Here is a 54,386-nt window from a genome sequence, read left to right on the forward strand (position 1 = left end):
GAGCCCACCTTGGCCCTTTCCCGCAGCGCCACACCCCGGCGCTATCTGATGTGCTCACCCAGGCACTTCGAGGTCACGTACTCCATCAACCCGTGGATGGACCCGCGCAAGCCCGTAGACACACCCCTCGCGGTCGCCCAGTGGGAACAGCTGCGTGACCTCTACCGCGCACTCGGCCACACCGTCGAGGAGCTCACCCCGGTCCCGGGGCTGCCCGACATGGTGTTCGCGGCCAACGGCGCCACCGTGGTGGACGGGCGCGTGCTGGGCGCGCGGTTCGCCCACCGGGAGCGGGCGGACGAGGCCGCCGCGCATCTGGACTGGTATCGCGCGCACGGTTTCACGCACCTCCATGAGCCCGTCCACGTCAACGAGGGCGAGGGCGACTTCGCCGTCACCGCCTCCTGTGTGCTGGCCGGGCGCGGCTTCCGGGCGAGCCCTCTGTCGCACGGCGAGGCACAGGAGTTCCTCGGCCGCCCGGTGATCGGTCTGGAGCTGGTCGATCCCCGCTACTACCACCTGGACACCGCCCTGGCCGTCCTCGACGACGCGCGGGACGAGGTCATGTACTACCCGCCCGCCTTCTCGCCGGGCAGCCGGGAAGTGCTGCGGCGGCTGTTCCCGGACGCGCTGACCGCCGGGGACGAGGACGCGGCCGCGTTCGGGCTGAACGCCGTGTCGGACGGTCTGCGCGTGGTGCTGCCGCAGGCGGCGGCCGGGCTGTTCGGACCGCTGCGGGAGCGCGGCTTCGAGCCGGTCGGCGTGGACCTGAGCGAACTCCTCAAGGGCGGCGGCAGCGTGAAGTGCTGCACGCAGGAGCTACGGGCGTGAGGTGTCGACCTCGTGCGGCGGCCAGGGGTCGCCCCAGTCCGCGTCCCGGGCCGCCTTGTACAGGTCGCCGTGGCGTTTGGTGACCGTCTCGCGGCGCAGCTGCTCCTCGGCCTCGCACAGATCGAGGAGCACCTGGCCCTTGCGGATCTGCGGGCGCCGCACCACGCGGGCGGCGGCCGGGGCGACCGGGAAGCGGGCGGCGGCGACGTAGCTGAACTTCTCGTCCTCGTACGGCAGTGAGCCGCCCTTGACCTGGCGGTGCAGGGAGGAGCGGCTGACCCGGGCCGAGAAGTGGCACCAGTCCTCGCCGGGGACGATGGGGCAGGCGGCGCTGTGCGGGCAGGGGGCGCCGACCTGGAATCCGGCGTCGATGAGCCGGTCGCGGGCCTCGATGACGCGGGCGTAGCCGGCGGGTGTGCCGGCCTCGACGATCACGACGGCCTGCGCGGCGGCAGCGGCGGCGTCGACGAGGGCGGCGCGGTCGGCCGCGGAGAGTTCGTTGAGGACGTAGGAGACGGTGACGAGATCGGTGCTCTCGATGGTGAGCGCCGCTCCGATGCGAGAGCGCTGCCATGTGGCGTCCCGCAGCGCCGGGTTGGCGGCGGCGATCTCCCGGCCGAGGGCCAGCGCGGGCTCGGCCCAGTCCAGCACGGTCACCGGCCGGACCCCGTCCCAGGTCGCGCTGACGGCCCAGGTCGCCGCGCCGGTCCCGCCCCCGGCGTCGACATGGCTGCCGGGCGCCCAGCCGGGCACGGCCTCCGCGAACGCCTCCAGCGCCGCGCGCACCGCCTCGAAGGTGGCGGGCATCCGGTACGCGGCGTACGCGGCGACGTCCGCGCGGTCCCGGAGGATGGGCGCGTCGGTCGGGGTCTGACCCCGGTAGTTGGCGATCAGCCGCTCCACGGCACCGGCGGCCTGCTTGGGCGGGAGCCCGTCGAGCAGCCCGGCGAGGGCGGCACGGAGGGCTTCCGCCGGGGGTAGGGCGTTGTTCACCCGGCGATTCTACGTACTCGGTGTCGGCGCGGCCCGAGGCCAGGGGGCTGCGCCCCCGGACCCCCGCTTCGGCGTGAACGGCCTCGTCCTCGGACTCCCCCGAGCTCTACGGCCAGGGGGGACCCCCGGACGGGCTGAGATACACCGCCCTGGCCAGATGAGTCGCCGCCCTCGCCCTCGGCCCGCTGTCCGGCGGCCGCCTGCGGGGATGCACCGTGTTGGCCAGCAGCACCAGGAACGTGTCCGTGGCCGGGTCCAGGACCAGCGAGGTCCCCGTGAAGCCCGTGTGGCCCGCCGCTCCCCGCCCCGACAGCTCCCCCATGAACCACGGCTGGTCGACGGCGAAGCCCAGCCCCGGCGGGGTGAGCAGGAGCTCCACGAAGTCGGGGCCGAGGATGCGCGCGGGGCCGTATGCGCCGCCCGCCAGCAACGCCCGGCAGAAGACGGCCAGATCGCGCCCCGTCGAGAACAGGCCCGCGTGGCCCGCCACCCCACCCAGCGCCCACGCGTTCTCGTCGTGGACCACGCCCCGCAGCATCCCCCGGTCCGCCTTGGCCCACGGCCACCGCTGGTCCTCGGTCGCCGCGGCGCCCCGGCACGGCCCGAAGTCGGTCGCCGTCATGCCGAGCGGCCGGCTGATCCCCTCCTGCACGAGCACGTCGAGGGTGCGGCCGGTGATCCGCTCCAGCACGGCCTGGAGCAGCAGCATGTTCAGGTCCGAGTAGAGGTATGTGCCCGGTTCGCCCGTCGGCGCCTCGGCCCGCAGCATGGCCAGGCGGGCCGCGTCGTCCGGGCAGTCGTACAGCGGGAGCTCGGGGCGCAGCCCGGAGGTGTGGGTGAGCAGCTGCCGGACGGTGATGCCGTGCGCGGCGGCCCCGCGGTACTCGGGCAGATAGGCGCCGACCCGCGCGTCTATGCCGAGCGTGCCCCGCTCGATCTGCTGCACGGCGGCGACGGAGGTGAACAGCTTGGTGAGGGAGGCCAGGTCGAAGGGGGTGTCGACGGTCATCGGAACGCGGGCTTCGGGCGCCAGTTCGACGCCCTGCTCGGTCTCCGGGTCGTACGACACGTACCGCACGGCCCACCCCGCGGCCTCCTCCACGGCGATGACCGGCCCGCGTCCGGCCACCACGACGACGCCGGGCGCCCAGGGGTGGTCGCCGGTGGTCAGGTCGTGGACCTCGCGGACGAGGTGGTGCAGTTCCTCGGCGTCGAGCCCGGCCCGCTCCGGTGTGTCGACGCGGAGTCTCGGTGCGCTCAGTTCTCCTCCCCCGGGCTTTCGGTTTCGCTCGCACCGGGGGAATCCCCGGCCTCCGCGTCCGCAGGTGTGATCCAGGGACGGCACATTCCCACGAAGCAGGCCAGGGCCACCAGTGCTCCGGCCAGTTGGACCAGGGCCATCGGTACGGCGGTGTGCTCCCCGGCGACTCCGACGAGCGGGGAGGCGACGGCACCGACGAGGAAGGAGGAGGTGCCGAGCAGTGCGGAGGCGGAGCCGGCGGCGTGCCGGGTGCGCAGCAGGGCGAGGGACTGGGCGTTGGGGAGGGTGATGCCCATCGCGGACATGAGGACGAAGAGCGCGGCGGCGACGGGGACCAGGCCCACCTTGCCCAAGGCGCCGGTGGACATGAGCAGCAGGGCGGCCGCGGCGAGGACGATCACGGTCAGGCCGACGGCCAGCACCTTGTCCAGGCGCACCCGGCCGACCAGCACCTTGCCGTTGATCTGCCCGGCGATCACCAGGCCGACCGAGTTGAGGCCGAACAGCAGGCTGAAGGTCTGCGGGGAGGCGCCGTAGATCTCCTGGATGACGAAGGGCGAGGCGGAGATGTAGGCGAACAGCGCGGCGAAGGCGAAGCCGCCGGCGAGCATGTAGCCGGTGAAGGGGAGGTCGGAGAGCAGACCGCGCATCGCGCGCAGGGCCTCGCCGCCCCCGCCCTCGTGGCGTTCGGCGGGCGGCAGGGTCTCGGGGAGCCGGAGCCAGACGAGCGTGGCGAGCACGGCGCCGACCACGGTGAGGACCACGAAGACGCCCCGCCAGTCCGTGACCCGCAGGATCTGCCCGCCCATCAGGGGAGCGACGATCGGGGCGGTCCCGGATATCAGCATCAGGGTGGAGAAGAAGCGGGCCATGGCCACGCCGTCGTAGAGGTCGCGTACGACGGCCCGCGCGATGACGATCCCGGCCGCGCCCGCGAGGCCCTGGGCCAGCCGGAGGGCGACCAGGGACTCGACGGTGGGCGCCACCGCGCACAGGGCGGTGGCGACGAGGTAGACGGCGAGGCCGGCGAGGAGCGGGCGTCTGCGGCCCCAGCGGTCGCTCATCGGGCCGACCACCAGCTGCCCGAGCGCCATTCCGGCGAGGCAGGCGGTGAGGGTGAGCTGGACGGTCGCGGCGGGTGCGTGCAGCGAGCGGGTGACCTCCGGCAGGGACGGGAGGTACATGTCCATCGCGAGCGGGGGCGTGGCGGTGAGGCCGCCCAGGATGAGGGTGACGACAAGGCCGGTTCCGCGGGCCGAGCGGGTGGACGGGTTCCGGGGTGGGGACTGCTGCTCCGTGTCCGGTGTCGACGCCGCCGCGTGCTCGGGCATGTGTCGTCCCTCCCCTTGTCGGCCTCGCCGTTTTGCGGGCTCGCCGTTTTCGGCCTCGTCAATCGTTTCGATTGAATCGGCACCCATGCTCTCAGCTCGTACGCAGTGCCGAGGGTCACATGAGCGAGGGGCGGCGCGGAGAGCGCTGCTCTCCTGGGAGAGCGGGGCTCTCGCCCCGGTGCACTGCTCCGTCGTCGGCGGTACGCCGACGCCACCCGAGGCCGCGTCGCGCGGCAACCGTATGGCGGACAAGTGATTCCGCATCGCGGACGCGGCGCCTACGCTGCGGTGCCATGACTGACAAGGAATCGAGGATCGCGGTGGTGACCGGTGCCGGATCCGGTATCGGGCGCGCGGTCGCCGCGGAACTGATGCACGCCGGCTGGTCGGTGGCACTGGCCGGGCGGCGCACGGAGAAGCTGGCGGGGACGGCGGCACTGGTGCCCGACGGCGAGTCGCTCGCCGTACGCACCGATGTCGCGAACCCCGACGACGTCACGGCCCTCTTCGCCGCCGTGCGCGACCGGTTCGGGCGGGTCGACCTGCTCTTCAACAACGCGGGCACCTTCGGACCCGGCGGGGTGCCCGTGGAGGATCTGCCCTTCGAGGCCTGGCGGCACGTGGTGGACACCAACCTCAACGGGGCGTTCCTGTGCGCGCAGGCGGCGTACCGGCAGATGAAGGAGCAGAAGCCCCAGGGCGGCAGGATCATCAACAACGGCTCGGTCTCCGCCCATACGCCCCGACCTCACTCGGCCGCCTACACCGCGACCAAGCACGCACTGACCGGCCTCACCAAGTCGCTGTCGCTGGACGGGCGGCCGTACGGCATCGCCGTCGGGCAGATCGACATCGGCAACGCCTCCACCGCCATGACGGCGCGGATGCAGACGGGCGCGCTGCAGGCGAACGGCGAGATGGCACCGGAACCGGTGATGGACGTGGCCGACGTGGCACGCACCGTGCGGCACATGGCCGAGCTGCCGCTCGAGGCGAATGTGCAGTTCGCGACGGTTCTGGCGACGGCGATGCCCTACGTGGGACGGGGCTGAGCGCCCCCACGCTCCGTCAACTCCCCAACCTGCACAAGCGGAATTTGAACATCCGCGGTATTGCGGCCGGTAGCGGGCTTATGCTCAACTTCCTCCACAAGAACTTCACACTTGGACCATCCAGGTTCCGCCGACCACACCGAGGGGGGAGGCGGCAGCCGTTCCACCGGACCGGGTTGGGGGTGGACCTCGCGTGGGACCGCGGGGTGCGCACCGGTGGGTGGAACGGCTGCCGCGTAGGCCGGCTTCTCAGCCCCGGCCGGCGCTCTCCGTGTCCGTCTTCCCCGCATGCTTCCCTTTGGTCTTCCCCGCGGTCTTCCTCACCCAGCGCCGCCGCAGTGTCCACGCCCCGGCCCCCAGCAGCGCCGCCGTGCCTGCGCCGCCTTCCAGCAGACGCCAGGTCGACGGGCGCCCGGTCGCCGAGCCGGACGCGCCCGCGGCGGCCCGGGCCGATTTCGGCTCCGAGGCGGCGCCCACCTTCGCCCCGCCCTCGCTCAGCGGCTCGACCAGCGTGCCCACCGACTGCGCCGAACTCCCCACGCCGAAGCCCCAGTCGAGCAGCGCGGCGGTCTCCTCGTAGACGGCGTTGCTGCCGGTGGCGGGGTGCATCACGGTGACCAGCAGGGTGCGGCCGCCACGGCTGGCCGCACCCGTGAAGGTGTTGCCGGCATGGCTGGTGTAGCCGTTCTTCACACCGATCAGCCCCTTGTACGTGCCGAGGCCCCAGGCCCCCGTCAGCAGGCGGTCGGTGTTCTGGATCTGGAAGGTCTTCTTGCCGCCCGCCGGGAAGTCGGCGGTCCTGGTGCCGCAATAGCTGCGGAAGTCATCGTTCTTCAGCCCATGGCGGGCGAAAAGGGTCAGGTCGTAGGCCGAGGACAGCTGTCCCTCGTGGTCGAAGCCGTCGGGGCTGACCACATGGGTGTCCAGGGCCTGCAGGTCCTCGGCCTTGGCCTGCATCTCCGCGACCGTCTTCGCGACCCCGCCGTTCATATGGGCCAGCACATGCACCGCGTCGTTGCCGGAACGCAGGAACACACCCTGCCAGAGCTGCTCGACGGTGTAGGTGATGCCGGGCTTGACGCCGACGAGGCTGGAGCCGGACGGTATCCCGGCCAGGTCCGCGTCGGTGACCTTGTGCCGCTCGGTCCGCTCGAACTTCTCCAGCACGGTGTCCGCGAACAGCATCTTCAGCGTGGACGCGGGCGGGAGACGCAGGTGCGCGTTGAACGAGGCGAGCACCGCCCCGCTCTCGCCGTCGGCGATGAGCCAGGAGCGGGCGGTGAGCTTCTTGGGCAGACCGGCGGCGCCCCGCACCTGGATTCCGTCACGGGCCAGCCGGTCCCCGCCGATGATGGCCGTGGCGTAGGCGGGGGTGGCCGCGGACAGGGGCAGGGCGGCGGCCGTCAGACCGAGAGCGGCACGCCGGGTGAGCCGAGAAGAATCGCGCATCCCGGGACCGTACACCGCACTCAACAGCGGTTTCCTGGCAGGAGGCCCTCTACAGGCTAGGAATTTGCTGTCTTATGAAAATTTGATTCCACAGCCCGCTTTCTCAGCTCTGACACACGTTTTACTCAGTGCGCCGCAAAGGTTCCTCCCTAGCTTGTGGCCGCGCCCACAGCGGGCGCCAAGAACCTTCGAGGAACGGGATGTTTGGCATCTATCTCAAGCGCGAGCTGGGCCGCCGCAAGAAGGCGGCCCTGGTCATCGCACTGGGTCTGGCGCTCGGTATCGCGCTGGTCATCACCGTCAGCTCGGTGTCGGCCGGTATGACGCAGGCACAGGACAAAGTCCTGAAATCGCTCTATGGTCTCGGCACCGACATGACGGTCACCAAGGCACAATCCGCACCCAAGGCCGGTGGCGCGCAGGGCCCGAACTTCAAGTTCGACGCCAAATCGAGCTCGAAGTCCGCACAGAGCTCCGACCGTGTGATGACACAGGGCGGTCAGGCCCTGAAGTCCTCCCTCGTCGACAAGGTCTCCGCACAGAAGGGGGTGGCCGGCGCGGTCGGCGCCCTCTCCCTGAACGTCACCAAGGTCGACGGCTCCTTCACCCAGGGCAAGGCACAGAACTCCAGCGGCAGCGGCCAGGCCCAGGGCGGCCCGGGCGGGTCCAGCGGCGGCAGCGGCCAGCCGCAGGTGCAGGGCGGCGGCGCCAACTTCAACGTCAACAGCTACTCCGTGGCCGGCATCGACGTCACCCAACAGGAGCTCGGCCCGCTGGCCACGACGAAGATCACCTCGGGCAGGACGTTCACGGCCTCTCAGACCGACGCCAAGGTCGCGGTGGTCGGCAAGTCCTACGCCAAGTCGAAGAAGTACAAGGTCGGCTCGACCTTCAAGATCTCCGGCACCACGTACACGGTCATCGGCATCGCGACGCCCAGCAGCAGCGAGTCCGCCACCGACGTCTATCTGCCGCTGAAGCAGGCGCAGACACTGGCCGACGCCAAGAACAAGGTCACCACGATCTACGTCAAGGCCACCGACTCCCAGCAGATCTCCGCGGTGAAGAAGGAGATCCAGGCCAACATCTCCGGCACGACGGTCACCACCTCCTCCGACCTGGCGTCCACCGTCTCCGGTTCGCTGTCCACCGCCTCCAGCCTCGCCGCCGGCGTCGGCAAGTGGCTGTCCATCGCGGTGCTGGCAGCGGCCTTCCTGGTGGCCGCGCTGCTCACCTCCTCGGCCGTGTCCCGCCGGGTGCGCGAGTTCGGCACCCTGAAGGCTCTGGGTTGGCCCTCGCGCAGGGTGACCCGTCAGGTCGTCGGCGAGTCCCTGGTCAACGGCCTGATCGGCGGCGGCCTCGGCATCGCCCTGGGCCTCGCGGCCGCCTACACGATCACCGCGATCAGCCCGAAGCTGACCGCGCAGCTGGGCAACACCGGCGGCGGCCCCGGCGGCATGGGCGGCCCGGGCGGCGGCCCCGGCCGGCAGTCGACCGCGAGCAAGCTGGAGATCGCCCTGGCCGCGCCCGTCTCCATGACCACCATCGCGCTCGCGGTGGGCCTGGCGGTCACCGGCGGTCTGGTCGCCGGCGCCATGGGCGGCTGGCGCGCGTCCCGGATGCGCCCCGCCGACGCCCTGCGCAGCGTCTCGTGACACCCCTGAGCCAGGGAACACCACACCCCCCGAGCCGGGACACCCACTGAGCCCGGGGCGCCGCCCCCACTCCCCCCGGGACGCGGCGCCCCGCCCCCCTTCACCCACGCCTTCGCCATTCACGGAGCACCCATGTACAGACTCACCGGCGTCACCAAGCGCTACACCCGGGGCAAGGAGACGGTGGAGGCGCTGCGCGGCATCGACCTCACCATCGAGGACGGCGACCAGCTCGTCATCCAGGGCCCCACCGGCGGCGGCAAGTCCACCCTCCTCCAGATGATCGGCGGCCTGGACCGCCCCTGTGCCGGCAGCGTCGAGCTGGACGGCGTCGACCTCGCCACCATCAGCGAGGCCAAGCTGACCCGGCTGCGCGCCGAGAAGATCGGCATCATCTTCCAGGCGTTCAACCTCATCCCCACGCTGACCGCGCAGGAGAACGTGGAGACCGCACTGGTCCCCCTCGGCGTCAAGCCGGCCGAGCGCCGCGAGCGAGCGGCCGAGGCCCTGCGCTCGGTCGGCCTCGGCGAGCGCCTCGGTCATGTCCCGTCCGAGATGTCCGGCGGCCAGCAGCAGCGCGTCGCCATCGCCCGCGCGCTGGTCAAGAAGCCGAAGGTGCTGCTGGCCGACGAGCCCACCGGCAACCTCGACGAGGGCACCCGCGACGACATCATGGCCCTGCTGGAGGGCCTGTGGCGGAAGCACGGCCTCACCTTCGTCCTCGTCACCCACGACTCGTCGATCGCCCGTCGCGCCCCGCGCCTGGCCACCATCAAGGCCGGACAGATCACGCTCACCGAACAGGGCGGCGGACGGTACGCGCGGCAGGCCCAGGGCACGCAGCAGCGGGCGTACGACACCCAGCAGCAGCCGTACGTCCAGCACGGGGGCCAGGCCTACTGAGCCGCCCGCGCCCGTCGGGGCCGCTCACCTCCCGAGTATCCGGTCGGCCTCGGCCGGCTGCCCGGCGGTGAGCGGCCCCTTCGCGATCGCGCCCGCGTTCTGCTCCGCCTGGGCGACCGAGCGGAACCCCGGGATCGGCACGGTGCGCGAGCGCGCCCACAGCCAGGCGAGGGCGCCCTGGGCCGGCGTACGGCCGTCGCCGGTCAGGACGGAGCGCAGCGCGTCGACCCGGGCGAGCCACTCCGGGTCGGCACCGGAGGCGTCGCCGAATCCCTGGAGCCAGGCCGGGGGCCAGCTGCGGATGTCATCGGCTTCGAGCCCGCTGCGCCGCCTGCCGCCGAGCAGCCCCATGGCGAGGGGACTGCGGTTGATGCCGGCGAGCTCCAACTCCTCGCAGCGCGCCAGGAGTTGCGGTGCGTCCTGCACCACGTTCAGGGTGTGCTGGGCGGCCGTGCAGTGCTGCAGTGCTCACCCTGCGCGAAGACGGCGGCGCGTTCGGGGTCGTCGGTGCTCCAGGCGTACGCACGGATGAGCCCCTCACGGACGAACTCTCCGCACTCGTCACGGAGTTCGGCCGCTATGGCGGGATCGGCGTCGCAGATGTGCAGCTGGTGGAGATGAGCGCCTCCCCCAAGCTCTCAACTTCGTTCGAGCAGGGAGGTACCCCCATCGTCCGCGGTGCAGGGGCCCCCGTCCGCCGATCGCCAAGCAGCCGAAGCCGAGCGCGCTCACTTCGGTTCCGCTGCGTCCCGGAATCCTGGTGTTGGTCTCCATGGGCAGGGACGCCAGAAGTTGAAGTGCCCACGAACACAAGCGCTTTGGGGCGCTGGGGCGCTGGAGCCTTCTGTCAGGCCTGCCCGGTCTCGAAGCGGGAGATCCGCCCGTCGTCCTCGACGGTGAAGCTCCACTTGGTGCGCATCTCGCCCCAGGTGTCGTTGCTGTAGCGGGCGACGAGGGCGCGGCCGCCGCGGGTCTCCTTGTCGACCTCCATGTGACCGTGGGTGGAGAAGATCTCCCGGTCGATCCAGTCGGCGAGGTCGCGGTCGGAGCCGTCGTCGGACATCGTCGCGCCGGGGGCGAGGACCTGCAGGAAGCCCTCGCGGTCATGGGCGTTGACGGCGGTGACGAAGGCCCGGACGGCCGGATCGCTGAGTTTGGCTGGCTGAATCGTCATGCCAGCCAGGCTCACACCGCTCCCCCGGCCCCGCCACCCGAACGGCGCCCCGGACAGGCCGCCCAGGTGTGCCGGATGCGACGGTGGATACGCGGAGGGGACCTTGTTCCTGCTGTCTGCCTGCTCTGATGGGGAGTCACCGTGACCTGTTACGACCGACGTGATGTGGGCCTGCTGCTGCTCCGAATGGGTACCGGCGGGGTGCTCGCCGCCCACGGCGCGCAAAAGCTCCTCGGCTGGTTCGGCGGGGGTGGCATCGAGGGGACCGGCAAGTTCATGGAGTCCGTCGGCTACTCGCCCGGGAAGGCGAGCGCGATGGCGGCGGGGCTCGCGGAGGCGGGTGGCGGCACCCTGCTGGCGCTGGGCCTGGCCACACCGGCCGCGGGTGCGGCGGCGGCCGGCGCGATGGCGGGCGCGGCCGCCGTCCATGTGCCCAACGGCTTCTTCGCCGCGGAGGGCGGTTACGAGTACGCGGCGTCCCTCGGTCTGGCCGCGGCCGGCCTGGCCGTCACCGGCCCCGGCCGTCTCTCCCTCGACCATGTCCTGGGCCATGTCTTCGACCGCGGCTGGATGGTCCCGGCGGCCCTCGGCGTGACGGCGGCGGTCACGGCGGTGGTGGTGGGGACGCGGAACAGGCGGGTGCGGCAGCAGAAGGAGGGGGAACAGGAGTCGCTGTTCGACGAATAGCGGGTCAGCCGGGCAGCCGCCCCATGGCAGGCTGCCCGCATGACCGATGAGGGCACGCACACGACGGCACCCACCGATCCGCCCGACCTCTGGGCGTCCATCGACGATCTGTGGTCCTGGCTGGAGACGAACCGTCCGCACGGCGGGCAGGAGGGCATGCTGCTGCGCATGCTGAAGCTGTCGGAGGAGGTCGGCGAGGTCGCCGAGGCGGTGATCGGCGCGACGGGGCAGAACCCGCGCAAGGGCGTCACCCACACGTGGGAGGAGGTCCAGGGCGAGCTCTGCGACGTCGTGATCACCGCCCTGGTCGCCCTGCGCACACTGACGCCGGACACGCGCGAGGTCTTCAACCGGCATCTGACCCGGGTGACGGAGCGGTCGCTGGGGTCGGCCGCGCGGACCCCCGCCGCGCAGCCCCCCGCGACGTAACCCCTGTTACTCAGCCCTGCGCTGCGCGGCCTGTTACGCGGCCTTCTGCGCAGCGAGCGCGAGCTTGCGGTGGGTGCGGACCATCATGGCGCGGGCCATGAAGGGGTGCACGCGCTTCACGACACCCCAGTACAGCCGGGAGCGCCATGCGTTCGTCTTCACCGAGCTGCACAGGGTGACGTGCTTGTCGTCGATGACGATCGAGGCCCAGGCGTCCAGACCGGCCGTGCTCACATCCATGAGAGCCTCGCCGTCCTGCTGCGCCTTGATCGGGAAGGCATCCCGCAGGATGCCCGTCCAGGCCGCCGGATCGCGCGGCATTCCGGGCAGCAGCTCCATGGCGTACGCGTCCTGGTAGTCGGGCCGGTCCACCGCCGTCCTGATCAGCCGGGCGCCTTCGGGAAACCCCACGGCCACGGGCTTGTCCTTGAGCATGGCGTACCTCCATACGCTTGCGTATGGTCAACCATACGGTAGCGTATGGACATGGTGCAACGGCAGAAGGCGGAGCAGCGGCAGACCAGGAAGGCCCGGCTCAGCGCCCGCGACTGGGCGGATGCCGCGCTCGCCGCCATCGGGGAGGGCGGCGGACTCTCGGCGGTGGCGGTCGAGCCGCTCGCGGCCCGGCTCGGTGCCACGAAGGGCAGCTTCTACTGGCACTTCGACAACCGTGAGGCACTGATCGAGGCCGCGCTCGCCCGCTGGGTCGAGGCGGACACCGAGGAGATCATCGCGGCGGTGGAGACCGAGCCGGACCCGGAGCAACGCCTGCGCCGGCTGTTCACCGAGGTCACCAAGCCGGCCAGCGCCGATCCGCTCGAGGTCTCGCTGCTGGCCAGCGCCGACCACCCGCAGGTGGCCGCCGCGCTGAGACAGGTCACCGAGCGCCGGATCGGCTATCTGGCCGGGCTCTTCACCGAACTGGGCTTCGCCGAGGACGAGGCACGACGGCGCGCGCTGATGGCGTACAGCTTCTATCTGGGGCACGCCCAGCTCGGCCACGCCGTGCCGTACGTGCTGCCCTCGCCCGCGGAGTTCCCGGCGTATCTGGAGGCGACGATGGATGCGCTTCTTCGGCGTTCACAGCCGTATGAACAGCCGGTCATGCCCCGCTGGCCTCCGGTGTGAGCAGGCCCAGTTCGACGGCCTGCACGCCCGCCTGGAACCGGGAGACGGCGCCCAGCTCCTGCATCAGCTCGGCGACATGGCGGCGATAGGTGCGGACGGACAGACCGGGGCTCTGGGCCGCGGCCTCGTCGGTGTGGCCCGAGGTGAGGCAGATGAGCACCCGGCGGTGTGCTGCCACCGATCCGGCCGTCCGCGCCGAGGGCCTGGCCTCCATCGAACTCATCCACCGTGACGGCGTGTTCGGGATGCCGTACTTCATCGACGGTTTCGACAAGTACTGGGGCGTGGAGCGCCTCCCGGCCTTCGTCTCCCGCATCCGCGCCCAGCACCTGCCGCAGGAACTGGTCATGAGTGCCGCCGCGGACCAGGGACACGCGGGGGGCTGCGGTTGACCCGCCCGCGCTGGACCGCGGCCGACGTACCGGACCAGCAAGGCCGTACGGTCGTCATCACCGGCGCCAACAGCGGCCTCGGCTTCGAAACGGCGCGGGTGCTGGCGGAGCGCGGCGCCACGGTCGTCCTCGCCTGCCGGACCCGGACCGGGTGGCGGCGGCCGAGGCCCGCATCACGGCCGCGGCCGCCGGGGCGAGGGTCGCGGTCCAGCACCTGGACCTCGCGTCCCTCGCCTCGGTCCACCGGGCGGCCGAGGCCCTGCGCGCGAACCACCCCCGGATCGACCTGCTGATCAACAACGCGGGCCGCTCCCACGACGCGGAGGCGCAGCAACGCCTGTGAGAGGAGTCGGAACGGCTGACCGGGATCATTTGTCCCGGGTGAAACCCCAGTTCAGGGGCATAGAGGCAGACGAGTCGGGCTGTACGCCGGGTTCTGTTCCCCGGGTTCCTCGCGGAGCCCGGGGCGACGGCCATCCATCTAGGGCCGGCGTTGCCGTCGGCCTCGTGCGGTCTACCCGCGGACTCGGGCGGGCAGCCCTCGAACGTCCGCGCAGAAACACCGGGGTGTTTCCTTTTGACCTTGCTCCGGGTGGGGTTTACCTAGCTGCCCAGGTCACCCTGGGCACTGGTGGTCTCTTACACCACCGTTTCACCCTTACCCAGCGCCTGAGCGCCGGGCGGTTTGCTTTCTGTGGCACTGTCCCGTGGGTCGCCCCAGGTGGCCGTTAGCCACCACCCTGCCCTGTGGAGCCCGGACGTTCCTCGGGAAGCCCCCTAAGGGGACTCCACGCGGCCGTCCGCCCGGCTCGTCTGCCGTGTCGACCATGTTAGCGGGCGCGCCGGACTCTTCGGCGCCGCGGCCGTGGCCAGCACCGAGCCCGCCAGGATCAGGGTGAAGGCCACGATGATGCCGGCCGTCAGCGGCTCGTCCAGGAACAGGGCGCCCGCCGCCACCGCGACCGCCGGATTGACGTACGTGATCACCGTCGCCCGGGTCGGGCCCGCCTCCTTGATCAGTTCGAGGAAGGCCACGAAGGCGACCGCGGTGCAGATGACGCCGAGGCCCGCGAGAGCGGCCAGGACCTGGGCGGAGGGGACCTCGGAGGGCCAGGTGGCGGCGGCCGCGGGGGCGTAGACCAGGGCGGCCAGGGCCAGGCAGGGGGCCGTGAGCTGGAGGGTCGGGACGTCCTTGAGGCGGCGGGCGGCTATCAGGGGTGCCGTCGCGTAGCCCAGCACCGTCAGGAACACCTCGACCAGTGAGCGGGCGTCGCCGCCGGTGAGGTGGGGGATCGTGAGCACCGCGACGCCGGCGAGGCCGAGGCCCAGGCCGGTGACCCGGCGGATTCCCAGGCGTTCCGTCTCGCCGAAGAAGCGGGCCAGGACCACACCGACGATCGGGACGCCCGCGATCAGCAGACCCGCCGTGGAGCTGGACAGATGGCGTTCGGCGTCGGTGAGGGTGAACCAGGGACCCATGATCTCGATGCACGCGAAGGCCAGCATGGGGCGCCAGTGGGTACGGACGGTGCGCGTCAGGCCGCCCTGGCGCAGCGCGAAGGGGAGCAGAAGCAGCGCGCCCAGCGCGCAGCGTGTGAAGACCACCATCGACGGGGACACCGCGTCCACCGCCACCTTGATCATCAGATAGGGGATGCCCCAGACCACTCCCATCAGGGAGAACAGGAACCAGCCGCGTGCAGTCATACGGCGAGTTTCCGCCGTCTCACCACCTGGTGTCTTGAACGCTGTTGCGGTACGCCGCCGGGGTCACCCCCAGCACCCGGCGGAACCAGCGGGTGAGGTGCGCCTGGTCCGCGAAACCCACCAGGGGCGCCACCTCGGCCGGGCGCAGGCCCGACTCCAGCAGGGTGCGGGCCCGGGTCACCCGGTACTGGGCGAGCCAGGCGTAGGGAGGCATGCCCATCGTCGTACGGAACGCGCGCAGGAGCTGGTAGCGGGACAGGCCCAGGTCGGTGGCCAGGGCGGCCAGCGAGGGCGGCTCCAGCAGTTCGTCGGCCAGGCGGTCGCGGACCGTCAGCGCTATGCGGTTCGCGCCCGGGAGGCGGTCCGACATCGGTCTCGCCGTGGAGTGACGGCGGGCCAGGGCCGTGAGCAGCCACGGGAGGCGGGCCTCGGCCTCCAGGGGGTCGGGGCAGCGGGCGAGTTCGGTGTGGGCGACCCGGAACGCGGCGGCCAGTTCGGGGTCGTCGACGAGCGGTTCACGGAAGTGCGGAAGGCCGCCCAGGATGCCGTCGGCCAGCAGGGCGGGGTCGGCGTACAGGGCGCGGTAGGCGTAGCCGTCCGTGGGTGTGGCGGGGCCGCCCGTGTGCACCTCGCCGGGGGCCAGTACGACGATGGAGCCCGGACCGGTGCGGATGTGGCCGCCGCGGTAGTCGATCACCTCGGAGCCGCCGACGCAGACGCCGATGGTGAACTCGTCGTGGGCGTGCGGGGCGTAGACGTGTTTGTCGAAGCGGGCCGTCAGGAGGTCGAGCCGGGGTCCGCAGCGCCCCAACCTCGCTCTCGTCCATCGCGCCTGCTCCGGCATGTGACACCCCCTTGTGTGCTCCGCGTGCTTCCCCAGGGTGCAACGCATCCGGGGCCGGTTTCCATGCCGGGCAGCGGGCCCGCGCCCACGGGTACGGCGACCGGGTGGACGTCGTCAGCGCTGGTCCGGCGCACCGGCCGTTCGCGCTTGACCCTGCCGCGACGTCAACGTCTGTACTGATCCCATGCGGATCGGAGAACTCGCCGCCGCCGTGGGCGTCACCACGCGCACCGTGCGGCACTACCACCACCTGAGCCTGCTGCCCGAGCCCGAGCGCCAGGCCAACGGCTACCGCAGCTACACCCTGCGGCACGCCGTCGTACTCGCCCGGATCCGGCGGCTGACCGAGCTGGGGCTCGGCCTGGCCGAGGTGCGGGACGTGCTCGCGGAGGACGCCGGCAAGGACCTCGTCGAGGTGCTGACCGAACTCGACGAGGACCTGGCCCGGCAGGAGAAGGAGATCCGGGAGCGCCGGGCCCGGTTGCGGGCGCTGCTGGACGCGGGTGAGCCGACCGCCCACGATCCCGTCTCCCCCGAACTGGCCGCGCTGCTCGCCGGGATGGCGCCGGCGTCCGACTCCCCCATGGCCGCGAAGGACCGCGAGATCCTCGCGCTGATCGACACCGGGGCACCCGCGCGGGAGAAGGAACGGATGCTGTCCGCCCTGCGCGGTCTCATGGACGACCCGGACGCCCTGGCCCGGGCCCAGGAGGCATACGCGCTGCTCGACGGGCTGGCGGACGCCGACCCGGACGACCCACGCGTGGCGGAGGCGGCCCGTTCCCTCGCCGCCTGCATCCCGCGGGATCTGCTGCCCGAGGAACAGATCTCTCACGAGGCTGCGGTCCTCCGCGCCGTCTACGCCGACCTGGCCCCCGCCCAGGCGGAGGCGATCCGGCGCGCCCTGCGGATCCTCGCCGGTGGACGGCCATGAGAACCGTGTACGCGCTCGCCCGTCACGAGGTGCGGCTGCTCGCGAGTCTGTGGCTGTGGGTGGCCCGGCGCAGCCACGGGACGGACGCGGGCCGGGGGTTCGGGTACGCGCGGGGGCAGGGTGCGACGACGGCCGGGTTCGCCGTCGTGTGCGTGCTCGAGACGTTCACCATGTCCGTGCTGCTGCGCGACTGGCCGACGGCGCACCGGGTGGTGCTGGTCCTGGACGGCTACACCGTGGTGCTGGTCGTGGCCCTGCACGCGGCGTCCGTGGTCCGTCCGCACGTCCTGACGGCGGATGCGCTGCGGGTCCGCCACGGGGTGCGTGTCGATCTGCGCATACCGCTGGAGCGGATCACGGCCGTACGGCGCGAGACCCGCTCCACCCACGAGGGCACCGACACCCGCGAACTGAACATCGCGGTCGGCGCCCAGACCTCCGTCACCGTCGAGCTGGACCGGCCCCTCACCCATGTCACCCTCCTCGGCCGTCGCCGCGAGCTGACGGTGGTCCGTCTGCACGCCGACGAGGCCGACCGTCTCGTACGGGCCCTCAGGCAGGCGCGAACAGCACCTTCGCCGTTCCCGGATCCGCCCGCACCAGCCTGACCCGCAGCCGCTCCCCGAGCGGGAGGCGGGCGCCCTCGATCCGGCCGATGACGGCGGGCGATGCCAACTGGACGGTCCCCACGGTGGGCCGGTGCTCGTCCACGTCGACCACGCACCCGTCGAAGACGTCCCCGACCCGGTCCGTCAGCAGCGCGGCCTCGACGATGTCGACGCACTCCCGCTCCACGGTGGCCGCGCGCCGGGAGCCCTCGGCCATCCACCGGGGCAGCTCGTCGAGCGCGGCGAGCACCCAGTCCGGCGAGGTCTGTCCGGCGGCGGCCGCGAGGCAGATCTCGGTGGCGTAGCGGTCCGCGAGGCGGCGCAGCGGGGCCGTGCAGTGGGCGTAGGGGGCGGCGACGGCGGCATGTGTGGTGATGGCGGGCAGGACGCCGTTCCGGAAAACCGTGTAGCCCGCGCCGCGCAGCAGGGTCGTGCACTCCTGGAGGAAGGCCGCGTGCTCGGGGCGGTGCGGGTCCAGGGAGCGGATCAGCGCCGCGTAGGACACGTGGTGCGGCCAGTCGATGCGCAGGGCGTGCGCGGTACGGCGCAGCCGGGCCACATCCCCCACTCTCGGCTTCGCTCGAGCGGGGGGACCCCCATCGTCCGGGGCGGCCGGGAGGGTGCGCAGGACGCCGGTCCCGTGGGCCAGCATCACTTCGGCCGCCGCCATGCCGGTGAGCAGCGAGAGCTGGGCGTTCCACGCCTCGGCGGGGAGGGGGGCCCGGTAGGCCGGGGCGTAGCTGTGGTCGCGTCGGACGATCTCCTGCTCGGGGACCTGGAGCGAGATGCCGCCGCGCGTGGCCTCCAGCCGCTCGCGGGCCTCGCCGATCTCCTTGAGCAGCGCGACCGGCACCTCGGCCGTCCCGGTGTCGATCTGCTTCTGCACGCCCTCGTAGTCGAACCTGGCGCGGCTGCGGACCAGGGCCCGGCGGACGTCGACGGCCCGCTGACGGCCGTCCGCGTCGAGGTCGACGGTCCACAGGACGGCCGGGCGGTCCCGGTCCGGGAGCAGGCTCGCGGCGCCGTCGCCGAGGACGCTCGGGTGCAGCGGGACCTTGCCGTCCGGGAAGTAGAGGGTGGTGGCGCGCCGGTGGGTCTCCGCGTCGAGCTCTCCGCCGGGTACGACGAAGGCGGCGACGTCGGCGATGGCGTACCGGACGCGGTGGCCGCCGTCCCACCGGGACAGATGGATCGCCTGGTCGAGGTCGGTGGAGCCGGGCGGGTCGATGGTGAAGAAGGGGATGTCGGTGGCGTCGTACGACGACGGGGCGGGGGCCTTCGCGGCCCGCTCGGCCTCGGCTAGCACCTCGGCCGGGAAGTTCCGGGGAACTCCCAGTGCGGCACGGAGCGCGGTGAAGGCGGCCCGGAGAGGGGCTTCGGGGGTGCCGGTCACGCTGATGTGGCGGCGGGGCATGAGTCGAGCGTAGGGCGGGGGCGGGCGGGTGGCACGCCGTACGCTGGCGCGGAACAGCTCTATCGAAGGAGTACGTGTGCTCGTCCTGCTGCCTCCCTCCGAAGGCAAGGCGTCCTCGGGCCGTGGCGCCCCCCTGAAGCTGGAGTCGCTGTCCCTGCCGGGGCTCAACAGCGCCCGTGCAGCCGTGCTCGGCGAGCTCGGCGAGCTGTGCGCCGGTGACCAGGACAAGGCGCGCGAGGTGCTCGGGCTGAGCGAGGGGCTGCGGGGCGAGATCGCGAAGAACACGGAGCTGCGGACGGCCGGGGCCCGCCCGGCCGGGGAGATCTACACGGGTGTCCTGTACGACGCCCTCGGCCTGGCCTCCCTCGACACGGCCGCCAAGCGGCGCGCCGCGCGCTCGCTGCTGGTCTTCTCCGGCCTCTGGGGCGCCGTACGGGTGACGGACCGCATCCCCTCCTACCGCTGCTCGATGGGCGTGAAGCTGCCGGGCCTCGGGGCCCTGGGCACGCACTGGCGCACCGCCATGGCGCCGGTGCTCCCCGAGGTGGCCGGCAGCGGCCTCGTCCTCGACCTGCGCTCCTCCGCGTACACGGCCGCCTGGAAGCCGAAGGGCGAGGTCGCCGGGCGGACCGCGACCGTGCGGGTGCTGCACGCCCCGACCCGGAAGGTCGTCAGCCACTTCAACAAGGCGACGAAGGGGCGGATCGTGCGGAGCCTGCTGTCGTCGGGCTCCGCGCCCGAGAGCCCGGCCCGGCTGATCGAGGCGTTGCGCGATCTCGGGTACGTCGTGGAGGCGGAGGCGCCCGCGAAGGCCGGGCAGGCCTGGTCGCTGGACGTGCTGGTGGCGGAGATTCACTGACCCGAGCCGCCCTCCCCGGCAGGGCGTTGCAGCATGCGCAACGACCTTTGCGCATGCTGTGGGCCGTGGGCAGGATGAGCGCCATGCCGCCCTCACCGTCTCTGCTGGATCTCGCGCCCGTCGTCCCGGTCGTGGTCGTCGAGGACGCCGCCGACGCCGTGCCGCTCGCGCGGGCGCTGGTCTCGGGCGGGCTGCCCGCGATCGAGGTGACGCTGCGGACCCCGGCCGCGCTCGACGCCATCAGGGCGATCGCGGCCGAGGTGCCGGACGCGGTGGTGGGTGCGGGCACGGTCATCGCACCGGCCCAGGTGACCGAGTGCATGGCCGCGGGGGCGCGGTTCCTGGTCAGCCCGGGCTGGACGGACGCGCTGCTGGACGCCATGCGGGCCTCCGGGGTGCCGTTCCTGCCGGGGGTGTCGACCACGACGGAGGTGGTGGCACTGCTGGAGCGCGGGGTGCGGGAGATGAAGTTCTTCCCGGCGCAGGCGGCCGGCGGCACGGCCTATCTGAGGTCGCTGGCCGGTCCGCTGCCGCAGGCCCGTTTCTGCCCCACCGGAGGCATCGGCCCGGTCAACGCCCCGGAGTATCTGTCCCTCCCCAACGTCGGCTGTGTGGGCGGGACCTGGATGATCCCCGCGGACGCCGTCGGCGCCCGGGACTGGGGGCGGGTCGAGGCGCTGGCGCGGCAGGCCGCGGGGCTCGGGCGATCCGGATGACGACCTTGCCGAAGCCGCGCCGCTCGCGTGGTCGCGGTACGCCTCGTGCACCTCGTCGAAGCCGAAGACCCGGTCGGCGCGAGGGCGTCGGTGGTGATCTCAGCGAGGGCCGGTGCGGGCTGTCGGCGGGGGCGTGGGGGCGGCACGTCGTGGAGAACCTGCGGGCGCGGGCGCTGCGCAGCCCGACCCGGAGCTCGACGAGCTGACGGCGGAACTCGACGCGTACGTACCGCCGTACACCCCCGACGACGACTACCTCGAGTGCGCCGTCCCGCTCCGACTGCGCTGCGCGGAGGGCGAGTTGCGGCTGCTGACCACGCTGACCTCGTTCGCCACGGCGTCGATGTCACTCCCCCAGGCTCAACTTCGTTCGAGCAGCGGGGACCCCCATGCGAACTGCATCTGGAGCCGTTCCCGGCGGATGCGCGGACGGCGGAGATCCTGCGCGAGCGCGCCGCCCGCGCGGCTCAGCGGAGATGAGAGGTGTCGTTGAACAGCCGTACGCTCGCGTTGCCGTCCGCGTAGTACGCCACCGCCGACAGTGACGCCGCCGACAGCTCCATGCGGAACAGGGACTCGGGCGGGGCGCCGAGGGCGAGGCGGACGAAGGTCTTGATCGGGGTGACGTGCGTGACGAGCAGGACCGTGCGGCCCGCGTACGCCGCGACCAGCTTGTCGCGGGTGGCGGCGATCCGGGTGGCGGTCGCCGCGAAGCTCTCGCCGTCGCCGGTGGGCCGGGCCTCCGGATCGGCCAGCCAGGCATTGAGGTCGTCGGGGTGGCGCTCGCGCACCTCGCCGAAGGTGAGCCCCTCCCAGGCGCCGAAGTCCGTCTCCCGCAGCCCGTCGTCGATCGCGACGTCGAGCCCGAGGCGGGCGGCGACGATGCCGGCGGTCTCGCGGGTCCGGGCCAGCGGAGACGCGACGATCGCCTGGATCGTGCCCCGCCTCGCCAGCGCCGCGCCGACCCGCTCGGCCTGCTCACGGCCGACGTCGGAGAGGGACGGATCGGTACCGCCGCTTCCCGAGAAACGCTTCTGCGGAGTCAGCGGGGTCTCACCGTGCCGCAACAGCACAAAGGTGGCGGGCGCACCGAGATCGGGGGCGGAGCTCCAGCCGGGGCTGGAGGTGGCGGGGGCGGCGGGGGCGGCGGTCGCGGCCGGGGAGCCGGACGGCGAGGCCGTGCCGGAGGCCACCGCGCGGGCGGCGTGCAGGTCGGCGTCGGCCTTCACGCCCTCGTGCGGCGGCTCCCCCTGGTCGGCCGATGCGCCCCGGCCCGCGGCCAGCGCCGCCCGGGCGCGGGCCGCGCCCGCCGTCGCGTCGCCGGGCGGGCCGGAAGGCTCCGGTTCGGCAGGTCTCTTCAGGGCTGCGGTCGAGGCCGACGCGGTCCACTGTTCGCCCCGGCTCCCGGCGTCCATCGCCTCGTTGGCCAGTCGGTCCGCGTGCTTGTTGCGCTCGCGCGGGATCCACTCGTACGTCACCCGGTCCGGCGGAAGGACGCGGCTCGCCTCCATCGCGAGGGGCTTCAGATCCGGGTGCTTGATCTTCCAGCGGCCCGACATCTGCTCGACGACGAGCTTGGAGTCCATGCGGACGTGGACCTGGGCCGACGGGTCCAGTTCCCGCGCGGCGCGCAGGCCGGCCAACAGCCCCCGATACTCCGCGACGTTGTTGGTGGCGACCCCGATGTGCTCGGCCGCCTCGGCGAGAGTCTCGCCCGTCGCCGCGTCGATCACCACGGCCCCGTACCCGGCCGGCCCCGGGTTGCCCCGCGAACCGCCGTCGGCCTCGACGATGAACTCCCGCACGCCGTCCGCCCCTTACAGCCCCGACTCGGCCGTGCGCACCAGGATGCGACGGCAGTTCTCGCAGCGGACGACCGTGTCGGGCGCGGCCTTGCGGACCTCGGCGAGCTCGGTGATCGCGAGCTCCTGGCGGCAGCCCTGGCAGGTCCGCTGGTACAGCTTGGCCGCGCCGATGCCGCCCTGCTGCTCGCGCAGCTTGTCGTAGAGCTTGAGCAGGTCCGCGGGGACGGCGCCCGCGATGACCTCGCGCTCCTTGGTCACCGAGGCAGCCTCGCCGTCGATCTCCTCGAAGGCGGCGTCCCGGCGGCCGGTCGCGTCGTCGATCTTCGCCTGGACGGAGGCCACCCGCTCGGTCAGTTCGCCGACGCGCTCCTGAGCGGACTCGCGGCGTTCCATGACCTCCAGGACGACGTCCTCCAGGTCGCCCTGCCGCTTGGCGAGGGAGACGATCTCCCGCTGGAGGTTCTCCAGGTCCTTGGGGGAGGTGATCGCGCCGGAGTCGAGGCGCTGCTGGTCGCGGGCGGCGCGCTGGCGCACCTGGTCCACGTCCTGCTCGGCCTTGGTCTGCTCGCGGGCGGTGTCGCTCTCCTCGGTCTGCGCGGCCACGAGCAGGTCGCGCAGCTGGGTGAGGTCCTTGGTCAGCGACTCGATCTCGGCGTGCTCGGGCAGCGACTTCCGCTTGTGCGCCAGCTGCTGCAGGCGGACGTCGAGTGCCTGGACGTCGAGGAGTCGGATCTGGTCGGCGGGCGCGGCGTTCAGTTGGGGGCTCCCGTTGAGCTAGAAGACGAAGGGGCGCGCGAAGCGCTCGTGGGAAGGGTGGTGGTGGGCGACGGGCGGGCGGACGCCGCGTGGGCGGTCCAGGGGTCGGTGACCGTCTTGGAGACGTGGACCCGCAGGTCCCAGCCGTGGCGGTCGGAAATCTCGTCGAGCTGGGCTGCGGCCAGCTCGCACCAGGGCCATTCGGTGGCCCAGTGCGCCGCGTCGAGCAGCGCGAGCGGACCGGGGGAGACGGCCGCCGTGAACTCCGAGGCCGGGTGGTGGCGCAGGTCGGCGGTGAGGAAGGCGTCGACGCCGGCCGCCCGGACCTGGTCGAAGAGGCTGTCGCCGGAGCCGCCGCTGACCGCGACGGTGCGGATGACCGTCTCGGGGTCGCCGGCCACCCGGATGCCCTGCGCGGTGGCGGGCAGCCGCTCGGCGGTGCGGGCGGCGAACTCGCGGACCGTGACGGGATGGTCCAGTTCGCAGACCCGGCCGAGGCCGCGGCGGCCCTCCGGGTCGGTGGGGTCCGGCACGAGGGGCCGTACGACCCTGAGGTCCAGGGCGCCGGCCAGCGCGTCGCTGACGCCGGGGTCGGCGGTGTCGGCGTTGGTGTGGGCGACGTGCAGCGCGATGTCGTTCTTGATCAGCGTGTGCACGACCCGGCCCTTGAAGGTGGAGGCCGCGACCGTCGTCGTACCGCGCAGATAGAGCGGGTGGTGGGTGACCAGCAGGTCGGCACCCAGCTTCACCGCTTCGTCGACGATGTCCTGCACGGGGTCCACGGCGAACAGGACCCGGGAGACCTCCTGGTCGGGGTCGCCCACGACGGTGCCGACCGCGTCCCAGGACTCGGCCCGCTCGGCGGGCCACAGGTTCTCCAGCGCGGCGATGACTTCAGACAGACGGGGCACGGGGAAAAGGCTACCTGCCTGTTCTGCGGGGATGTACCGGTCCGTGTCCGATGGGCCCCGTGCAGCACATCCGCCCCCGTTTCCTCAGGCGAACCGCTGCCCGGCCACCCTTATGTGTGAAGCGCTTGCCTGCCGGTTCCACGTCTGTGCGTACGAAAACTAGCTTCGTCGCCGGAGGTGACCGAACGATGACGGCCTGTGCGATCGAAACCACGGCCGCCGGCGAGTGCGACGACGTGCCGGCGGCGGGCTGCAGCATCACGGCGGACGGGGCCTACGCCGCCCGCCTCGCGCTGGACGGCGGCTCCTGGTTCCCGGAGCGCTGGACGCTGGACGGCCCCGAGCCGTACGCCGTGCCGCTGCCCGGCAACCAGCCCGAGGAGCCCGGCACCGAGGTGCAGCCGATGGGCGACGGGCGGGTCCTGATCCACCGGCTGGTGGAGCGGCGGCACGCCTTCTCGCTGCTGTACCCGACCGGCCCCGGCACCGGTGAGCTGCCGCTGGGCACGGTGGAGTGCCCGGACCCCGGCACGGGACTGCGGCTGCTGCCGCCGGCGCCGAGCGGCATGCGGGCGTACGCCCTCGAGGTCGGCCCCCGCTCCACGGCGGTGTGGCTGGTGGCGGGCGGCTCCTTCGGACCCGAGCACGTCGCCGAGATCCCGGGGCACTGCTCGGGCGGGGTCTGGCTGGACCGCGCGGGACGGATGCTCGCCCTGGACCGGGAGATCGGCGGGATCACCAAGGCGGTCGTGGTGGACCTGGAGCGGGGCGGCGAGGTGTCACCGCTGCTGCAGATCGCGGCCGGCAGCGACGACCGGCTGCTGCTCGCCGATCCGGACAGCGGGCTGATCCTGATCGGCTCGGACGCTCCCTCCCCCGGGCAGGAACGGTTGGGCTGGGGCGTCCTGGGCAGCACGCTGCCGGTGCGCTTCCCGGAGTGCCTGCGGATGGCCGAGTGCGTGGTGACACCGTTCGCGATCCAGCCGGGGCAGGTGCTGGCGCCGGAGCACTGCGCGGTGGCGCTGCGCATCGAGGGGCCGCTCGGCAGCTGGGTCGGGGTGTGGCGGCCCGCGGAGCGGCGGGTGCACCACCTCCCGGCGCCCGCGGGATGGCTGGCCGGGGCCGGGCTGTGGACCGAGGGCGGGGTGCTGCGACTGCCGTACGCCACGGAGGAGACCCCGTGCGGTGTGGCGGAGTCGGCGGCGCCCGCGAGAACGGGGGGTACGGGGGACAGGGGAAACACGGGGGGACCGGGGGGCGCGGGCCCGGAGGATCCGGTCCGCAGCGGCGCGGCTGTCGTGGGGCGGGACGCGCCCCGGGAGTCGGCGGAACCGGACCCTCCGGTGCCTGTTGTGCCACGCCCGGTGCCGCTTCAACAAGCGCCGCTGGGACGCCTTGTAACGAAGTAGTGGCAGTTGGCGTGGCCGCCTGGATTCGCCCCGTGGTGTGCCGGTTACACTCGCCCGGCTGTACGAAAGATGATGTTGACGGGGTGAATTCTTCCGATGAGTGACGCGAGTACGACCGACCAGCTGTCCGCCGACCTTCAGGAGACCATCGGTCACGGTAAGCACCGCGGCCCGGTCTCGGCGCAGGACAGCGAAACGGCACCGCACGGCCGGCACCGCAAGCCGGAGCCGGCCGAGTCGGCGGCCTGACGGTTCGCATGTGGGGGCCCATCAGCCAGGCTGATGGGCCCCCTTTCGTGTGTCACCGGCGTTTGAGTCCGAGCACCTCCGCCGCCGCGAACGTCTCCCCCGGCGGCCGGTCCGCGTAGTGCGGGGTGAGCAGCGCGTCGAGTTCGTCGAAGGTGAAGGTGTCCTGCTTGCTGTCGAACTGCGCCTGGACCCGGGGCCGTTCGACGACGGCGACCATGCCGCCGTGCACGACGAGCAGTTGTCCGTTGACCCGTTCGGCGGCGGGCGAGGCCAAATAGCCGACGAGCGGGGCGACATGCTCGGGGGCGAGCGGGTCGAGGCCCTCGCCGGGCGCCCTGAACCCGGCGAAGACGTCCTCGGTCATCCGGGTCCGGGCGCGCGGGCAGATCGCGTTGGCCGTCACCCCGTACTTGGCGAGGGCGAGCGCGGTGGAGGTGGTCAGCCCGACGATCCCGCCCTTCGCGGCCGCGTAGTTGGGCTGGCCCGCCGAACCCGCGAGGAACGCCTCCGACGAGGTGTTCACGATCCGCCCGTAGACCGCTCCCCCGGCCGCCTTGGACCGCTCCCGCCAGTGTGCGCCCGCGAAGTGCGTGGTGTTGAAGTGTCCCTTGAGGTGGACCCGGATCACCGAGTCCCACTCGTCCTCGGACATGGAGAAGACCATGCGGTCGCGCAGGATGCCCGCGTTGTTGACCAGGATGTCCAGCTTCCCGAACTCGGAGACGGCCAGCCCGACGAGTTCGCGCGCCTGCGGGAAGTCGGCGACGTCCCCGGTGTGCGCAACCGCCCGGCCGCCGTGCCCGCGTATCTCCTCGGCGACCTGCTCGGCGGGTGCGGCCGATGCCTCACCGGAGCCGTCCCGGCCGGGCTGCCCGTAGTCGTTGACGACGACGGCCGCGCCGAGCCGGGCGAGTTCGAGGGCCTCGGCCCGGCCGAGGCCGCGCCCGGCGCCCGTGACGACGGCGGACAGCCCCTCAAGTGGCAGTGACATCTGTGGAGTCCTCAGATCTCTATGCACGTACGCAGGGCCGTCCCGGTACGCATCTGGTCCAGCGCCTCGTTGATCTCGGCCAGCGGCACCCGGTGGGTGATCAGGCCCTCGAGGTCGACGCGGCCGGCCCGCCACAGGGCGATGGTGCGCTCGTAGGAGCGCAGGACGTCGCCGCCGCCGTACATCGAGGGCAGGATCCGCTTCTCGTCGAAGAACAGCTCGAACATGTTGAGCTGGAGGAAGTCGTCCATGGCGCCCGCGCCGACCACGACCAGGGTGCCGCCGCGCCGGGTGTTCTCGTACGCCGTGCGCGCGGTGGCGGACTTGCCGACGACCTCGAAGACGTAGTCGAAGCCCTCGCCACCGGTGACCTGCTGCTTGGCGTCGGCCAGTTCGTCCGGTGACACGGCCTTCGTGGCGCCGAACCTGAGCGCCGACTCGCGGCGGGAGGCGACCGGGTCGACGGCGACGATCTCGGCGGCGCCCTCGAGCCGTGCCCCCTGGATCGCCGAGATGCCCACACCCCCGCAGCCGATGACGGCGACCGACGAACCGGCCTCGACATCGGCAGTGTTGAGGGCGGCGCCGAGTCCCGTCGTCACTCCGCAGCCGATGAGGGCGGCGATGTCGAAGGGCACGTCGTCCGGGATCGGCACGGCGCAGCCCGCGTCGACGACGACCTCCTCGGCGAAGGTGCCGGTGCCCGCGAAGCCGAAGACGTCCCCGCCGGGGCGCTTGAAGTTGGGGGTGCCCGCGTTCATGAAGCCGGCCAGGCACAGCTCGGTCTGGCCGCGCTTGCAGGCGGGGCAGGCGCGGCAGGCCGGCAGCCAGCAGATGACGACCCGGTCACCGGGCTTGAGATGGGTGACGTTCTCGCCGACCTCGAGGATCTCGCCCGCGCCCTCGTGCCCGGGGACGAAGGGCGCCGGCTGCGGAAGCACCCCGTTCATCGCGGACAGGTCCGAGTGGCACAGCCCCGTGGCACGCACCCGCACCCGCACCCTGCCGGGGCCGAAGCCCACCGCCTCGACGTCGTCGAGGACCTCCAGCTTGTCCTGGCCGATCTCGTGCAGTACGGCTGCGCGCATGGTGCGGCTCCCCTCGAAGGCTTCGGTGGCTCGGGTGGCTCAGGAGTGTTCGACGACGGTGTCGGCGAGGACGGGCGCGTCGCCCCTCTCGACCGCGCTGACGGCGACCCGCACGGCGCCTTCCTGCCGCCACATGCGGATGCGCAGGGTCTCGCCCGGATACACCACCCCCGCGAAGCGCGTGGTGTAGGAGCGGACCCGGGTCACATCGCCGCCCAGCAGTGTGTCGACGACCGCCTTGAGCGTCATGCCGTAGGTGCACAGCCCGTGCAGGATGGGCCGGTCGAACCCGGCGACCTTGGCGAACTCGGGGTCGGCGTGCAGCGGGTTCCAGTCGCCGCAGAGGCGGTAGAGCAGGGCCTGCTCCTCGCGGACGGTCTTCTCGACGGTCCGGTCGGGCTCGCCTGCGGACGGTTCGAGACGGGTGGAGGGGCCGCGGTCGCCACCCCAGCCGCCCTCCCCGCGTACGAAGATCTGCGCGTCGTTGGTCCACAGCGGACCGTCGGCGTCGGCGACCTCGGTGCGCATCACGAGGACGGCCGCCTTGCCCTTGTCGTAGACGGCGGCGATGCGGCCGGTGGCGGTCGCGGTGCCCTCGACGGGGATGGGGCGGTGCAGGGTCAGCGACTGCCCGCCGTGCAGCACGCGGGCGAGGTCGACGTCGACGCCGGGCATGGACAGGCCGCTGATCACCCCGGGCGACCCGTTGCCCGCGACGGTGGCGAAGCTCGGCAGGACGTGCAGCCGGGACTCCAGGGTGTAGCGCAGTTCGTCGGGGTCGGTGGCGGGGACTCCGGCGCCCAGGCCCAGGTGGTAGAGCAGGACGTCCTTGCGGTCCCAGGTGATCTCACCGGAACGGGGCTCGGCGGCGAGGGCCTTCGCTGCGTCGATGGGCATACGGCTCCTGACACTCACGGCTTGCGGACGGCGGCTTGCTTCGGACGGCGGCTTCAAGACCTCGGTGCGACCGTCCGCACCGTCGGCCGCACCGAGGTCGTCACGGGCCGATCTAGAACGCGTTCCAGTCCGGCGCCCCTTGTATAGCCCAGCGTCCCTTACTTGTGAAGGCTCCTGACGCTGTGTCAGTTCAGGTCGGCCGTGACATTTGTACTGCCCGAGTCCGTACATGCGCATCTGCCGGACAGGGGGCCGTGATTCATAGCTTCTAGACATGACACAGGCATCGGCCGCCTTGTCCTTCACGGGAGCCGTCAAGACCTACGGCCCGCACCGCGCCGTCGACGGCATCGACCCCGGCATCGCGCGCCCGGCACCGCACCGGGCACTCGGGGCCATCCTCGTACTGACGTCCTGGCTGTTGGTGTTCTGTTCGTACGCTGTGCTGTCGTACCGCCGTAGTGCGGGGACCAGCTGATCGGGGGATCTCGGGTGAACAAGGACAAGTCGTGGTGGCACGGGATTCGGTGCCAGGTGGCCGCCTGGCAGGCCGCACGGACGGCCTGGAAGGCGGACATGGAGCGCTTCCGGGCCGCGCAGAAGGCCGCCCGGAAGAACGGGGAGACGCCTGAGCACCCGGGCCCACCGCCCACCGGTTTCGCCCTGCTGCCGTGGCTGCTCATGGGACTGGGCTCCTTCTCCAATCTCTTCCAGGGCAAGACCCCCGACCCGTGGATCGGCGGCCTGGGTCTGCTCGCCTTCAACTCGCTGTACATCTACGTGACGTTCCGCGCCTTCGACCGGGACAAGCGCGAAGCGACGTCCACCCGGGTGGCGCTTGTGCTGATGGGCCTGCTGACCACAGGCCTGGCCCTCGGGTACGGCGGCAGCTGGCTGCTGTTCTTCCCCCTGCTGGGCCTCGCGACGGGCGCCACCCTGCGCGGGCCGTGGCTGGGCCGGACGGGCATCCTGCTGGCCGCGTTCGCCGGTACCGTCTCCGGCTTCCGCGACGGGTGGGACGCGGTGAACATCGCCTACGGCACCTTCCTGTCGAGCATGGTGACCGCCGCGATCCTGGGCCTGAGCGAAGCCGTACGGGAGCTGCGCGCCGCCCGTGAGGAACTGGCCCGCCGCGCTGTGGAGAAGGAGCGCATGCGCTTCTCCCGCGATCTGCACGACCTGCTCGGCCACACCCTGTCGGTGATCGTGGTGAAGTCGGAGGCGGCCCGGCGCCTCGCCCCGCGCGACATGGACGCGGCGCTGTCGCAGATCAACGACATCGAATCGGTCGGCAGGCAGGCGCTGACCGAGATCCGCGAGGCGGTGACCGGCTACCGGGAGGGCAGCCTCGCCACGGAGCTGACCCGCGCCCGCTCGGCCCTGTCCGCGGCCAGTGTGGAGCCGGTGGTCAGGCAGTCCGGCACCCCGTTGACCCCGCAGACGGAGGCCCTGCTGGGCTGGGTGGTGCGCGAGGCGGTCACCAACGTCGTCCGGCACAGCGACGCCCGCCGCTGCGAGATCACCGTCGAGAGCACCGCGGAGCGGGCACGGCTGACGGTCACGGACAACGGCACCCGCGCCGCCGCCGAACCCCGGGAGGGCATCGGCGGCACCGGTCTCAAGGGGCTGACCGAGCGCCTCGCGACGGCGGGCGGCTCCCTGCGGGCCGGCCCGTCGCCGCGCGGCGGCTTCACGGTCACCGCCGAACTCCCCACGGAATCGGCGGAGCTGTCGGCGGCCGGGGCGGCTACGGCGCCCAGGGCGAGCTGACCACCCAGCTCACGTCGTCGCTCCACGAGGTGGCGCTGTCCCAGGTGTTCGAGCCGCCGTTGCTCGCTGTGTAGACGTTGTAGTCGTAGTGGCGCAGATATCTGGTCGGGTAGGTGTACGACGCGAACGAGGTGCCCGTGCCGCTCCTCCCGGTCTGCGGGCAGAACGTGGCATCCGCCCTGAACTGGGCGCTCCCGTCCATGGGTTGCCGGTAGAGCCGGTAGTTGTAGTGGCGCAGGAAGTCACCGGGGTAGTTGCGGGACTCGAAGGAGACGCAGGAGCTGTCGGCGAGGCCCTTGCGGACGATCCAGGTGGCGTCGTTCTTGTCGAGGGCCGAACTGCTCGACGTCACCGCGGAGATGACGGCCGTGTCGTTCTGGTGGCGGACGTAGTCGGTGGTGCAGCAGGAGGTCGTCGCGCGCAGCGAGATCTCCGAGCCGGCCGTGAGGGAGCCGGTGCTGCCGGTCGGGCCGCCGTAGCCGACCGAGACGATGTTGGCCTGCACGGCGTCGTCGGCGGCGTCCGTCGGGATGCCGGAGGTCATGACGCCCTCGAAGAAGGACCCTATGGAGCCGTTGCTGTTGTCACCGCCGGTGCCGAGCACGATCGCGCCCTCCTGGTGCATCGGCGAGTAGCCGCCGGCGGTCGGCTCTCCTCCGGAATATGTGGTGGTGAGTCCACCGGATTGGGCATTGCCGTATTTCAGCGCGAAATGGTTCTGCCCGTTGTTCTTCAGCAGCGCGGTGACGAACGGCAGCGGCCCGGTTCCGGTGTTGGACGAGTTCCTGCTGTACCCGGCGTCCGACTGGAACAGACCGTTCTCCAGGTCGGCCTGCACCCACGGCCCCTGGCCGTAGCAGGGCGAGAACCAGCACTCGGTGCCGAAGTTGATGGCGTCCATGTGGCCGTTGCCGGTGTCCTTGTTGTTCGTCTCGGCGTTGCCGTAGTCGAAGCAGCAGGCGCCGTTGACATGCGTGCCGGAGGTCACCATGTACATCCCCTCGGCCTGCCCGTTCACGGCCACGCCGGAGGTGGAGTTGTCCCGGTAGCCCATGCCGGCCGAGATCTCCAGGCCGTAGACCTGGTGGCCGCCGACGGTCACCGGCAGCCCGTCCGCGGGCGCCCCGACATCGGCCGCGCCTGCCCCGCCCGCACCCTCGATCGTGAGGTCGTTGTGGCGCGACGACTGGTCGTAGATCTTGGTGATGATGCAGGTCGTACCGGAGCAGAAGGAGTCCTGTGCGGCACTGTCGGCGTACCCGCCCGTCGCCTGCAGCCCGATGCCGGCGGTGGCGCCGTCCGAGGCGCGCTGCACCTGGTAGAGCGAGCCGCCGTAGGACGAGTAGAGCGCCCGGACGAGGCTGTGCGCGGCGACGCAGGGGGTGCCCGCGGCGGCGTAGATGTCACAGGGCAGCGAGCTCGCGGCGGACGCCTGCGGGGCCCCGACGCCGAGCAGCAGCGCGGCGACGGTGGCGAACGCCGCGAGGACGGACAGGACGGCCCTTCTCGGCCGCCGGGGACGTGAGCGCGGGAGTCTTGAGAACACGGTGCACCTCTTCGGTTCCTCGTGGGGCGCTGCGGGCACGGTCGATCCGGCGCGGTCGATATACCGGACGCTGTTCGATCGAAATACCGAACCTTTTCTGTGTCGGAATACCGAACAATTAACGGAAATGCAGAGGCGATTGTTTGCGCGTCAACAAGAGGGCGTCAACCCCCGTGGGCCCGAACAATGACGAGTCTTTAATGGGCCACGCTTGGCTACGCTTGGGTCGTGAACAACATCCGGGTCCTGCTCGCCGAGGACCAGGGCATGATGCGCGGCGCCCTGGCCCTCCTGCTCGGCATGGAGGACGACATCGAGGTGGTCGCCCAGGTCGCGACCGGCGACGCGATCGTGGACGCCGCGCTGCTGCACCGGCCGGACGTGGCCCTGCTGGACATCGAACTGCCGGGCATGAGCGGGCTGGACGCGGCGGAGAAGCTGCGCGAGCAGGCCCCCGCCTGCCGGGTCCTGATCCTGACCACCTTCGGCCGGCCCGGCTATCTGCGCCGGGCCATGGAGGCCGGGGCCGCCGGTTTCCTGGTGAAGGACGGGCCGGTGGAGGAACTGGCCGAGGCGATCCGGCGCGTGCTCACCGGGGAGACGGTGGTCGATCCGGCGCTGGCCGCGGCCGCGCTCAGTGCCGGGCCGAGTCCGCTCACCGCCCGCGAGTGCGATGTGCTGAAGGCGTCGGTGGACGGTGCGACGGTCGCCGACATCGCCGGCAAGCTGCATCTGTCCGAGTCGACGGTCCGCAACTACCTGTCCTCCGCCATCGGCAAGACGGGCACCCGCAACCGGGCGGAGGCGGTACGGGAGGCCCGGCAGCAGGGGTGGCTGTGACCTCCCGGTGGCCCTACTTCGTCACCCGCACGTCCTTGTAGCCCGTCCCGTCCGGTCCCACGCACACGAACCAGTTCACCGGAGTCCCGGCGGCCGACCGGATCACCGATTCGTTGCCGGCGGCGGTGTAGGCGGAGGACGGACGGGCGACGGTGGTCGTGCCGTTCATCCAGGTGCAGGTCACCTGCCGGGCGGACTTGGCGATCCTGCCGACCACGAGGCGGCTGGGGCCGACGACGTCCTCCTCCGCCAGGGGAACCGCACCCGAGACGAGGTCCGTGCCCGCCATGTGGTCCCACTTGTCGACCGAGTCGAAGATCATTGTCCTGGGGTGGTCATTGCCGTAGTACAGGTTCACGTAGTACGACGTCTTGCCGACGAGCCCGGAGAGGTTCGGGCGGGCGCCCAGCCCGAGGCCGTACTCCTTCATCGCCTCCAACTGCCCGGCCGCCTCCGCCTTGTCGCGCGGGGCTCCCCAGACGTCGATGGACACCATCCACTCCTTGCCGTGGTCGGTCCCCCTCGACAGCTCGGTCCGCTGCGGCTGGTACACGTGCCGCGCCTCCGGCGAAGCCGGCCGCGTGGCCACCGGCGCCCCCCTGTCCCCATGCCCGCCCGGCATCCCGGTCAGCGCCAGTGTCGCCCCCGTGGAGCCCGCCAGCACCAGTGCCGTCGTCGCCGCGACCGCCCAGCGACGCGCCCTGCGGCGTCGTCCGCCGCGCAGCACTGCCTGTACCGGGGCTATACCGATCTCGACCTCGTCCGCGGCGTCCGCGAGGAGGAGGGCGATGTCCGTCTGCGTCATGTCGTTGTTCCTCTCCCGGTCCGCGCTCATCGGTTCTGCCCCCCGTGGGTCACCATCTCGGCCAGCCCCGGTATGGCCCGGAGTTTCGCGATCCCCTTGGCCGCGTTGCTCTTGACCGTGCCGACCGAGCAGCCCATCGCCTCGGCCGCCTGTGTCTCCGTCAGGTCCTCCCAGTACCGCAGGACCACCGCCTCCCGCTGCCGCGGGGGCAGTTGGCCGAGCGCCTTCAGCAAGGCGCTGCGGTCGTCGGCCTGGGAGATGCGGTCGCCGGTGTCGGCCACCTCGTGCGCCAGGCCCGAGTCGTCCTTCGGCGCCAGGAACTCCTTCAGCCTTCTGCGGTGCCTGCGCGCGTGCGCGTTGATCATCACGCGCCGTACATAGGCCTCCGGGTCGTCCGCCGAGCCGACCTTGCGCCAGGCGACATAGACCTGTTCGAGCGTCGACTGGACCAGGTCCTCAGCGGCGTGCTGCTCCCCCGTGAGGAGAAATGCCGTACGCATCAGCCGCGGCCAGCGGCCGACGACGAAGCTCTGGAACTCCTCGTCCCGAGCTTTCTTCCGATCCCCCATGGGCACCTCCTAGATGTACAAAGGAGTCCACGGACCACCCGCATCGTTGCCTCCCCCTCGCCTCAATTCGCAGAAGTCGCAGAGGGCGCGGAAGCCGCCGACGTCGCGGAGGCCGCCCGGATCCTTCGCGGCAGCCACACCAGCATCAGCACCGCCCCGCCGAGCAGCACCGCCGTACCCGTGCGGAAGGCCAGCGCATAGCCGTCCGTGAGCGCCTCGGCCCCGCCGCCGCTTCCGGTCCGGGCCGCCGCGATCGTCGACATCACCGCGAGCCCCAGCGAACCGCCCATCGTGCGAGAGGTGTTGACCAGCCCGGACACCACACCGGCGTCCCCCGGCGCCGCGCCCGACGTGGCCAGCGAGGCCAGCGGGGTCGCGGCCAGCCCCGCGCCCAGCATCATCAGGATGCCCGGGAACATGATCGCCGTCAGATAGCCGCCGTGCGCGCTCATCGTCGACTGCCACCCGAACCCGGCGGCCGCCACCAGCGTGCCGAGGGCCGCCAGGCCGCGCGCCCCGGCCACGGGCATCAGGCGCGGGGCCGCCTTCGAGCCCACGATCACGGCCAGGGAGCTGGGCACCAGCGCCAGTCCGGCGTCCAGCGGCGAGTAGCCGAGCACGTTCTGCGCGTACAGGGTCATGAAGTACCACATGCAGAACATCGCCGAACCGCACACGAACATGGCCACGTTGGCCGACGCCACCGAGCGCAGCCGCAACAGCCCGAGCGGCATCAGCGGGGCCGCCGTGCGCGCCTCCACGACGAGGAACAGCCCGATGAGCGCGAGCCCGGCGGTCAGCGGCGCCAGCGTGGCCGTGGCCGCCCACCCCTCGGCCTCGGTCTGCACGATCCCGTAAGCCAGTGTCGCGAGCCCGCCCGTCACCAGGAGCGCGCCCGGCAGATCCAGCCGCCGCCGGTCCCCCGCCCGGCTCTCCACCAGCCACACCAGGGAGCCGGCCAGCACCACGGCGCCCACCGGCACGTTGATGAGCAGCACCCACCGCCACGACAGCACGTCCACCAGCACCCCGCCGACCAGCCCGCCCGCGGCGCCACCGCCCGCGCCCACGGCGGTCCAGGTGGCGATGGCTCGCGCCCGCGCCGCCCCCTCCGGCACCGCCGCCGTCAGCAGGGTCAGCGTCGAGGGCGCCAGCACCGCTGCCCCGAGCCCCTGCACGGCCCGCGCGAGCAGCAGTTGCCGGCCCTCCTGGGCCACCCCGCCGCCCAGCGAGGCCAGGGTGAACAGCCCGAGCCCGATCAGGAACATCCGCTTGCGGCCGTACAGGTCTCCGGCCCGGCCGCCCAGCAGCATGAACCCGGCGAAGGCGATCGCGTACGCGTTCACCACCCACTGCAGCCCGGACGGGCTCAGGCCGAGGTCGGTACGCATCGAGGGCAGCGCCACGTTGACGACGGACACGTCCAGCACGACCAGGAACTGTCCGGCGCAGGCGAGCGCCACCACCAGCCAGGTGGGGGGTGTGGTGCGCGGGCGTATGGGGGAGGTGTCGGCGGCTTCGAGCATGGGCGTCATGCTCTCAACCCGGTTACGGTCCTTGCATCGGGATTTCGCCCCACCGCACCTCGGTCCAGCGACCTACACCGCCGACCCATCCGCCCGACGGCCTGCACCCACCGAGCCCGCCGGCCCATCCGCCCGTCGGCCCGCACCACCGAGCCCGCCGGCCCATCCGCCCGTCGGCCCGCACCACCGAGCCCGCCGGCCCATCCGCCCGTCGGCCCGCACCACCGAGCCCGCCCACACGACCACCCGCCGGCCTACACCGCCCGGACCAGTGTCACGACCGCCGCTCCGCCCAGCCCGATGTTGTGCGCCAGACCCACCCGGGCCCCCGCCACCTGCCGCTGCCCCGCCTCGCCCCGCAGCTGCCACACCAGCTCGGCGATCTGCGCGAGGCCCGTGGCGCCCAGCGGATGGCCCTTGGAGATCAGGCCGCCCGAGGGGTTCACCACCCACCGCCCGCCGTACGTGGTCGCGCCCGACTCGACGAGCGGCCCCGACTCACCGGGTTCGCACATGCCGAGCGCCTCGTACGTCAGCAGTTCGTTGACGGAGAAGCAGTCGTGGAGCTCGACGACGTCCACGTCCTCGATGCCGAGGCCGGAACGGTCGTACACCTGGCGTGCCGCCTCCCGGGACATGGGCCGGCCGACGACGTCGATGCAGGAGCCCGACGCGAAGGACTCCTCCGTGTCGGTCGTCATCGACTGCGCGACGATCTCGACGAGGCCAGTGAGCCCGCGCCGCTCGGCGAACCGCTCCGACACCACCACGGCCGCCGCGGCGCCGTCCGAGGTCGGCGAACACTGGAGCTTCGTCAGCGGCTGGTGGACCGTGCGCGCGGCAAGGATGTCGTCCACCTCGTACACGTCCCGGAACTGGGCGTACGGGTTGTGTGCGGAGTGCCGGTGGTTCTTGGCTGCCACGGCGGCCAGTTGCGCCTCGGTCGTGCCGTACCGCTCCATGTGCTCGCGGGCCGCGTCGCCGAAGATCTGCGCGGTGGGAGGGGTCATCTCGAACCCGTGCCGGGCGGCCATGATGCCGTAGTGCCGGGCGACGGGAGAGGTGGAGAAGTCCCCTCCGTCCGCGCCTCCGCCCAGCGCACCCTTCTTCATCTTCTCGAAGCCCAGGGCGAGGACGCAGTCGGCGGTCCCGCCCTCGACGAGCTGCCGGGCCAGCATCAGGGCGGTGGAGCCGGTCGCGCAGTTGTTGTTGACGTTGTAGACGGGGACACCGGTCAGGCCGAGTTCATAGGCGGCGCGCTGGCCGGCGGTCGAGGGCTGGAAACAGTAGCCGACTGGAACCTGTTCCACGTCGGTGTACGAGATCCCGGCGTCCGTGAGCGCCGCGCCTCCCGCTTCCCCGACCATGTCCCAGTACTGCCATTCACGCGTCTCGGGCTTCTCGAACCCGGTCATTCCGACACCGGCGACATAGGCCTTCATGGCGCGCAAGACTAGAACGTGTTTCATAAAGACACCAGACCCTGACGGGAGATCAGAAACCCATGGGAAGGTCAAGAATTCATTAGCAGCCCGAAGCAACGGAATAGTTGCCCGTGCATACGAGGTTTACCCGGCACTCATCGCACGGGAGGCCTCACTCAATGACGCACACGACGACCGACCAGCCCACCCGCAGAGCGAGCGGGGCCCTGGTCCCGGTGCTCGCCTTCGCGGGCATCGTGGTCGCGGTGATGCAAACCCTGCTCGTCCCGGTCATCAAGGATCTGCCGCAGCTGCTGGGCACCGCGCCGAGCAACGCCACCTGGGTGCTGACCTCGACGCTGCTGTCCGGCGCCGTCGCCACCCCGATCATGGGCCGCCTCGGCGACCTGTACGGCAAGCGGCGCATGCTCGTCCTCAGCCTCGCCGTGATGGTGGCCGGCGCACTGATCAGCGCGCTCACCAGCGAGCTGCTCACGATGATCGCAGGCCGTACTCTCCAGGGCTTCGCGATGGGCGCGATCCCGCTCGGCATCGGCCTGATGCGCGACATGCTGCCACGCGAGCGGCTCGGTTCGGCGATGGCCCTGATGAGCTCCTCGATCGGCGTCGGCGGCGGTCTCGCGCTGCCGCTCGCGGCCCTGATCGCGCAGCACGCCGACTGGCACGCCCTGTTCTACGGCGCCGCCGGACTCGGCGTGCTCTCCATCGTCCTCACCCTGCTCGTCGTGCCGGAGTCCCCGATGCGCGCCGAGGGCTCCTTCGACGCGCTGGGAGCGCTGGGCCTGTCCACCGGCCTGGTCCTGCTGCTCCTGCCGATCACCAAGGGCAGCGACTGGGGCTGGTCCTCCGGCACCACGCTCGGCCTGTTCGCCGCGTCCGTGGTCGTCCTGGTCCTGTGGGGCGTCCTCGAGCTGCGCACCAAGGCCCCGCTGGTCGACCTGCGCACGACCGCGCGCCGCGAGGTGCTGCTCACCAACCTCGCCTCGATCATGGTCGGCGTCAGCTTCTACGTCGTCTCGCTCGTCCTGCCCCAGCTGCTCCAGCTGCCCACGGCCACCGGCTACGGCCTCGGTCAGTCGATGGTCGTCGCGGGTCTGCTCGTGGCGCCGCTCGGTCTGACGATGATGTTCACGGCGCCCGTCTACGCACGGCTGTCCGCCAAGTACGGCCCCAAGGTCACCCTGATCCTCGGCATGCTGATCATCGCGGTCGGCTACGGCGCCGGCCTCGGCCTGATGAGCGCCGCCTGGCAGAGCCTGGTCATCGCGGTGATCCTCGGCGCGGGCATAGGCCTCGCCTACTCCTCCCTCCCCGCGCTGATCGTCGGCGCGGTCCCGGCCTCGGAGACGGGCGCGGCCAACGGTCTCAACACGCTGATGCGGTCCATCGGTACGTCCGTCTCCAGCGCCGTCATCGGCATGGTGCTGGCCAACACGGCGAACACTGTGGGCGGCGTGGAGATCCCGACCATGCACGGGTTCCGTGTCTCCTTCCTGATCGCGACGGCCGCGGTGGCGGTCGGTCTGCTGCTGGCCCTGTTCCTGCCGAAGCAGAGCCGCCCCGAACAGCACACCCAGCTGCGCGCGAGCAGCGAGGAGGACGCGGGCATCGCGCACGCCGAGGAGGTGCTGCGGGGCTTCCGCGGGCGCGTCCTGGACGCCGGGGGCGCCCCGGTCGCCCGCGCCAAGGTCACCCTGATCGACCGCCGCGGCCGCCAGGCGGGCGCCACGCTCTCCGGTGAGGACGGCAGCTACACCCTCGCCGTCCCGGCCGAGGGCGCCTACGTCCTGGCCGCGAAGGCCGCGGGCCACGGCCCGCACGCGTCCTCGGCGACCCACGCGGGCGACGAGCGGGCGGTGGACGTGGACCTGTCCCTGCCGGGCGAGACAGTGCCGGCCTGAGGGACCTGAGCCCCGAAGGCCTGAAAGCCTGAAGTCCTGAGACACACACCACCCGCACCCCCTGTCGCCCGTCCGACAGGGGGTGCGGCAGCATGGGCGCCCATACGCTCGTACCACCACTCGCACCACCGGCTCATGCCACCGAAAGGACCTCCATGCCCGCGGCACCCAAGCCCGAGATCCTGGCCGCGTTCGAGGCGGCGAAGGGGTTCATGCCCGTGGACGAGGGGCTCGCCCTGTACGCGGCCGCCGTGGAGGCGGGCGGACTGGGACTGCCGCTGCTGGAGGTGGGGACGTACTGCGGGCGCTCGACGATCCTGTTCGCGGACGCGGCCCGGCAGGCCGGGGTCACCGCGCTCACCGTCGACCACCACCGGGGCAGTGAGGAGCAGCAGCCGGGCTGGGAGTACCACGACCCGGAGACGGTCGACCCCGAGATCGGTCTGATGGACACGCTGCCCACGTTCCGCCGGACGCTGCACCGGGCGGGCCTGGAGGACCACGTGGTCGCCCTGGTCGGCCGCTCGCCGCAGATCGCCGCGTTCTGGAACTCGGCGCTCGGCCTGGTCTTCATCGACGGCGGCCACACCGACGAGCACGCGAGCGCCGACTACGAGGGCTGGGCTCCCCATGTCGCCGAGGGCGGCCTCCTCGTCATCCACGACGTGTTCCCCCACCCGGAGGACGAGTTCACCGGCCAGGCCCCGTACCGCGTGTATCTGCGGGCCCTGGAGTCGGGCGCGTTCACGGAGGTGTCGGCAACCGGTTCACTGCGCGTACTGCGGCGAACGGGGACCGCGTTCTGACCTCGGCGGAGTCCGGGACGGGTGGCTGAGCACGGCGCGGTCCGGGACGGGGGCCCGACCCCGGCGCGGTCCGGTACGCCGGTTGTGACACCGCCCGGCGGCACACCACCCATTGGGACCGCCGTACCGTGTGACCGCCCGAGGTGGCCGCTAGGGTGGCTGTCGTGTCGTACGTAGGCCCGGACTTCGATCCGCCCCAGCAGCGCCGCCCCCGGCGAGCGCCTCTGACCGTCGCGCTCGCCGCGCTGGTGCCCGGTGCGCTGCTCGGCTGGCTCGTGTACGAGGCGGTGGGCGACCAGGGTGACTCGGGCGGCTCGGACAGCGCGGGCGGCGCCCCCGCCTCCGCCTCCCCCACGCCCTCGACGCGGTCGTCCTCGGCCTCCCCCAGCGACGACGCCAAGAAGCCCAGCCCGACGCGCGCGGCCTCGAAACCTGCCGCACCGGTCGGCTCCGGCCCCCTCAAGGGCAAGGTGATCGTCATCGACCCGGGGCACAACCCCGGCAACTTCCGGCACACGACCGAGATCAACCGCCAGGTGAACATCGGGACGAACTGGAAGGAGTGCGACACCACCGGGACGTCCACCAACTCGGGCTACACCGAGGCGCAGTTCTCACTGGACGTCTCCCACCGGCTGCGCGCGATCCTGGAGAAGCAGGGCGCGACGGTGAAGCTGACCCACGACGGGGACCAGCCGGCCTGGGGGCCGTGCGTGGACAAGCGGGCCCAGTTCGGCAACAACGCGCATGCGGACGCGGCCATTTCCATCCACGCCGATGGATCCGCCGAGGGCAACCGGGGCTTCCACGTCATCCTGCCGGCGTCCGTGCACGCGGGTGCGGCGGACACCCGTCCGATCGTCGCCTCCTCGCGCGACCTCGGCGAGCGGGTCGCGGGCAAGTTCGTGCGCGTAACGGGCAGTGCCCCCTCCAACTATGTCGGCGACGGTACCGGTCTCGTCACACGTCAGGACCTGGGCGGTCTCAATCTGTCAACGGTTCCCAAGGTGTTCATCGAGTGCGGGAACATGCGCGATAGCAAGGACGCGGCACTGCTGACCAGCGGTGCGTGGCGGCAGAAGGCGGCGCAAGGGATCTCTGAGGGAATCGTGAGTTTCCTGCGCGGGTAGGAGTCAGCGGGCAGATCCCTGCGGACACCCCGATCGGACGGACGATAGTGTCATCAGTACGATCAGGGGCCTCCCCCGCGCTTCACACCGGGACCTGACGGCGACAGAGTGACAGCGACGCCTCTACCGACGACGAGACGACCTACGAAGGACCTGAAGTGAATATCCGCTCCCTCACTCGAGGCGACGGCGTGGTGATCGGAGCAGCGGTGTTGCTGTTCATCGCGTCGTTCCTCGACAACTACTCGTACAACGGGGCACCGTCCGGCCTCGACCTCCCGAGCCTCTGGGCGAGCGGACCGGTCCTGCTCAGCGTCGTTCTGGCCGGAATCATCGGCGCGGCGCTGGTGGTCGTCGCCCGGGCCATGCCGGAGCCCCGGAAGGTCGTCGGCCTGGAGCTCGGCCAGTTCGGCGTCGCCTTCACCGTCTTCGCCGCGTGGAGCGCGCTCGGCAACGTGATCGACCCGGCGGGCGGCGGGAACAACTTCGGCAGCTCCTCCGACGGTCCGAGTGCCGGCACCGGTCTCATCCTCGCCCTGATCGCGACCCTGGTCATGGCCGGCGCCGCCGTCGCCACCCCGCTCGTCCCCGCCCTCCAGGCCGCCCTGGTCCCGGCGCCCAAGCCGCAGGCCCCGCAGCCCTACGGTGCCCAGCCGCAGGCCGGTTACGGCTACCCCGGTGCCCAGGCCCCGCAGCCGCAGCCGCAGGCGCCGTACGGTGGGCAGCCGCAGCAGGGGCAGCCCTTCGGGCAGCAGCCCCCGGCTCCGGCCCAGCAGCAGCCCGCCGGGGACTTCTCGCCGTTCTGGTTCGCCGTGCCGGTCGCGCGGCCGCTGTTCGCGGAGGACGGCTCGCCGGCGCCGATCGCCGAACTGGCGCCGGGCACCTGGTACCTGGCCGTCGAGCAGCGCGGCGCCCAGCTGGTCGCGCAGACCCAGGACGGCCGCCGCGGCGTCCTGCAGGACACCTCGGGGATCCAGCGCGGCTGAGCGCCCCGCGAACCCGTCGCGCACGGCCCCTCGCCCTTCCGGGCGGGGGGCCGTTGTCGTACAGTCGCCCTCCGACAATTGACGCACCGTCAGGAGACAGGTATGCGGCTCGGCCTCGCACTCGGCTACTGGGGCCGTGGCCCCTCCGCGGACCAGGTTTCGTCGGCGCAAGAGGCGGAGCGACTCGGTTACGACTCCGTGTGGACGGCCGAGTCATGGGGCTCGGACGCGTTCACCCCGCTCACCTGGATCGCGGCGCGGACCTCAAGGATCAGGCTGGGTACGGCCGTTGCGCAGATGGCCGCCCGCTCGCCGACCACCACCGCCATGCACGCGCTGACCCTGGACCATCTGTCCGGCGGGCGCATGATGCTCGGGCTCGGGCTGTCCGGGCCGCAGGTCGTGGAGGGGTGGTACGGGCGGCCGTTCCCGAAATCGCCGCTGACCGCGACCCGGGAGTACGTCGATGTCGTACGGCAGGTGCTGCGCCGCGAGGCGCCGGTGGAGCTGGCCGGGCGCTTCCACTCCCACCCGTACCGGGGCCCGGACGCCACCGGTCTCGGCAAACCCCTGAAGCCGATCACCCACCCCCTGCGCCCCGATCTGCCCATCCTCCTCGGCGCCGAGGGGCCCAAGAACGTCGCCCAGACGACCCGGATCGCGGACGGTTGGCTGCCGCTGTACTGGTCGCCGAACCGCCCCGAGGTGTACGGGCCCGGCGTGGCCGACCTTCCGGAAGGCTTCCTGGTGGCCCCCATGGCGCGCGTGAAGGTCTGCGACGACGTCGGCGAGGGTCTCCTGCCCGTCAAGGCCATGCTCGGCTTCTACATCGGCGGGATGGGACACGCCTCCCGCAACTTCCACGCCGACCTGATGGCGCGCATGGGGTACGAGGAGGAGGCTCGGCGGATCCAGGAGCTGTTCCTGTCGGGGCGGCGCGAGGAGGCGGTGCTGGCCGTTCCGGACGCCTTCGCCGACGAGATCTCGCTGGTCGGTCCGCGCGAACGCATCGCCGAGCGGCTGGAGTCGTGGCGCAAGGGCCCGGTGACGGACCTGCTGGCCCTGTCCCCGGACCCTCACACGCTGCGTGTATTGGCGGAGCTCAACTCTTAGGCAGCCACTGGGAGCCGGCGCCCGGTGCCGCTCAACCGCCGCTCAGCTGGGACGCCGACGGGACCTGGTCCTTCACCTCGGCGCCCGCGCTCTTACCGGCGTCCTTCACCTTGTCGATGATGTCGCCGAAGGAGTCGGCCGCCGTGTCGGCGGAGTCGCCCTTGCGCAACTTGGCCGGCAGGGTCTTGAGGGACTCGATACCGGCGGTGAGCGGCGCGAGGGCCTTCGACAGCGTCGGATCGCCCTCGGCGTTCCTCACGGCCGCCTTGAGGCGGTTGTAGGCGAAGGCACCGGCGAGGCCGGCCTTGACCAGGGCGAGCTTGCGGCCCTTCGCGCCCTTCTCGAACTTGCCCTCCTTCCAGGGCTTCACGATCCACTGGTACGTCGCCCCCGCGGCGAGTCCCGCGTTCGCCACGAAGCGTGCCTTGGCGAACTTCTGCCGCTCCGCGGAGGTGGTGGGGCTGGGGGTGTCGGCGGCCACCACGGCCGCGCCGTCCCGGGTGAAGGTTTCGCCCTTTCCGCAGGCGGTGGCGCCGACGACCAGAGCACAGCACAGCGTGAGCGCCACGAAGAGGCGCCGTATCGGTACAGCCACGGTGTCCTCCGGGGTGTTCTCCCCGAGTGGATGTCTCTCCGGCAGACTCGCCCAGGGCGGCCGAGTGCGCCACTTGGGGGAATCCGGTACAGGGTTCACCTTTCCTGTTTCACCCAGGAATGAGCGGCAACCCGAAGGGCATGTCCCCTCAATATCGCAACGGCGCCAACCAGGCAGGAACGGTCATCGCGATCGTCGCCGACGTCATGGCCTTCATTCTCGGCCTGTGGATCCTGATGTATCTGCTGGACGCAAATCGGGCCAACAGCCTCGTCCAGTTCATTCATGACTCGGCCGCCTGGCTGGCCGGCTGGTCCCACGACCTGTTCACGTTCGACGAGGCGTGGGCACGGGTGGTCGCCGGTTACGGCCTCGCCGCGGTGGTGTACCTCTTCATAGGCCACGCGATCGCCAACCGGATCCACCGCCACTGAACGCTCCGCGACGAGCCGCTGCCGCAGCCGCAGCCGCCCACGGACTCGGCCCGCACCGCCGGTGGGCGAGTGCGGGCCGTCGGGGGCTGGTCGCGCAGCTCCCCGCGCCCCTGAAGGCGCCCACGAACTCGGGCCCGACCGGCAGCCGGCGAGTACGAGCCGTCAAGAGCCGGTCGCGCAGCTCCCCGCGCCCCTGAAGGCGCCCACGAACTCGGGCCCGACCGGCAGCCGGCGAGTGCGAGCCGTCGAGAGCCGGTCGCGCAATTCCCCGCGCCCCTTCGGGGGCGCGTCAGCGCCGGGGGGGGCGGCCTACGTGCAGCAGTCCGGGTCCAAGCCCCTCGGCAGGTGTTCGCCGCCGAACACCGCGCACGTGGCCTCGTGGCCGCCCAGGGCGGCTACTGCCAGGAGGAGGGAGCCTGCCGTCCAGGTGGTGAGTTCTCGGGGCCAGATGGCCTTGTCGTCGAAGACGTAGCCCGTCCAGTAGAGGCCGCTCTCGGGATCGCGGAGGTGCTGGATGGACTGGAGGATCTCCAGGGCGCGGTCGGACTCGCCCATGGCCCACAGGGCGAGGGCGAGTTCGGAGGACTCGCCGCCCGTGACCCACGGGTTGGGGATCACGCAGCGCACGCCGAGCCCGGGCACCACGAAGCGGTCCCAGCCTTCCTCCAGGCGGGACTTGGCCTCGGCGCCGGTCAGCGCGCCGCCCAGGACCGGGTAGTACCAGTCCATCGAGTAGCGGTCCTTGTCCAGGAACCGCTCCGGGTGACGGCGAATCGCGTGCCTGAGCGCGCCCAGGGCCAACTCCCAGTCCGGCTGCGGCTCTTCGCGCTGCTCGGCGATGGCGAGCGCACAGCGCAGGGCATGGTGGACGGAGGAGCTGCCGGTGAGCAGCGCATCCGCGGTGGGCGTGCCGTCGTCCTCGCGCCGCCAGCCGATCTGGCCGCCGGGCTGCTGCAGGCGCAGCACCCATTCCATCGCCGCGTAGACCGAGGGCCACATGCGGTCGAGGAACAGGTCGTCGCCGGTGGAGAGGTAGTGGTGCCAGACGCCCACGGCTATGTACGCCACGAAGTTCGACTCGCGGGCGCGGTCCGTGACGTCGTCATGGGCCCCGTCCGCGTACGCCGCGAACCAGGAGCCGTCCTCGCTCTGGTGCGTGGCCAGCCAGGTGTAGGCCCGCTCCGCGGCGTCGTGCTCGCCCGCCGCGTCCAGTGCCATGGCCGCCTCGGTGTGGTCCCACGGGTCCAGGTGGTGCCCGCGGAACCACGGGATCGCGCCGTCCTCGCGCTGCACGGCGAGGATGCCGCGTACGGTCGCGGCAGCCTGCTCGGCGGTGAGGACCCCGGGCAGGACCAGGTGTTCTGTCCGGGGGGTCGTCACTTGGCGGCCGCCTCGGACGCCTCGGCAAGCGTCGGCAGGTGCGGCTTCGTCGCGTACACCACGAAGCTCTTGCCGATCAGCGGGTTCAGCGCCTGCTCGGCGACCCGGGTGGCCAGCGGCTTCTTCATGATGTCCCAGACCAGCAGCTTGTGGTACGCCCGCACCGGCAGCGCCTTGTCGTTGTCCACGCCGAACGCGCACTTGAGCCACCAGTACGGGGAGTGCAGGGCGTGCGCGTGGTGGGTGCCGTAGGGGCGCAGGCCGGCCTCGCGGACCTTCGCCAGGAGCTCGTCCGCCTTGTAGATGCGGATGTGGCCGCCCTCGACCTCGTGGTAGGCGTCGGACAGCGCCCAGCAGACCTTCTCGGGGCCGTAGCGCGGGACGGTGACCGCGATGCGGCCGCCCGGCTTGAGGACGCGGACCATCTCGGCCAGGACGCCCTTGTCGTCGGGGATGTGCTCCATCACCTCGGAGATGATGACGACGTCGAAGGACTCGTCCGGGAAGGGCAGCGCGAGGGCGTCGCCCTCCATGGCGGTGGCGGTGGCGCCGGCCGGGGCCTCGCCGGCCTCCTTCATCGCCGCGAACCACTTGGCGACCTCGCGGATCTCCTCGGCGTTCCGGTCGAGGGCCACGACCTGGGCGCCGCGCCGGTAGCACTCGAAGGCGTGCCGGCCGGCCCCGCAGCCGAGGTCCAGGACGCGGTCGCCCGCGGCGAGCGGGAACCGGGAGAAGTCGACGGTCAGCACGAGGCCCTGCTTTCGCGGTCGGCGGTGAGTGGTTCTTCGATGACGGCTGTTTCGGCGGCCGGCGGGCTCACCGGCGTGCTTCTGGGGCTCCCCGACCGGGCGATGGCCTCGCGGTACCGGGACACCGTGCCTTCGGCGGCCCGGGCCCAGGTGAATCTCTCCAGCACGCGCTCACGGCCCGCCGCGCCGAGCCGTGCCCGCAGCGCCGGGTCCTCCAGCAGTCTGCTCAATGCGGCGGCCAGTGCCCCCGCGTCCCCGGGCGGCACCGCGAGGCAGGTCTCCCCGTCGCGGCCGGCGACTTCGGGGATCGCGCCGCCGGTGGTGGCGACCAGCGGGGTGCCGGTGGCCATGGCCTCGGCGGCCGGCAGCGAGAAGCCCTCGTACAGGGACGGCACGCAGGCCACCTCGGCCGAGCGGACCAGGTCGACCAGTTCGGCGTCCGAGATGCCCTTCACGAAGTCGACGGCGCCCTCCAGGCCGTACCGCTCGATGGCCTGGGCGACCGGCCCGTCCTCGGCGCGCTTGCCGACGACGACGAGGTGTGCCTCGGAATGCTCGGTGCGCACCTTCGCGAGCGCCTCGATCAGGAAGATCAGGCCCTTGAGCGGCACGTCGGCGCTGGAGGTGGTCACGATCCGGCCGGGCACCTGGGGCACCGCCGGATTCGGCGAGAAGAGGTCGGTGTCGGCGCCGATGTGGACCACGTGGATGCGGTCCTCGCGCACTCCGAGGTGGTCGACGATCTCCTGGCGGGAGGTGCCGGAGACGGTGAGGACCGACGGCAGCCGGCGGGCGACGCGCTTCTGCATGCGGGTGAAGGCGTACCAGCGGCGCACGGAGTAGCGGCGCTGCCACCCCTCGGCCGCGTCCAGCTCCAACTGCCGGTCGACGGTGATGGGGTGATGGATGGTGGTGACCAGGGGCGCGCCGATGTCGCCCAACAGGCCGTAACCGAGGGTCTGGTTGTCGTGCACGACGTCGAACCGGCCACGCAGGGCGCGCAGATGGCGGCGGGCGCGCAGGGAGAACGTCAGCGGTTCGGGGAAGCCGCCGGTCCACATGGTCCCGACCTCGAGCGCGTCGATCCAGTCTCGGTACTCGGCGCGTGCCGGGGTGCGGAAGGGGTCGGGCTGGCGGTAGAGGTCGAGGCTGGGCAGCTCGGTCAGGCTCAGCCGACCGCCGTGGGCCTCGTCCTCGTCGAGCACGGGGTACGGCTGGGAGCCGATGACCTCGACCCGGTGGCCGAGGCGGGCCAGCTCGCGCGACAGGTGCCGTACGTAGACGCCCTGACCCCCGCAGAACGGGTTCCCCTTATAGGTGAGAAGCGCGATGTCGAGCGGTCGCTCGCCGTCGGCGGCGAGGTCCTGTCGGGGACCCGCCTCCCTGGCCTCAGCGGTCACTCTGGGCCCCCTTCTCCCTGCATTTTCCGCGAGACTACGCCGGGACGCTAATCTAGAACAAGTTTCAGACTTGATCGTTCAGGAGGCTCTGAATCTACCGGCAGGTAGCGGCACTGTGAGCAGTGGATCAGGTGATTCGCGCCACGGCGCGGACCCCTGCCATGCTGTCTGATCACCAGCCCTCACCGATGCCCTCACCGACTGTCACGGAGCGGGACCCATGCCTGCGCAAGCCAAGGTGGAAGCCAGTACCGTTCGCCCGGCCTCGCCGCCCCTCACCGAGCGGCAGGAGGCCCGTCGGCGGCGGATCCTGCATGCGAGCGCGCAACTGGCCAGCCGGGGCGGCTTCGACGCGGTGCAGATGCGCGAGGTCGCGGAGTCCTCACAGGTTGCCCTGGGCACGCTCTACCGCTACTTCCCGTCCAAGGTGCATCTGCTGGTCGCCACCATGCAGGACCAGCTGGAGCACATGCACGGCACCCTCAGGAAGAAGCCCCCGGCGGGCGAGTCGGCGGCGGAGCGGGTGGCGGAGACGCTGATGCGGGCCTTCCGCGCCCTGCAGCGCGAGCCGCACCTGGCCGACGCCATGGTCCGGGCGCTGACCTTTGCGGACCGCAGCGTGTCCCCCGAGGTCGACCAGGTCTCCCGGCAGACCACGGCGATCATCCTGGACGCGATGGGCCTGGAGAACCCCACCCCCGAGCAGCTCTCGGCGGTCCGCGTCATCGAGCACACCTGGCACTCGGCGCTGATCACCTGGCTGTCGGGCCGCGCCTCCATCGCCCAGGTCAAGATCGACATCGAAACCGTGTGCCGACTGATCGACCTGACGGATCCGGTGAGCGGGGAGCCGGCCCGTGGCTGAGGCCCCCGACGCCGAGCCGGGCCTGCGCACGCCGTAACCGTCCCGGCGCACAGCACGCCGACGTTCCTGCGGAGCGTGGCCCACCTGCCCCCGGAGCCTTGAGCGCACGAAATGGACCTACGAGACGGGTTCCCTTCGCCGGCATTGCCCGGATCAGGTAATGGGGGTCGCCCTCGGGTCCGGCTACTACCTCTGGGCCTCTCAGCCCGACCGTCGACGTCGGCACCAGCGGATGCTCTACTACGCGTCACGCCAGAGTCGGCTACTCCGGTCGAACTCCCTCACTCGCCTCGTAGGCCACTAACAGCATAGACCGGATTCAGCCCGACAGAACCCCCCAAATGGGAAATTTTTCAGTCCTCTGGCGGAAAGACCGGCTCCCCGCTCCCCAGCATCGTGATCATGATGGCCTCCACCGGACAGCTCTCCGCCGCCGCCAGGACCTGCTCGTTCGCGTCGGCGTCCGGCTCCACCGGCCGGGACTGCCGGCCGGTGTCCAGGCGGAAGCCGTCGGGCGCGTGGTGGACGCACTGGGCGGAGCCGATGCAGACGGAGCGGTCGACCTCGACGTGCCAGCGGTCTCCCATGTCCTAGCCCTCCCAGCCGGCCGGGAGGTGGATCATCTTGTGCTCGAGGAACTCGCCGTACCCCTCGGGCCCGAACTCCCGCCCCAGACCGGAGTTCTTGTAGCCGCCGAAGGGGCCGAGCATGTCGAGGCTGAAGGTGTTGACCGAGTACGTGCCCGTACGGACCTGCCGTGCGACATCGATGCCGTGCGCGACGTCGGCCGTCCACACGCTGCCGGACAACCCGTAGTCGGAGTCGTTGGCGATCTTCACCGCCTCGGACTCGTCTCCGTACGGCAGGAGGCAGATCACCGGGCCGAAGATCTCCTCCCGGGCGATCCGCATGGAGTTGTCGACGTCGCCGAAGAGGGTCGGCTCCACGTACCAGCCGCGTTCGAGCCCCGGCGGGCGCCCGCCGCCGGTGAGGATCTTGGCGCCCTCCTCCTGGCCGATGCGGATGTAGTCGAGGTTGCGCCGCTGCTGGCGACGGGCGACCAGCGGGCCGACCTGGGTCGCCGGGTCCAGCGGGTCGCCGACCTTGAGCGCGCTCGCGGCGGCGGCGAAGGCGTCCGCGAACTCGTCGTAGCGGGAGCGGGGCAGAAGGATGCGGGTCTGGGCGACACAGGCCTGGCCGTTGTTCATCCAGGCCGCCGAGACGATCCCGGGCACCGACGTCTCGAGGTCCGCGTCCGGCAGGACCACCGCCGCCGACTTGCCGCCGAGCTCCAGCGTCACGCGCGTGAGATTGCGGGAGGCGACCTCCATCACGCGTTTGCCGGCCGCGACCGAGCCGGTGAAGGACACCTTGTCGATCCCGGGGTGCCCGACGAGGTACTCGCTGACCTCGCGGTCGGCGGGGAGGATCGACAGCACGCCCTCCGGCAACCCGGCCTCCCTGGCGATCTCACCGAGGAGGTACGCGTCCAGCGGTGACTCGGGCGACGGCTTGAGCACCACCGTGCAGCCGGTGAGCAGGGCGGGCGCGAGCTTGGCCGCGGCGACGAACTGCGGGACGTTCCACGGGACCACGGCCGCGACCACCCCGACCGGCTCGCGCCGCACCAGGATCTTCCCGAGGACGCCGTCGCGGGTCTCCTCGTACGTGAAGTTCCGCGCGACGGTGAGCGCCGCGTCCCACACCATCATCGCGCCGAGCGCCTGCGCGAGGACGCTCCAGGAGTACGGCGAGCCGTTCTCGGAGGAGATCACACGGGCGATCTCCTCGTGCCGGACGGCGATCGCGTCCTTGATGCGGGTGACGACCGCGATCCGCTCGTCCAGGCTCATACGCGGCCAGGGGCCCTGGTCGAAGGCGGTGCGCGCGGCGGCGACCGCCCGGTCCACGTCCTCGCGCGAGGCGTGCGGCACGCGGCCGATGACCTCCTCGGTGTGCGGGGAGATCACCTCGATGACGCCCTTGCCCAGGGGGTCGGTCAACTCCCCGCCGATGAACAGCTGTCCGTGTTCCACGAGCTCGGTCATGGCCGACTGCCTCCCGGGGACTGTGCGCGTCTGACGATCCATCAGATAGGGAACTGATACCAGCTCCGTCCAGGGGAGTCCACGGATGCGACGAGGGGCCATTGGTCGACTCGGGCTCCCATGGAAACCTGTTCTAGTTATAGTGGCGGAAACGCGGTGAAGGGGAGCCCATGGCGCAGGTGCACGACCACGGGGGCGGCGTCCGTTCCCTCCAGGTCCCGATCCCGGACAACCCCCTCGGCCACACCCTCGTGTACGTCGTCGACACCGACCGCGGCCCGGTCCTCATCGACACCGGCTGGGACGACCCGGCCTCCTGGGACGCCCTCGCCGAGGGCCTGACGGCCTGCGGTACGTCCGTGGCCGAACTGCACGGCGTGGTGATCACCCATCACCACCCCGACCACCACGGCCTGTCGGGCAAGGTGCGCGAGTCCTCCGGTGCCTGGATCGCCATGCACGCGGCCGACACGGCGATCGTGCGCCGGACCCGCGAGACCCGTCCCGAGCGCTGGTTCACGTACATGGCGGCCAAGCTCGTCGCCGCCGGCGCCCCCGAGGAGCACGTCGCCCCGCTGCGCGCCGCCCGGCGCCGCACCCTCCCCGGCCTCTCGCCCGCGCTGCCGGACCGAGAGATCGGCCCCGGCGAACTCCTCCCCCTCCCCGGCCGCCGGCTGCGCGCGATCTGGACACCGGGCCACACACCGGGCCATGTCTGTCTGCACCTGGAGGAGGAGCACCCCGCCCGGCTCCCCGGCCACGGACGCCTCTTCTCGGGCGACCATCTGCTCCCGGAGATCACCCCGCACATCGGCCTGTACGAGGACCCGGACGACACGACCGTCACCGACCCCCTCGGCGACTACCTCGACTCGCTGGAACGGGTCGGCCGTCTGACTCCCGCCGAGGTGCTCCCCGCCCACCAGCACACGTTCACGGACGCGCCCTCCCGTGTGCGGGAGTTGCTGACGCATCACGAGGAGCGGCTGGCCGGGCTCCTGGCCCTGCTCGTCGAGCCCCTCACGCCCTGGCAGCTGGCCGGGCGGATGGAGTGGAACCGCCCCTGGGAGCAGATCCCCTACGGCTCACGCAACATCGCGGTCTCGGAGGCCGAGGCCCATGTGCGCCGCCTGGTGAAGCAGGGCCGTGCGGAGGCCGTGGCGGGGAGCGAGCCGGTGGCGTACGTGGCTGTGTGATCGGCGGTGTGATCCGGCCGTGAATTCGTTCGCGGCCGAGGGCCGTGCCTGCTAAACAGCCTCATGGACCCCTTGGAGAACCTCCTCGCCGAACGCGCCTGCGAGCGCCTCGTCCTCGACTTCGTCCGCCGCCTCGACCTGGGTGAACCCGGTTCCGTCGCCGAGTTGTTCACCGAGGACGGCACCTGGGCGTGGCCGGACGGCGGACGGCTGGTCAAGGGCCGGGAAGCGCTGCGCGAGTACTTCGGCTCCCGGCCCGCGGACCGGCTCTCGCGCCGCCTGATGTCCAACGTCCTCGTCACGGTGACCGCCCCGGACACGGCCACCGCCACCTCGTACTTCTCCACCTACCGCGTCGACGGCTACGAGGGCGGAATCGTGCCGCCCGGCCCGCCCGTCCAGGTCGGCCACTACAAGGACGCCTTCCGTCGCGTCGGTGGACAGTGGCTGCTGGAGGCCCGGGTGCTGCACCTGCCGTTCGGCGGCCCCACCCCGCGCGCGGCCCGCGACTAGGACACCAGCGCTCGTATCAAGTCCTCGCCCGCTCCCAGGAGTTCGACCTCGTGGCGGCTCATCGTCGGGTTGGCCGCGCGGCGGGTACGGGCCTGGGCGAGGCCGGGCTCCGTGAGGTCGGAGGGGTCGGCGAGCAGGGCCGTGAGCATCGCGCGGGCCGGGTCGGCGATCGACTCGTCGCCGACCGCGACCTGGGCGAGGATCAGCGCGGACATGCCCCAGTCGAGGCCCGGGTGACCGTCCTCCGCGTTGGTCCAGTCGATGACTCGGGGGCCGTCCGGCGTGAGGATCACGTTGTCCGGGTGGAGGTCCAGGTGCAGGACACGGGCGTCGGGATCCGCGGAGTCCCGGGCGGGGACGGCGTGCAGCCGCCGCAGCAGCCCGGCGAGCATCGAGCCCCCTTCCTCCGGCCCGATCGAGCCCGCCGACAGGGCTTGAAGCATCGTCGGCCCGGACAGCCGCTCCAGCACCAGATCGGTGCGCGAGCCGGAGGGCCGCACCCGGGGCACGGGATACCCGTGGTCCCGTACGTACGTCATCACCGCGCCCTCGGCGGCCGCGTCCCCCCAGCCCTCCCGGTCGCGGCGCAGCACCCACGCCTCGTCGATCTCGTACACATCGGCCGAACGGCCCGAGCCCAGCAGTCTCCCCGTTGTCGTCATGGCGTGACCCTAGCCACCGAGCCCGGAGTCCGTGTCCCCCTCTCACGACCACCCCTCAGCCCTCCGGTTACGGGCCGGTAGAGTGACCGCGTCGTCATCACACCCGTACGGGGGAAAGCCGGTGCAATTCCGGCGCTGACCCGCAACCGTAACCGCTTCTGGCGGCGAGCCGGACCGCCTCGCACGGGACGTTGATCGGCTCACGTGCGCCGGGATCCGCCCGCGCACGGCACCGTCGAGGTTTGCGGAGCCGAGCCGCCCGGGGTGTCCCGTGCTGCCCGGCTCCCCGCAGGGAGAGGCACCCGCCGACCATGAACGTACGCCGCAGTGCCGCGGTGCTGGGAGCCGTCGCCGTGATCGGCACGGCCACGCCCGCCACAGCCGCCGGCCCGTCCGCATCCGCGTCCCCGTCGGCGGCGCACCCGTCCGGCCTGTACGGCACCGCGGACCCGAAGTACGACGGCGTCTGGCGCCAGTCGCTGGCGATGATCGCCCAGCACACGGTGGGCGTGACGCCCTCCGGAAAGGCCGTGGACTGGCTGGCGGAGCAGCAGTGCTCCAACGGCGCCTTCGCCGCCTTCCGCGCCGACACCTCGAAGCCCTGCGAGGGCAACGTGGTGTTCGACACCAATGCCACGGCCGCCGCCGCACAGGCCCTGGTGGCGGTCGGCGATCACTACGGTCAGGCCCGCGCGGCGGTGGAATGGCTGAAGGGCCAGCAGAACGAGGACGGTGGCTGGAGTTACACCTCGGTCGGGCCCAGCGACACGAACTCCACCGGCGTCGTCATCGGCGCGCTCGCGGCGGTCGGCGACGACCCCGCCGTGCTGCGCTCGTCCGGGAAGACCCCGTACGACCTGCTGACCAAGTGGTCCATACCCTGCGACGAGGACGGCGGCGGCGCGCTCGCCTACCAGCCGGACAAGAAGGGCAAGCTGGTGGCCAACGCGGACGCGACGGCGGCCGGTGTGCTCGGCGCGCTCGGGAAGGGGTTCGTGACGAACGCGGGCAAAGCGCCGGAGGAGGGCTACGTCTGTGCCAACTCCGCCAAGAAGCCGACGCCGAAGGAGGTGGCTCGCAACGGCGCCGCGTACCTGTCGGACGCGACGCACGACAAGGGCCACCTGACGTCCGCGCTCCCCGGCGCCAAGGACCAGCCCGACTACGGCAACACCGCCGACGCGGTCGTCGCGCTCGCCGCGCAGGGCTGGACCAAGCAGGCGACGAAGCCGTACGCCTGGCTGGAGAAGAACGCCCTCCCGTGGGCGAAGCAGAGCGGCCCCGCCGCCTACGCCGAGCTGATCCTCGCCGCGCACGCCATGGGCGAGAACCCGCACAGCTTCGGCGGTACGGACCTCGTGCAGGCGCTCAACGCGACCGGGCCGGCACCGCAGCCGGTCAAGAAGCCCACCGGACACGAGGCCGCAAAGTCCGACAAGTCCGACTCGGACTACGGCGTCTGGTGGATCGTCGGCACCGGTCTGGTCGCGGGCATCGGCATCGGTTTCCTGATCAGCAGCCGCAGGAAGCAGCACCAGCCGTGACCGCCGTCCGCCGTGCCGTGCCGCTGCTGCTGGCCGCGCTCGTCCTCTGGGCGTCCGCGGGCCGGGCCGAGGCCGTCGGCTACCGCTACT

General features: G+C 71.9%; 55 protein-coding genes, 1 other RNA gene and 3 pseudogenes (1 of these 59 only partly in view). 29 read left to right on the plus strand and 30 right to left on the minus strand.

Translation table 11 applies throughout. The features are described from left to right. Positions 1-9 precede the first annotated feature (9 nt). Positions 10-831, plus strand: a complete 822-nt coding sequence (ddaH, locus tag Q8A52_RS37650) for a dimethylargininase (protein ID WP_408649321.1) — start codon at positions 10-12, stop codon at positions 829-831. Here the strand turns inward: ddaH and Q8A52_RS37655 are convergent. From Q8A52_RS37655 to Q8A52_RS37665, 3 genes are all read right to left on the minus strand, one after another. Continuing rightward, positions 820-1,824: a small ribosomal subunit Rsm22 family protein gene (locus Q8A52_RS37655; RefSeq protein ID WP_316760046.1), complete on the minus strand. Its 1,005-nt coding sequence runs from the start codon at positions 1,822-1,824 to the stop codon at positions 820-822. The genes ddaH and Q8A52_RS37655 overlap by 12 nt on opposite strands. A gap of 106 nt (positions 1,825-1,930) precedes the next feature. Next, positions 1,931-3,169 (minus strand): serine hydrolase domain-containing protein, encoded by a 1,239-nt coding sequence (locus Q8A52_RS37660; RefSeq protein ID WP_408649322.1) that lies wholly within the window; start codon positions 3,167-3,169, stop codon positions 1,931-1,933. Next, entirely contained in the window at positions 3,082-4,416 is a 1,335-nt protein-coding gene (locus tag Q8A52_RS37665; protein ID WP_316760048.1) for a multidrug effflux MFS transporter, read from the minus strand. Before Q8A52_RS37665 ends, Q8A52_RS37660 begins: the two co-directional genes overlap by 88 nt. A 293-nt stretch (positions 4,417-4,709) precedes the next feature. On the opposite strand from Q8A52_RS37665, the gene Q8A52_RS37670 reads away from it, so the two are divergent. Continuing rightward, complete coding sequence (locus Q8A52_RS37670) at positions 4,710-5,468, plus strand: SDR family oxidoreductase (RefSeq protein ID WP_316760050.1); 759 nt, start codon at positions 4,710-4,712, stop codon at positions 5,466-5,468. Between the two features lie 249 nt (positions 5,469-5,717). Here the strand turns inward: Q8A52_RS37670 and Q8A52_RS37675 are convergent, their stop codons facing one another. Continuing rightward, entirely contained in the window at positions 5,718-6,917 is a 1,200-nt protein-coding gene (locus Q8A52_RS37675) for a D-alanyl-D-alanine carboxypeptidase family protein (protein ID WP_316760051.1), read from the minus strand. 200 nt (positions 6,918-7,117) lie between these two features. On the opposite strand from Q8A52_RS37675, the gene Q8A52_RS37680 reads away from it, so the two are divergent. Further along, a complete protein-coding gene (locus tag Q8A52_RS37680) occupies positions 7,118-8,572 on the plus strand; it encodes an ABC transporter permease (protein ID WP_316760054.1) in 1,455 nt (484 codons plus the stop codon). 132 nt (positions 8,573-8,704) lie between these two features. Beyond that, positions 8,705-9,475: an ABC transporter ATP-binding protein gene (locus tag Q8A52_RS37685; RefSeq protein WP_316760057.1), complete on the plus strand. Its 771-nt coding sequence runs from the start codon at positions 8,705-8,707 to the stop codon at positions 9,473-9,475. 24 nt (positions 9,476-9,499) lie between these two features. On the opposite strand, the pseudogene Q8A52_RS37690 reads toward Q8A52_RS37685, so the two are convergent. Both Q8A52_RS37690 and Q8A52_RS37695 read right to left on the minus strand, forming a co-directional pair. Continuing rightward, positions 9,500-10,092: pseudogene (locus Q8A52_RS37690) on the minus strand (aldo/keto reductase); the annotation flags it as partial. 230 nt (positions 10,093-10,322) lie between these two features. Then, positions 10,323-10,649, minus strand: coding sequence for a nuclear transport factor 2 family protein (locus Q8A52_RS37695; RefSeq protein ID WP_316760060.1), 327 nt, complete (start codon positions 10,647-10,649; stop codon positions 10,323-10,325). A gap of 141 nt (positions 10,650-10,790) precedes the next feature. Between Q8A52_RS37695 and Q8A52_RS37700 the strand changes: the two genes are divergently transcribed. After that, positions 10,791-11,336 carry a DoxX family membrane protein gene (locus tag Q8A52_RS37700; protein WP_316760063.1) on the plus strand — a complete coding sequence of 182 codons (546 nt, stop codon included), beginning with the start codon at positions 10,791-10,793 and terminating at the stop codon, positions 11,334-11,336. A 39-nt stretch (positions 11,337-11,375) separates the two neighbouring features. Continuing rightward, positions 11,376-11,765, plus strand: coding sequence for a MazG-like family protein (locus Q8A52_RS37705; protein ID WP_316760065.1), 390 nt, complete (start codon positions 11,376-11,378; stop codon positions 11,763-11,765). A gap of 33 nt (positions 11,766-11,798) precedes the next feature. Here Q8A52_RS37705 and Q8A52_RS37710 read toward each other — a convergent pair whose 3' ends face one another. Beyond that, on the minus strand, positions 11,799-12,200 hold the full coding sequence (locus tag Q8A52_RS37710; protein WP_316760067.1) for a DUF2867 domain-containing protein: 402 nt from the start codon (positions 12,198-12,200) through the stop codon (positions 11,799-11,801). Between the two features lie 51 nt (positions 12,201-12,251). Between Q8A52_RS37710 and Q8A52_RS37715 the strand changes: the two genes are divergently transcribed. Continuing rightward, a complete protein-coding gene (locus Q8A52_RS37715) occupies positions 12,252-12,893 on the plus strand; it encodes a TetR/AcrR family transcriptional regulator (protein WP_316760069.1) in 642 nt (213 codons plus the stop codon). On the opposite strand, the gene Q8A52_RS37720 is transcribed toward Q8A52_RS37715, so the two are convergent. After that, on the minus strand, positions 12,868-13,071 hold the full coding sequence (locus Q8A52_RS37720) for a helix-turn-helix domain-containing protein (RefSeq protein ID WP_408649323.1): 204 nt from the start codon (positions 13,069-13,071) through the stop codon (positions 12,868-12,870). The genes Q8A52_RS37715 and Q8A52_RS37720 overlap by 26 nt on opposite strands. On the opposite strand from Q8A52_RS37720, the gene Q8A52_RS37725 reads away from it, so the two are divergent. Together Q8A52_RS37725 and Q8A52_RS49285 are read left to right on the plus strand one after the other, a co-directional pair. Continuing rightward, positions 13,046-13,285 (plus strand): thioredoxin domain-containing protein, encoded by a 240-nt coding sequence (locus Q8A52_RS37725; protein WP_316760071.1) that lies wholly within the window; start codon positions 13,046-13,048, stop codon positions 13,283-13,285. The two genes, Q8A52_RS37720 and Q8A52_RS37725, sit on opposite strands and share 26 nt — an antisense overlap. Next, positions 13,282-13,592, plus strand: a pseudogene (locus Q8A52_RS49285) (SDR family NAD(P)-dependent oxidoreductase); the annotation flags it as partial. The gene Q8A52_RS37725 and the pseudogene Q8A52_RS49285, both read left to right, overlap by 4 nt. 102 nt (positions 13,593-13,694) lie before the next feature. Here Q8A52_RS49285 and rnpB read toward each other — a convergent pair. The 3 genes and pseudogenes from rnpB to Q8A52_RS37755 form a co-directional block, all read right to left on the minus strand. After that, an RNA gene (gene rnpB, locus Q8A52_RS37740) (RNase P RNA component class A) lies at positions 13,695-14,097 on the minus strand. Between the two features lie 115 nt (positions 14,098-14,212). Then, a pseudogene (locus Q8A52_RS49290) lies at positions 14,213-14,992 on the minus strand (DMT family transporter); the annotation flags it as partial. Between the two features lie 19 nt (positions 14,993-15,011). Beyond that, complete coding sequence (locus Q8A52_RS37755; RefSeq protein ID WP_316760080.1) at positions 15,012-15,836, minus strand: AraC family transcriptional regulator; 825 nt, start codon at positions 15,834-15,836, stop codon at positions 15,012-15,014. Positions 15,837-16,020: 184 nt separating this feature from the next. Here Q8A52_RS37755 and Q8A52_RS37760 point away from each other — a divergent pair, with 184 nt between their 5' ends. Both Q8A52_RS37760 and Q8A52_RS37765 read left to right on the plus strand, forming a co-directional pair. Further along, positions 16,021-16,770: a MerR family transcriptional regulator gene (locus tag Q8A52_RS37760; RefSeq protein ID WP_316760081.1), complete on the plus strand. Its 750-nt coding sequence runs from the start codon at positions 16,021-16,023 to the stop codon at positions 16,768-16,770. Continuing rightward, complete coding sequence (locus tag Q8A52_RS37765; protein ID WP_316760084.1) at positions 16,767-17,378, plus strand: hypothetical protein; 612 nt, start codon at positions 16,767-16,769, stop codon at positions 17,376-17,378. Before Q8A52_RS37760 ends, Q8A52_RS37765 begins: the two co-directional genes overlap by 4 nt. Here the strand turns inward: Q8A52_RS37765 and Q8A52_RS37770 are convergent. Next, positions 17,323-18,792 (minus strand): RNB domain-containing ribonuclease, encoded by a 1,470-nt coding sequence (locus Q8A52_RS37770; RefSeq protein ID WP_316760087.1) that lies wholly within the window; start codon positions 18,790-18,792, stop codon positions 17,323-17,325. The two genes, Q8A52_RS37765 and Q8A52_RS37770, sit on opposite strands and share 56 nt — an antisense overlap. A 76-nt stretch (positions 18,793-18,868) precedes the next feature. Here Q8A52_RS37770 and yaaA point away from each other — a divergent pair, with 76 nt between their 5' ends. Then, on the plus strand, positions 18,869-19,651 hold the full coding sequence (gene yaaA, locus Q8A52_RS37775; RefSeq protein WP_316760089.1) for a peroxide stress protein YaaA: 783 nt from the start codon (positions 18,869-18,871) through the stop codon (positions 19,649-19,651). 74 nt (positions 19,652-19,725) lie between these two features. Beyond that, positions 19,726-20,367, plus strand: coding sequence for a bifunctional 4-hydroxy-2-oxoglutarate aldolase/2-dehydro-3-deoxy-phosphogluconate aldolase (gene eda, locus Q8A52_RS37780; RefSeq protein WP_316760219.1), 642 nt, complete (start codon positions 19,726-19,728; stop codon positions 20,365-20,367). 467 nt (positions 20,368-20,834) lie between these two features. Here the strand turns inward: eda and Q8A52_RS37785 are convergent, their stop codons facing one another. From Q8A52_RS37785 to Q8A52_RS37795, 3 genes are read right to left on the minus strand one after another with little or no spacing between them, the layout of a single operon-like run. Next, the gene (locus Q8A52_RS37785; protein WP_316760092.1) at positions 20,835-22,172 is read right to left on the minus strand and encodes a bifunctional RNase H/acid phosphatase; all 1,338 of its coding nucleotides are present in this window, start codon (positions 22,170-22,172) and stop codon (positions 20,835-20,837) included. Positions 22,173-22,184: 12 nt separating this feature from the next. Next, complete coding sequence (locus Q8A52_RS37790; protein WP_316760221.1) at positions 22,185-22,928, minus strand: zinc ribbon domain-containing protein; 744 nt, start codon at positions 22,926-22,928, stop codon at positions 22,185-22,187. Then, positions 22,925-23,839, minus strand: a complete 915-nt coding sequence (locus tag Q8A52_RS37795) for a Nif3-like dinuclear metal center hexameric protein (protein ID WP_316760096.1) — start codon at positions 23,837-23,839, stop codon at positions 22,925-22,927. The genes Q8A52_RS37790 and Q8A52_RS37795 overlap by 4 nt, the downstream gene beginning before the upstream one ends. Before the next feature lie 188 nt (positions 23,840-24,027). Between Q8A52_RS37795 and Q8A52_RS37800 the strand changes: the two genes are divergently transcribed. After that, positions 24,028-25,248 carry a hypothetical protein gene (locus Q8A52_RS37800; RefSeq protein ID WP_316760098.1) on the plus strand — a complete coding sequence of 407 codons (1,221 nt, stop codon included), beginning with the start codon at positions 24,028-24,030 and terminating at the stop codon, positions 25,246-25,248. Positions 25,249-25,344: 96 nt separating this feature from the next. Next, positions 25,345-25,497 (plus strand): hypothetical protein, encoded by a 153-nt coding sequence (locus Q8A52_RS37805; RefSeq protein WP_316760100.1) that lies wholly within the window; start codon positions 25,345-25,347, stop codon positions 25,495-25,497. Positions 25,498-25,549: 52 nt separating this feature from the next. Here Q8A52_RS37805 and Q8A52_RS37810 read toward each other — a convergent pair whose 3' ends face one another. Genes Q8A52_RS37810 through Q8A52_RS37820 form a run of 3 tightly spaced genes read right to left on the minus strand, consistent with a single transcriptional unit; the run spans position 25,550 to position 28,473 of the window. Next, positions 25,550-26,488, minus strand: coding sequence for a 3-oxoacyl-ACP reductase (locus Q8A52_RS37810; protein ID WP_316760102.1), 939 nt, complete (start codon positions 26,486-26,488; stop codon positions 25,550-25,552). 11 nt (positions 26,489-26,499) lie between these two features. Continuing rightward, positions 26,500-27,576, minus strand: a complete 1,077-nt coding sequence (locus Q8A52_RS37815; RefSeq protein ID WP_316760104.1) for a Zn-dependent alcohol dehydrogenase — start codon at positions 27,574-27,576, stop codon at positions 26,500-26,502. 39 nt (positions 27,577-27,615) lie between these two features. Continuing rightward, the gene (locus Q8A52_RS37820; protein WP_316760106.1) at positions 27,616-28,473 is read right to left on the minus strand and encodes a MaoC/PaaZ C-terminal domain-containing protein; all 858 of its coding nucleotides are present in this window, start codon (positions 28,471-28,473) and stop codon (positions 27,616-27,618) included. Between the two features lie 274 nt (positions 28,474-28,747). Between Q8A52_RS37820 and Q8A52_RS37825 the strand changes: the two genes are divergently transcribed. After that, entirely contained in the window at positions 28,748-28,951 is a 204-nt protein-coding gene (locus tag Q8A52_RS37825; protein WP_316760107.1) for a hypothetical protein, read from the plus strand. Positions 28,952-29,007: 56 nt separating this feature from the next. Continuing rightward, positions 29,008-30,243, plus strand: a complete 1,236-nt coding sequence (locus tag Q8A52_RS37830) for an ATP-binding protein (protein ID WP_408649326.1) — start codon at positions 29,008-29,010, stop codon at positions 30,241-30,243. On the opposite strand, the gene Q8A52_RS37835 is transcribed toward Q8A52_RS37830, so the two are convergent. Next, positions 30,221-31,789: an alpha-L-arabinofuranosidase B gene (locus tag Q8A52_RS37835; RefSeq protein ID WP_316760110.1), complete on the minus strand. Its 1,569-nt coding sequence runs from the start codon at positions 31,787-31,789 to the stop codon at positions 30,221-30,223. The two genes, Q8A52_RS37830 and Q8A52_RS37835, sit on opposite strands and share 23 nt — an antisense overlap. 228 nt (positions 31,790-32,017) lie before the next feature. On the opposite strand from Q8A52_RS37835, the gene Q8A52_RS37840 reads away from it, so the two are divergent. Then, the gene (locus Q8A52_RS37840; protein ID WP_316760112.1) at positions 32,018-32,629 is read left to right on the plus strand and encodes a response regulator transcription factor; all 612 of its coding nucleotides are present in this window, start codon (positions 32,018-32,020) and stop codon (positions 32,627-32,629) included. A 13-nt stretch (positions 32,630-32,642) separates the two neighbouring features. Here Q8A52_RS37840 and Q8A52_RS37845 read toward each other — a convergent pair whose 3' ends face one another. The 4 genes from Q8A52_RS37845 to Q8A52_RS37860 all read right to left on the minus strand — a co-directional run bounded on the left by Q8A52_RS37845 (position 32,643) and on the right by Q8A52_RS37860 (position 36,971). Beyond that, complete coding sequence (locus Q8A52_RS37845) at positions 32,643-33,434, minus strand: hypothetical protein (protein WP_316760115.1); 792 nt, start codon at positions 33,432-33,434, stop codon at positions 32,643-32,645. Between the two features lie 26 nt (positions 33,435-33,460). Continuing rightward, positions 33,461-34,003, minus strand: a complete 543-nt coding sequence (locus Q8A52_RS37850; RefSeq protein ID WP_316760117.1) for a SigE family RNA polymerase sigma factor — start codon at positions 34,001-34,003, stop codon at positions 33,461-33,463. 62 nt (positions 34,004-34,065) lie between these two features. After that, positions 34,066-35,538, minus strand: a complete 1,473-nt coding sequence (locus Q8A52_RS37855) for an MFS transporter (protein WP_408649324.1) — start codon at positions 35,536-35,538, stop codon at positions 34,066-34,068. A gap of 245 nt (positions 35,539-35,783) precedes the next feature. Further along, entirely contained in the window at positions 35,784-36,971 is a 1,188-nt protein-coding gene (locus tag Q8A52_RS37860) for a lipid-transfer protein (protein ID WP_316760225.1), read from the minus strand. A 161-nt stretch (positions 36,972-37,132) separates the two neighbouring features. On the opposite strand from Q8A52_RS37860, the gene Q8A52_RS37865 reads away from it, so the two are divergent. The 5 genes from Q8A52_RS37865 (at position 37,133) to Q8A52_RS37885 (ending at position 42,910) form a co-directional block, all read left to right on the plus strand. Beyond that, entirely contained in the window at positions 37,133-38,875 is a 1,743-nt protein-coding gene (locus Q8A52_RS37865; protein ID WP_316760121.1) for an MFS transporter, read from the plus strand. Between the two features lie 155 nt (positions 38,876-39,030). Continuing rightward, complete coding sequence (locus tag Q8A52_RS37870) at positions 39,031-39,681, plus strand: class I SAM-dependent methyltransferase (RefSeq protein ID WP_316760123.1); 651 nt, start codon at positions 39,031-39,033, stop codon at positions 39,679-39,681. Positions 39,682-39,845: 164 nt separating this feature from the next. Then, positions 39,846-40,811: an N-acetylmuramoyl-L-alanine amidase gene (locus Q8A52_RS37875; RefSeq protein WP_316760126.1), complete on the plus strand. Its 966-nt coding sequence runs from the start codon at positions 39,846-39,848 to the stop codon at positions 40,809-40,811. 158 nt (positions 40,812-40,969) lie between these two features. Then, positions 40,970-41,797 (plus strand): DUF5336 domain-containing protein, encoded by an 828-nt coding sequence (locus tag Q8A52_RS37880; RefSeq protein WP_316760129.1) that lies wholly within the window; start codon positions 40,970-40,972, stop codon positions 41,795-41,797. 102 nt (positions 41,798-41,899) lie between these two features. Next, positions 41,900-42,910 (plus strand): LLM class F420-dependent oxidoreductase, encoded by a 1,011-nt coding sequence (locus Q8A52_RS37885; RefSeq protein ID WP_316760131.1) that lies wholly within the window; start codon positions 41,900-41,902, stop codon positions 42,908-42,910. A gap of 31 nt (positions 42,911-42,941) precedes the next feature. Here Q8A52_RS37885 and Q8A52_RS37890 read toward each other — a convergent pair whose 3' ends face one another. Then, positions 42,942-43,505 (minus strand): hypothetical protein, encoded by a 564-nt coding sequence (locus tag Q8A52_RS37890; protein ID WP_316760133.1) that lies wholly within the window; start codon positions 43,503-43,505, stop codon positions 42,942-42,944. 140 nt (positions 43,506-43,645) lie between these two features. Between Q8A52_RS37890 and Q8A52_RS37895 the strand changes: the two genes are divergently transcribed. Continuing rightward, positions 43,646-43,939, plus strand: a complete 294-nt coding sequence (locus tag Q8A52_RS37895) for a hypothetical protein (RefSeq protein WP_316760226.1) — start codon at positions 43,646-43,648, stop codon at positions 43,937-43,939. Positions 43,940-44,248: 309 nt separating this feature from the next. Here the strand turns inward: Q8A52_RS37895 and Q8A52_RS37900 are convergent, their stop codons facing one another. Genes Q8A52_RS37900 through Q8A52_RS37910 form a run of 3 tightly spaced genes read right to left on the minus strand, consistent with a single transcriptional unit; the run spans position 44,249 to position 47,468 of the window. Then, positions 44,249-45,319: a prenyltransferase/squalene oxidase repeat-containing protein gene (locus tag Q8A52_RS37900; RefSeq protein WP_316760135.1), complete on the minus strand. Its 1,071-nt coding sequence runs from the start codon at positions 45,317-45,319 to the stop codon at positions 44,249-44,251. Next, positions 45,316-46,068, minus strand: coding sequence for a class I SAM-dependent methyltransferase (locus Q8A52_RS37905; protein WP_316760137.1), 753 nt, complete (start codon positions 46,066-46,068; stop codon positions 45,316-45,318). Before Q8A52_RS37905 ends, Q8A52_RS37900 begins: the two co-directional genes overlap by 4 nt. Continuing rightward, the gene (locus tag Q8A52_RS37910; protein ID WP_316760138.1) at positions 46,062-47,468 is read right to left on the minus strand and encodes a glycosyltransferase family 4 protein; all 1,407 of its coding nucleotides are present in this window, start codon (positions 47,466-47,468) and stop codon (positions 46,062-46,064) included. Before Q8A52_RS37910 ends, Q8A52_RS37905 begins: the two co-directional genes overlap by 7 nt. 220 nt (positions 47,469-47,688) lie before the next feature. Between Q8A52_RS37910 and Q8A52_RS37915 the strand changes: the two genes are divergently transcribed. After that, the gene (locus tag Q8A52_RS37915) at positions 47,689-48,333 is read left to right on the plus strand and encodes a TetR family transcriptional regulator (RefSeq protein ID WP_316760139.1); all 645 of its coding nucleotides are present in this window, start codon (positions 47,689-47,691) and stop codon (positions 48,331-48,333) included. Between the two features lie 353 nt (positions 48,334-48,686). On the opposite strand, the gene Q8A52_RS37920 is transcribed toward Q8A52_RS37915, so the two are convergent. Together Q8A52_RS37920 and Q8A52_RS37925 are read right to left on the minus strand one after the other, a co-directional pair. Next, entirely contained in the window at positions 48,687-48,920 is a 234-nt protein-coding gene (locus Q8A52_RS37920; protein WP_316760140.1) for a ferredoxin, read from the minus strand. Between the two features lie 3 nt (positions 48,921-48,923). Further along, positions 48,924-50,381: an aldehyde dehydrogenase gene (locus Q8A52_RS37925; RefSeq protein WP_316760141.1), complete on the minus strand. Its 1,458-nt coding sequence runs from the start codon at positions 50,379-50,381 to the stop codon at positions 48,924-48,926. A gap of 170 nt (positions 50,382-50,551) precedes the next feature. Between Q8A52_RS37925 and Q8A52_RS37930 the strand changes: the two genes are divergently transcribed. Next, positions 50,552-51,577, plus strand: a complete 1,026-nt coding sequence (locus Q8A52_RS37930; RefSeq protein WP_316760144.1) for an MBL fold metallo-hydrolase — start codon at positions 50,552-50,554, stop codon at positions 51,575-51,577. 63 nt (positions 51,578-51,640) lie between these two features. Beyond that, the gene (locus tag Q8A52_RS37935; RefSeq protein WP_316760146.1) at positions 51,641-52,090 is read left to right on the plus strand and encodes a nuclear transport factor 2 family protein; all 450 of its coding nucleotides are present in this window, start codon (positions 51,641-51,643) and stop codon (positions 52,088-52,090) included. On the opposite strand, the gene Q8A52_RS37940 is transcribed toward Q8A52_RS37935, so the two are convergent. After that, positions 52,087-52,752 (minus strand): aminoglycoside phosphotransferase family protein, encoded by a 666-nt coding sequence (locus tag Q8A52_RS37940; protein WP_316760148.1) that lies wholly within the window; start codon positions 52,750-52,752, stop codon positions 52,087-52,089. The two genes, Q8A52_RS37935 and Q8A52_RS37940, sit on opposite strands and share 4 nt — an antisense overlap. 311 nt (positions 52,753-53,063) lie before the next feature. Here Q8A52_RS37940 and Q8A52_RS37945 point away from each other — a divergent pair, with 311 nt between their 5' ends. Further along, entirely contained in the window at positions 53,064-54,296 is a 1,233-nt protein-coding gene (locus Q8A52_RS37945) for a prenyltransferase/squalene oxidase repeat-containing protein (RefSeq protein ID WP_316760151.1), read from the plus strand. Then, positions 54,293-54,386: the start of an SCO2322 family protein gene (locus tag Q8A52_RS37950; RefSeq protein WP_316760154.1), read on the plus strand. It continues 548 nt past the right edge of the window; the window shows 94 of its 642 coding nt (coding positions 1-94); it begins with the start codon at positions 54,293-54,295; its stop codon lies beyond the right edge, outside the window. The genes Q8A52_RS37945 and Q8A52_RS37950 overlap by 4 nt, the downstream gene beginning before the upstream one ends.

The organism is Streptomyces herbicida, from assembly GCF_032656585.1.
Lineage (GTDB): Bacteria > Actinomycetota > Actinomycetes > Streptomycetales > Streptomycetaceae > Streptomyces > Streptomyces herbicida.

What these genes read in the sequence shown, in the direction of transcription:
- Q8A52_RS37675 (WP_316760051.1), bottom strand. Translation starts at nt 6,917, where the DNA reads ATGCGCGATTCTTCTCGGCTCACCCGGCGTGCCGCTCTCGGTCTGACG.
- Q8A52_RS37665 (WP_316760048.1), bottom strand. Translation starts at nt 4,416, where the DNA reads ATGCCCGAGCACGCGGCGGCGTCGACACCGGACACGGAGCAGCAGTCC.
- Q8A52_RS37935 (WP_316760146.1), top strand. Translation starts at nt 51,641, where the DNA reads ATGGACCCCTTGGAGAACCTCCTCGCCGAACGCGCCTGCGAGCGCCTC.
- Q8A52_RS37930 (WP_316760144.1), top strand. Translation starts at nt 50,552, where the DNA reads ATGGCGCAGGTGCACGACCACGGGGGCGGCGTCCGTTCCCTCCAGGTC.
- Q8A52_RS37850 (WP_316760117.1), bottom strand. Translation starts at nt 34,003, where the DNA reads ATGGGGGATCGGAAGAAAGCTCGGGACGAGGAGTTCCAGAGCTTCGTC.
- Q8A52_RS37870 (WP_316760123.1), top strand. Translation starts at nt 39,031, where the DNA reads ATGCCCGCGGCACCCAAGCCCGAGATCCTGGCCGCGTTCGAGGCGGCG.
- Q8A52_RS37685 (WP_316760057.1), top strand. Translation starts at nt 8,705, where the DNA reads ATGTACAGACTCACCGGCGTCACCAAGCGCTACACCCGGGGCAAGGAG.
- Q8A52_RS37860 (WP_316760225.1), bottom strand. Translation starts at nt 36,971, where the DNA reads ATGAAGGCCTATGTCGCCGGTGTCGGAATGACCGGGTTCGAGAAGCCC.
- Q8A52_RS37765 (WP_316760084.1), top strand. Translation starts at nt 16,767, where the DNA reads ATGAGAACCGTGTACGCGCTCGCCCGTCACGAGGTGCGGCTGCTCGCG.
- Q8A52_RS37705 (WP_316760065.1), top strand. Translation starts at nt 11,376, where the DNA reads ATGACCGATGAGGGCACGCACACGACGGCACCCACCGATCCGCCCGAC.
- Q8A52_RS37805 (WP_316760100.1), top strand. Translation starts at nt 25,345, where the DNA reads ATGAGTGACGCGAGTACGACCGACCAGCTGTCCGCCGACCTTCAGGAG.
- Q8A52_RS37855 (WP_408649324.1), bottom strand. Translation starts at nt 35,538, where the DNA reads ATGACGCCCATGCTCGAAGCCGCCGACACCTCCCCCATACGCCCGCGC.
- Q8A52_RS37895 (WP_316760226.1), top strand. Translation starts at nt 43,646, where the DNA reads ATGTCCCCTCAATATCGCAACGGCGCCAACCAGGCAGGAACGGTCATC.
- eda (WP_316760219.1), top strand. Translation starts at nt 19,726, where the DNA reads ATGAGCGCCATGCCGCCCTCACCGTCTCTGCTGGATCTCGCGCCCGTC.
- Q8A52_RS37810 (WP_316760102.1), bottom strand. Translation starts at nt 26,488, where the DNA reads ATGTCACTGCCACTTGAGGGGCTGTCCGCCGTCGTCACGGGCGCCGGG.
- Q8A52_RS37920 (WP_316760140.1), bottom strand. Translation starts at nt 48,920, where the DNA reads ATGGGAGACCGCTGGCACGTCGAGGTCGACCGCTCCGTCTGCATCGGC.
- Q8A52_RS37710 (WP_316760067.1), bottom strand. Translation starts at nt 12,200, where the DNA reads ATGCTCAAGGACAAGCCCGTGGCCGTGGGGTTTCCCGAAGGCGCCCGG.
- Q8A52_RS37945 (WP_316760151.1), top strand. Translation starts at nt 53,064, where the DNA reads ATGAACGTACGCCGCAGTGCCGCGGTGCTGGGAGCCGTCGCCGTGATC.
- Q8A52_RS37800 (WP_316760098.1), top strand. Translation starts at nt 24,028, where the DNA reads ATGACGGCCTGTGCGATCGAAACCACGGCCGCCGGCGAGTGCGACGAC.
- Q8A52_RS37915 (WP_316760139.1), top strand. Translation starts at nt 47,689, where the DNA reads ATGCCTGCGCAAGCCAAGGTGGAAGCCAGTACCGTTCGCCCGGCCTCG.
- Q8A52_RS37825 (WP_316760107.1), top strand. Translation starts at nt 28,748, where the DNA reads ATGACACAGGCATCGGCCGCCTTGTCCTTCACGGGAGCCGTCAAGACC.
- Q8A52_RS37820 (WP_316760106.1), bottom strand. Translation starts at nt 28,473, where the DNA reads ATGCCCATCGACGCAGCGAAGGCCCTCGCCGCCGAGCCCCGTTCCGGT.
- Q8A52_RS37680 (WP_316760054.1), top strand. Translation starts at nt 7,118, where the DNA reads ATGTTTGGCATCTATCTCAAGCGCGAGCTGGGCCGCCGCAAGAAGGCG.
- Q8A52_RS37760 (WP_316760081.1), top strand. Translation starts at nt 16,021, where the DNA reads ATGCGGATCGGAGAACTCGCCGCCGCCGTGGGCGTCACCACGCGCACC.
- Q8A52_RS37670 (WP_316760050.1), top strand. Translation starts at nt 4,710, where the DNA reads ATGACTGACAAGGAATCGAGGATCGCGGTGGTGACCGGTGCCGGATCC.
- Q8A52_RS37815 (WP_316760104.1), bottom strand. Translation starts at nt 27,576, where the DNA reads ATGCGCGCAGCCGTACTGCACGAGATCGGCCAGGACAAGCTGGAGGTC.
- Q8A52_RS37865 (WP_316760121.1), top strand. Translation starts at nt 37,133, where the DNA reads ATGACGCACACGACGACCGACCAGCCCACCCGCAGAGCGAGCGGGGCC.
- Q8A52_RS37715 (WP_316760069.1), top strand. Translation starts at nt 12,252, where the DNA reads ATGGTGCAACGGCAGAAGGCGGAGCAGCGGCAGACCAGGAAGGCCCGG.
- Q8A52_RS37845 (WP_316760115.1), bottom strand. Translation starts at nt 33,434, where the DNA reads ATGACGCAGACGGACATCGCCCTCCTCCTCGCGGACGCCGCGGACGAG.
- Q8A52_RS37940 (WP_316760148.1), bottom strand. Translation starts at nt 52,752, where the DNA reads ATGACGACAACGGGGAGACTGCTGGGCTCGGGCCGTTCGGCCGATGTG.
- Q8A52_RS37725 (WP_316760071.1), top strand. Translation starts at nt 13,046, where the DNA reads ATGAGCACCCGGCGGTGTGCTGCCACCGATCCGGCCGTCCGCGCCGAG.
- Q8A52_RS37925 (WP_316760141.1), bottom strand. Translation starts at nt 50,381, where the DNA reads ATGACCGAGCTCGTGGAACACGGACAGCTGTTCATCGGCGGGGAGTTG.
- Q8A52_RS37885 (WP_316760131.1), top strand. Translation starts at nt 41,900, where the DNA reads ATGCGGCTCGGCCTCGCACTCGGCTACTGGGGCCGTGGCCCCTCCGCG.
- Q8A52_RS37770 (WP_316760087.1), bottom strand. Translation starts at nt 18,792, where the DNA reads ATGCCCCGCCGCCACATCAGCGTGACCGGCACCCCCGAAGCCCCTCTC.
- Q8A52_RS37755 (WP_316760080.1), bottom strand. Translation starts at nt 15,836, where the DNA reads ATGCCGGAGCAGGCGCGATGGACGAGAGCGAGGTTGGGGCGCTGCGGA.
- Q8A52_RS37695 (WP_316760060.1), bottom strand. Translation starts at nt 10,649, where the DNA reads ATGACGATTCAGCCAGCCAAACTCAGCGATCCGGCCGTCCGGGCCTTC.